Origin of the sequence: Mycobacterium terramassiliense, from assembly GCF_900157385.1 — a bacterium.
GTDB lineage: Bacteria > Actinomycetota > Actinomycetes > Mycobacteriales > Mycobacteriaceae > Mycobacterium > Mycobacterium terramassiliense.
In genome coordinates, this window is record NZ_LT717701.1 from 1,154,705 (window position 1) to 1,212,375 (window position 57,671).

Annotated in this window: 49 protein-coding genes and 3 pseudogenes (1 of these 52 cut by a window edge); 25 read left to right on the forward strand and 27 right to left on the reverse strand. The window is 62.9% G+C overall.

Going from position 1 to position 57,671, the window contains the following annotated elements:
• From arsB to MTAB308_RS20250, 5 genes are all read right to left on the reverse strand, one after another.
• Positions 1–128, reverse strand: the 5' end (the start) of a protein-coding gene (gene arsB / locus MTAB308_RS20225) for an ACR3 family arsenite efflux transporter (RefSeq protein ID WP_077101535.1). The gene continues 1,465 nt to the left of window position 1, outside the view; the window shows 128 of its 1,593 coding nt (coding positions 1–128); it begins with the start codon at positions 126–128; the stop codon falls past the left edge of the window.
• Entirely contained in the window at positions 125–514 is a 390-nt protein-coding gene (locus MTAB308_RS20230; protein ID WP_077101537.1) for an ArsR/SmtB family transcription factor, read from the reverse strand. Before MTAB308_RS20230 ends, arsB begins: the two co-directional genes overlap by 4 nt.
• Positions 515–848: 334 nt before the next feature.
• Positions 849–1,136, reverse strand: a complete 288-nt coding sequence (locus MTAB308_RS29010) for a hypothetical protein (RefSeq protein ID WP_157900982.1) — start codon at positions 1,134–1,136, stop codon at positions 849–851.
• 297 nt (positions 1,137–1,433) lie between these two features.
• A complete protein-coding gene (locus tag MTAB308_RS20240; RefSeq protein WP_245831455.1) occupies positions 1,434–2,516 on the reverse strand; it encodes a rolling circle replication-associated protein in 1,083 nt (360 codons plus the stop codon).
• Positions 2,517–3,249: 733 nt separating this feature from the next.
• Positions 3,250–4,350 carry a tyrosine-type recombinase/integrase gene (locus MTAB308_RS20250; RefSeq protein WP_077101541.1) on the reverse strand — a complete coding sequence of 367 codons (1,101 nt, stop codon included), beginning with the start codon at positions 4,348–4,350 and terminating at the stop codon, positions 3,250–3,252.
• A 1,617-nt stretch (positions 4,351–5,967) separates the two neighbouring features.
• On the opposite strand from MTAB308_RS20250, the gene MTAB308_RS20260 reads away from it, so the two are divergent.
• From MTAB308_RS20260 to MTAB308_RS20275, 4 genes and pseudogenes are all read left to right on the forward strand, one after another.
• Positions 5,968–6,153 carry a hypothetical protein gene (locus MTAB308_RS20260; protein ID WP_077101546.1) on the forward strand — a complete coding sequence of 62 codons (186 nt, stop codon included), beginning with the start codon at positions 5,968–5,970 and terminating at the stop codon, positions 6,151–6,153.
• A gap of 406 nt (positions 6,154–6,559) precedes the next feature.
• Entirely contained in the window at positions 6,560–7,228 is a 669-nt protein-coding gene (locus MTAB308_RS20265; protein WP_077101548.1) for a GAF and ANTAR domain-containing protein, read from the forward strand.
• A gap of 681 nt (positions 7,229–7,909) precedes the next feature.
• Positions 7,910–8,809, forward strand: a complete 900-nt coding sequence (locus tag MTAB308_RS20270; RefSeq protein WP_077101550.1) for an alpha/beta hydrolase — start codon at positions 7,910–7,912, stop codon at positions 8,807–8,809.
• Between the two features lie 300 nt (positions 8,810–9,109).
• Positions 9,110–9,700: pseudogene (locus tag MTAB308_RS20275) on the forward strand (TetR family transcriptional regulator); the annotation flags it as partial.
• A 45-nt stretch (positions 9,701–9,745) separates the two neighbouring features.
• Here the strand turns inward: MTAB308_RS20275 and MTAB308_RS20280 are convergent.
• Complete coding sequence (locus MTAB308_RS20280; protein WP_173842212.1) at positions 9,746–10,405, reverse strand: TetR/AcrR family transcriptional regulator; 660 nt, start codon at positions 10,403–10,405, stop codon at positions 9,746–9,748.
• A gap of 214 nt (positions 10,406–10,619) precedes the next feature.
• On the opposite strand from MTAB308_RS20280, the gene istA reads away from it, so the two are divergent.
• Positions 10,620–12,137: an IS21 family transposase gene (istA, locus tag MTAB308_RS20285; protein ID WP_077101554.1), complete on the forward strand. Its 1,518-nt coding sequence runs from the start codon at positions 10,620–10,622 to the stop codon at positions 12,135–12,137.
• A 98-nt stretch (positions 12,138–12,235) separates the two neighbouring features.
• On the forward strand, positions 12,236–12,949 hold the full coding sequence (locus tag MTAB308_RS20290) for an ATP-binding protein (protein WP_083746431.1): 714 nt from the start codon (positions 12,236–12,238) through the stop codon (positions 12,947–12,949).
• A gap of 388 nt (positions 12,950–13,337) precedes the next feature.
• Here MTAB308_RS20290 and MTAB308_RS30330 read toward each other — a convergent pair whose 3' ends face one another.
• Both MTAB308_RS30330 and MTAB308_RS30625 read right to left on the reverse strand, forming a co-directional pair.
• Entirely contained in the window at positions 13,338–13,919 is a 582-nt protein-coding gene (locus tag MTAB308_RS30330) for a CoA transferase (RefSeq protein ID WP_077101556.1), read from the reverse strand.
• Positions 13,907–14,245 (reverse strand): CoA transferase, encoded by a 339-nt coding sequence (locus tag MTAB308_RS30625; protein ID WP_108637365.1) that lies wholly within the window; start codon positions 14,243–14,245, stop codon positions 13,907–13,909. The genes MTAB308_RS30330 and MTAB308_RS30625 overlap by 13 nt, the downstream gene beginning before the upstream one ends.
• Before the next feature lie 465 nt (positions 14,246–14,710).
• Here MTAB308_RS30625 and MTAB308_RS20305 point away from each other — a divergent pair, with 465 nt between their 5' ends.
• Together MTAB308_RS20305 and MTAB308_RS29015 are read left to right on the forward strand one after the other, a co-directional pair.
• Positions 14,711–15,490 (forward strand): maleylpyruvate isomerase N-terminal domain-containing protein, encoded by a 780-nt coding sequence (locus MTAB308_RS20305; protein WP_083746599.1) that lies wholly within the window; start codon positions 14,711–14,713, stop codon positions 15,488–15,490.
• Between the two features lie 798 nt (positions 15,491–16,288).
• On the forward strand, positions 16,289–16,954 hold the full coding sequence (locus MTAB308_RS29015) for a TetR/AcrR family transcriptional regulator (protein WP_077101564.1): 666 nt from the start codon (positions 16,289–16,291) through the stop codon (positions 16,952–16,954).
• A 341-nt stretch (positions 16,955–17,295) separates the two neighbouring features.
• Here MTAB308_RS29015 and MTAB308_RS30480 read toward each other — a convergent pair whose 3' ends face one another.
• A complete protein-coding gene (locus MTAB308_RS30480) occupies positions 17,296–17,595 on the reverse strand; it encodes a hypothetical protein (protein WP_157900984.1) in 300 nt (99 codons plus the stop codon).
• A gap of 529 nt (positions 17,596–18,124) precedes the next feature.
• On the opposite strand from MTAB308_RS30480, the gene MTAB308_RS20320 reads away from it, so the two are divergent.
• The 5 genes from MTAB308_RS20320 (at position 18,125) to MTAB308_RS29030 (ending at position 23,011) form a co-directional block, all read left to right on the forward strand.
• Positions 18,125–20,362 (forward strand): acyl-CoA dehydrogenase family protein, encoded by a 2,238-nt coding sequence (locus tag MTAB308_RS20320; RefSeq protein ID WP_077101566.1) that lies wholly within the window; start codon positions 18,125–18,127, stop codon positions 20,360–20,362.
• A 26-nt stretch (positions 20,363–20,388) separates the two neighbouring features.
• Positions 20,389–21,228 (forward strand): SMP-30/gluconolactonase/LRE family protein, encoded by an 840-nt coding sequence (locus MTAB308_RS20325; protein ID WP_157900985.1) that lies wholly within the window; start codon positions 20,389–20,391, stop codon positions 21,226–21,228.
• 71 nt (positions 21,229–21,299) lie between these two features.
• On the forward strand, positions 21,300–21,830 hold the full coding sequence (locus MTAB308_RS29025; protein WP_077101570.1) for a hypothetical protein: 531 nt from the start codon (positions 21,300–21,302) through the stop codon (positions 21,828–21,830).
• Between the two features lie 5 nt (positions 21,831–21,835).
• On the forward strand, positions 21,836–22,153 hold the full coding sequence (locus tag MTAB308_RS20330; RefSeq protein WP_157900986.1) for an LLM class flavin-dependent oxidoreductase: 318 nt from the start codon (positions 21,836–21,838) through the stop codon (positions 22,151–22,153).
• A 42-nt stretch (positions 22,154–22,195) separates the two neighbouring features.
• A complete protein-coding gene (locus MTAB308_RS29030; protein WP_157900987.1) occupies positions 22,196–23,011 on the forward strand; it encodes a hypothetical protein in 816 nt (271 codons plus the stop codon).
• A 162-nt stretch (positions 23,012–23,173) separates the two neighbouring features.
• Here the strand turns inward: MTAB308_RS29030 and MTAB308_RS20340 are convergent, their stop codons facing one another.
• Together MTAB308_RS20340 and MTAB308_RS20345 are read right to left on the reverse strand one after the other, a co-directional pair.
• A complete protein-coding gene (locus MTAB308_RS20340; RefSeq protein ID WP_077101576.1) occupies positions 23,174–23,719 on the reverse strand; it encodes a YceI family protein in 546 nt (181 codons plus the stop codon).
• Between the two features lie 304 nt (positions 23,720–24,023).
• Entirely contained in the window at positions 24,024–24,671 is a 648-nt protein-coding gene (locus tag MTAB308_RS20345; RefSeq protein WP_077101578.1) for a TetR/AcrR family transcriptional regulator, read from the reverse strand.
• 134 nt (positions 24,672–24,805) lie between these two features.
• Here MTAB308_RS20345 and MTAB308_RS20350 point away from each other — a divergent pair, with 134 nt between their 5' ends.
• The 3 genes and pseudogenes from MTAB308_RS20350 to MTAB308_RS20360 all read left to right on the forward strand — a co-directional run bounded on the left by MTAB308_RS20350 (position 24,806) and on the right by MTAB308_RS20360 (position 27,913).
• A complete protein-coding gene (locus MTAB308_RS20350) occupies positions 24,806–25,933 on the forward strand; it encodes an NAD(P)H-dependent amine dehydrogenase family protein (RefSeq protein ID WP_077101580.1) in 1,128 nt (375 codons plus the stop codon).
• 33 nt (positions 25,934–25,966) lie between these two features.
• A pseudogene (locus MTAB308_RS20355) lies at positions 25,967–26,830 on the forward strand (SDR family NAD(P)-dependent oxidoreductase).
• Positions 26,831–26,842: 12 nt separating this feature from the next.
• Entirely contained in the window at positions 26,843–27,913 is a 1,071-nt protein-coding gene (locus MTAB308_RS20360; protein WP_077101582.1) for an NAD(P)H-dependent amine dehydrogenase family protein, read from the forward strand.
• An 8-nt stretch (positions 27,914–27,921) separates the two neighbouring features.
• Here the strand turns inward: MTAB308_RS20360 and MTAB308_RS20365 are convergent, their stop codons facing one another.
• Entirely contained in the window at positions 27,922–28,461 is a 540-nt protein-coding gene (locus tag MTAB308_RS20365) for a VOC family protein (protein ID WP_342744161.1), read from the reverse strand.
• Between the two features lie 201 nt (positions 28,462–28,662).
• Between MTAB308_RS20365 and MTAB308_RS29920 the strand changes: the two are divergent.
• Positions 28,663–28,919: pseudogene (locus tag MTAB308_RS29920) on the forward strand (MMPL family transporter); the annotation flags it as partial.
• Between the two features lie 542 nt (positions 28,920–29,461).
• On the opposite strand, the gene fadD1 reads toward MTAB308_RS29920, so the two are convergent.
• The 5 genes from fadD1 to MTAB308_RS20395 all read right to left on the reverse strand — a co-directional run bounded on the left by fadD1 (position 29,462) and on the right by MTAB308_RS20395 (position 34,988).
• The gene (gene fadD1 / locus MTAB308_RS20375) at positions 29,462–31,060 is read right to left on the reverse strand and encodes a fatty-acid--CoA ligase FadD1 (protein WP_077101588.1); all 1,599 of its coding nucleotides are present in this window, start codon (positions 31,058–31,060) and stop codon (positions 29,462–29,464) included.
• Positions 31,061–31,353: 293 nt separating this feature from the next.
• The gene (locus MTAB308_RS20380; RefSeq protein ID WP_108637366.1) at positions 31,354–32,436 is read right to left on the reverse strand and encodes an NADP-dependent oxidoreductase; all 1,083 of its coding nucleotides are present in this window, start codon (positions 32,434–32,436) and stop codon (positions 31,354–31,356) included.
• A gap of 76 nt (positions 32,437–32,512) precedes the next feature.
• Positions 32,513–33,373: a MaoC family dehydratase gene (locus MTAB308_RS20385; protein ID WP_077101590.1), complete on the reverse strand. Its 861-nt coding sequence runs from the start codon at positions 33,371–33,373 to the stop codon at positions 32,513–32,515.
• Positions 33,367–33,837, reverse strand: coding sequence for an ester cyclase (locus MTAB308_RS20390; RefSeq protein WP_077101592.1), 471 nt, complete (start codon positions 33,835–33,837; stop codon positions 33,367–33,369). Before MTAB308_RS20390 ends, MTAB308_RS20385 begins: the two co-directional genes overlap by 7 nt.
• Before the next feature lie 2 nt (positions 33,838–33,839).
• On the reverse strand, positions 33,840–34,988 hold the full coding sequence (locus MTAB308_RS20395; RefSeq protein ID WP_077101594.1) for an LLM class flavin-dependent oxidoreductase: 1,149 nt from the start codon (positions 34,986–34,988) through the stop codon (positions 33,840–33,842).
• Positions 34,989–35,575: 587 nt separating this feature from the next.
• Between MTAB308_RS20395 and MTAB308_RS20400 the strand changes: the two genes are divergently transcribed.
• Complete coding sequence (locus tag MTAB308_RS20400; RefSeq protein WP_077101596.1) at positions 35,576–36,214, forward strand: TetR/AcrR family transcriptional regulator; 639 nt, start codon at positions 35,576–35,578, stop codon at positions 36,212–36,214.
• A gap of 313 nt (positions 36,215–36,527) precedes the next feature.
• Here the strand turns inward: MTAB308_RS20400 and MTAB308_RS20405 are convergent, their stop codons facing one another.
• Positions 36,528–37,382 carry an LLM class F420-dependent oxidoreductase gene (locus MTAB308_RS20405; protein WP_077104566.1) on the reverse strand — a complete coding sequence of 285 codons (855 nt, stop codon included), beginning with the start codon at positions 37,380–37,382 and terminating at the stop codon, positions 36,528–36,530.
• A gap of 713 nt (positions 37,383–38,095) precedes the next feature.
• On the opposite strand from MTAB308_RS20405, the gene MTAB308_RS20410 reads away from it, so the two are divergent.
• Complete coding sequence (locus MTAB308_RS20410; protein ID WP_077101598.1) at positions 38,096–39,184, forward strand: S-(hydroxymethyl)mycothiol dehydrogenase; 1,089 nt, start codon at positions 38,096–38,098, stop codon at positions 39,182–39,184.
• Between the two features lie 284 nt (positions 39,185–39,468).
• On the opposite strand, the gene MTAB308_RS20415 is transcribed toward MTAB308_RS20410, so the two are convergent.
• Complete coding sequence (locus MTAB308_RS20415; RefSeq protein ID WP_077101600.1) at positions 39,469–40,716, reverse strand: cytochrome P450; 1,248 nt, start codon at positions 40,714–40,716, stop codon at positions 39,469–39,471.
• Positions 40,717–40,920: 204 nt separating this feature from the next.
• Here MTAB308_RS20415 and MTAB308_RS20420 point away from each other — a divergent pair, with 204 nt between their 5' ends.
• From MTAB308_RS20420 to MTAB308_RS29035, 3 genes are all read left to right on the forward strand, one after another.
• Positions 40,921–41,976, forward strand: coding sequence for an LLM class F420-dependent oxidoreductase (locus MTAB308_RS20420; RefSeq protein ID WP_077101602.1), 1,056 nt, complete (start codon positions 40,921–40,923; stop codon positions 41,974–41,976).
• Positions 41,977–42,780: 804 nt separating this feature from the next.
• Positions 42,781–43,950 (forward strand): NDMA-dependent alcohol dehydrogenase, encoded by a 1,170-nt coding sequence (locus MTAB308_RS20425; protein WP_077101604.1) that lies wholly within the window; start codon positions 42,781–42,783, stop codon positions 43,948–43,950.
• Between the two features lie 191 nt (positions 43,951–44,141).
• Positions 44,142–44,450, forward strand: coding sequence for a hypothetical protein (locus tag MTAB308_RS29035; RefSeq protein ID WP_157900988.1), 309 nt, complete (start codon positions 44,142–44,144; stop codon positions 44,448–44,450).
• A 696-nt stretch (positions 44,451–45,146) separates the two neighbouring features.
• On the opposite strand, the gene MTAB308_RS20430 is transcribed toward MTAB308_RS29035, so the two are convergent.
• The 3 genes from MTAB308_RS20430 to MTAB308_RS20440 all read right to left on the reverse strand — a co-directional run bounded on the left by MTAB308_RS20430 (position 45,147) and on the right by MTAB308_RS20440 (position 48,088).
• Positions 45,147–46,766 carry an FAD-dependent monooxygenase gene (locus MTAB308_RS20430; protein ID WP_077101606.1) on the reverse strand — a complete coding sequence of 540 codons (1,620 nt, stop codon included), beginning with the start codon at positions 46,764–46,766 and terminating at the stop codon, positions 45,147–45,149.
• 44 nt (positions 46,767–46,810) lie between these two features.
• Positions 46,811–47,242: a PNPOx family protein gene (locus MTAB308_RS20435; RefSeq protein WP_077101608.1), complete on the reverse strand. Its 432-nt coding sequence runs from the start codon at positions 47,240–47,242 to the stop codon at positions 46,811–46,813.
• A gap of 192 nt (positions 47,243–47,434) precedes the next feature.
• Positions 47,435–48,088: a TetR/AcrR family transcriptional regulator gene (locus MTAB308_RS20440; protein WP_077101610.1), complete on the reverse strand. Its 654-nt coding sequence runs from the start codon at positions 48,086–48,088 to the stop codon at positions 47,435–47,437.
• 731 nt (positions 48,089–48,819) lie between these two features.
• Between MTAB308_RS20440 and MTAB308_RS20445 the strand changes: the two genes are divergently transcribed.
• Entirely contained in the window at positions 48,820–49,629 is an 810-nt protein-coding gene (locus MTAB308_RS20445; RefSeq protein ID WP_077101612.1) for an SDR family NAD(P)-dependent oxidoreductase, read from the forward strand.
• A 294-nt stretch (positions 49,630–49,923) separates the two neighbouring features.
• Here MTAB308_RS20445 and MTAB308_RS20450 read toward each other — a convergent pair whose 3' ends face one another.
• The 3 genes from MTAB308_RS20450 to MTAB308_RS20460 form a co-directional block, all read right to left on the reverse strand.
• The gene (locus MTAB308_RS20450; RefSeq protein WP_077101614.1) at positions 49,924–51,594 is read right to left on the reverse strand and encodes an acyl-CoA synthetase; all 1,671 of its coding nucleotides are present in this window, start codon (positions 51,592–51,594) and stop codon (positions 49,924–49,926) included.
• A 403-nt stretch (positions 51,595–51,997) separates the two neighbouring features.
• On the reverse strand, positions 51,998–52,840 hold the full coding sequence (locus MTAB308_RS20455; RefSeq protein WP_077101616.1) for a coniferyl-alcohol dehydrogenase: 843 nt from the start codon (positions 52,838–52,840) through the stop codon (positions 51,998–52,000).
• Between the two features lie 142 nt (positions 52,841–52,982).
• Positions 52,983–53,756 (reverse strand): SDR family NAD(P)-dependent oxidoreductase, encoded by a 774-nt coding sequence (locus MTAB308_RS20460; RefSeq protein ID WP_077101618.1) that lies wholly within the window; start codon positions 53,754–53,756, stop codon positions 52,983–52,985.
• A 222-nt stretch (positions 53,757–53,978) separates the two neighbouring features.
• On the opposite strand from MTAB308_RS20460, the gene MTAB308_RS20465 reads away from it, so the two are divergent.
• Positions 53,979–55,460: an aldehyde dehydrogenase gene (locus MTAB308_RS20465; protein WP_077101620.1), complete on the forward strand. Its 1,482-nt coding sequence runs from the start codon at positions 53,979–53,981 to the stop codon at positions 55,458–55,460.
• 134 nt (positions 55,461–55,594) lie between these two features.
• On the forward strand, positions 55,595–56,236 hold the full coding sequence (locus MTAB308_RS20470) for a TetR/AcrR family transcriptional regulator (RefSeq protein ID WP_077101623.1): 642 nt from the start codon (positions 55,595–55,597) through the stop codon (positions 56,234–56,236).
• Positions 56,237–56,247: 11 nt separating this feature from the next.
• Here MTAB308_RS20470 and MTAB308_RS20475 read toward each other — a convergent pair whose 3' ends face one another.
• The gene (locus tag MTAB308_RS20475) at positions 56,248–56,610 is read right to left on the reverse strand and encodes an EthD domain-containing protein (protein ID WP_077101625.1); all 363 of its coding nucleotides are present in this window, start codon (positions 56,608–56,610) and stop codon (positions 56,248–56,250) included.
• 60 nt (positions 56,611–56,670) lie between these two features.
• Positions 56,671–57,504 carry an SDR family NAD(P)-dependent oxidoreductase gene (locus MTAB308_RS20480; protein WP_077101627.1) on the reverse strand — a complete coding sequence of 278 codons (834 nt, stop codon included), beginning with the start codon at positions 57,502–57,504 and terminating at the stop codon, positions 56,671–56,673.
• Between the last annotated feature and the right edge of the window lie 167 nt (positions 57,505–57,671).

Consider the following 57,671-nt stretch of genomic DNA (forward strand, 5'->3'; position numbering starts at 1 on the left):
CCGGGGATCACCCGGCCCAGCAGCAGCCCCGCGATCATGGCGAGGCCGATCCACAGCGGGAGCATCCGGTCCAGCGCTGAAAGCTTTTTGACCACAGCGGGGTGCTCGGTGTGGGCGGGGGCGCTCATCGGGTGACCTCCTCGGTGCACGCATCGGACGGGGTGACGGGGCCGCTCTCGATCTGCAGGATGGCTGAAAGTTGCTGCAGGGCCGCCGGAATCACCCGGTAGTAGACCCAGGTGCCGCGGCGCTGGCTGCCCAGCAGTCCTGCCGAGCGCAGCACCTTGAGGTGATGGGAAATGGTGGGCTGAGACAAGTCGATGGTCGCCGAGATGTCGCAAACGCAGGCCTCCCCGCCGGAATGGCTGGCGATCAGACTCACCAAACGCAGTCGCACCGGGTCACCCAGTGCCTTGAACATCGGCACCAGCGTCGCGGCCGAAGTCTCGCTCAGGGGTGCACGGGCTAGGGGTGTGCACTGCGGGGCACCCATAAGGACGGCCTGTTTTGACATCCTTCTATATTGACAGATCCCGAATCAATTGCCAATCGGTGGGCACGAAGTGTGACGCAAGCACCTGCCGGGTTCGGTTGTCACAGACCCGTTATGGCGAGACAAGGACGAGCGAGACGTCGCGAACGAGGGGTTAAGTGAGGCGAGGGTCAAGGCCCCACCCCGGGTGGTCAATTTGCTTAACGGTCGTGTGATTGCCGTCAAGGCCGCGGTGTGGCGCGGTTGGGATTGGCCGAGCCTTGACAGCTAGACACCACCGCGCAGACCCTAGCCATTATGGGGCGTGAGGCGCTGCCTCGTGCTATCAACGCCAGCCGCCGAAGCCCGGAGACGTCTACGCGTCGGGGTGAGCTATAAGCAGCGCGCGACTCAGCGGACTAAGCACGGCCGGCCCACCGGTGTGCACCGCCGCATGCAGGTGATCAATGATGCCGCGCACCCGTCTACGTTCTACAGCGTCGGTAAGCCCGTATTCGTAGAGCTCCCAACGGTATTTGTGATCCTCCAGCCGCGAAAGCAGCTCATGGATCACGTTGTCTAGGTCCGCCTGCTCAGCAGCCAAACTCGCGCAATCACACGGGCGCTCCCTATCTGGCACGCGAGGCGACAGTTCGATCGTCACACGCCAAGCCTACGACCTGGGTGTGTCGCTCCGCGACGGTCAGAGCTCAATCAGTCGTCGATTATTCGGCGCCAATGATTCGGAAGGGACCAAGTCATCCGCTTCGGTCCGAAGTCGCTGATGGCCAACCGCATTGTGGCACAACAGAAGACCGGCACCCGGAAGTGTCCAGACTTACGGGTTGGTAATGCGCTGGTCGCGGATTCGAGCTCCGTCCGCCCCACCCGAGAGTTCCTGGTCAGACATCCGGCACTGCCGCCACTGTACTGCGACCTGGCCGACGTGATTGCCAACGTGCTAAAACCCTGGTGGCGCGAAGTTTGTCGATAAGGCTGCCGCAAGCTGGGACGCGAACGCGGGCCCATCGTTCACAAGCGCGTATCCGCCGGCAAGTCCGCCTTGGTTGCAAAGGAGTCGTCTTCGGCGGACCCAGCGGTGGCACACATTGCCGGTCTGGCTGTCTACTCGTCGAACCGCGACGCGCGCGATCCGGGGAACGACTGCGGTGGGGACGCCGCGAGCGTAATCGCCGTAGATGGCTTGGGACCGTGACCAGCGACGGATGATCCTTCGGGCCGCTAGGTATGCGTCCTGAGCAATCTCCACGACTGCGGTTGCTCGTTGCAGTCCGTGGACGCCCCAGAACCGGCCCGGGCCATGGCCCGGTTCACGCCAGCAGTGGGGGACGATGTGCTGATATTCCTTGTCTCCCTGCTGATTCGGTGAGGAATGCTTGGTGAAGTAGATCGCTAAGCGTTTGGGGTCGCAGGCGCGCAATCCATTGAGGATGTCGACGGCGGTGCCGGCGAGTAAGTGGCGGGCACGCTGCTCTGGGTCGGGATGCGCGACGATGTCCGCCCATTCTTGTGACAGCCAGTCCCGGAAAGCGCGGCCTGATCGGCCCACCGCATGTGGGGGAGCCATCCAGAGGTGAATATGCGGTGCGCCGCGACGCTGGAACTCCAGCTTCCATATGTAACGTGCGGGTTCGCCCCATTCGCGTAGGAATCGCTTGCGCCACAACATCATGTGCCGCTTCACACTGGCCCCGTCGGGGGCGACGGTTTCCCAGTCGCCGGGGTAGGTCATGGTCACCATCGCTGGCACACGCCCGCACTGCACCAACGGCGTGTAGTCGAGCTCGGCGAAGGCGCGGCACATCGCGGCACGCGACTTGCGGGACCATTCGGTGACCGCGCGCCCAGGCGGATTAGGCATATCGCGGCCGGACCTAATGCGGTCTGCCTCAGTCGCAACGTCGAGTCGGTGGTGATTGACGGCCCGCTCCGATGCCTTCTCCGCTCGAACGGGACTGGTCCAACCGAGGCGGACCACGCCGGGGCCCACCGTGATCCGGAACCGGCCGGACTCGGGTTCCACGCCGAGACGGTCCCGCCCGTCTGCCCATGGCTCTGCCGGCTCGAACAATGCCGCCGCGGAGGCCACCAACTGGGGGCGAGGGAACCGCAGCCCCAGTGCATCTGCGGCCGACAGGTCCGGATCAACGCCGCCCTCCGCGCTGTCGCGGACACTTTTGGCACATATAACAAGCCCGTTGGTCTCAGCCGGAACACGGCCTACGCCGCTCCCGCCGTCCGACCGATCGCTACCGCTCTCGCGCCCTGCGGCCTTGGCGGCCTCGGGCACTCGCGGTCTACCGGCGTCCGCGGCTCCGTCCGTGTTCCGGCTGGCCGTTCGGGTTGTGTCCGGGCTAAGAGTGGGTCGCTCCGCGGTCGTACTTGTTGGACGCGCGGTCGACCTGTTGACGCTGGGCATCGGGTACCTGCTCCCCGGGAGCCCAAGGCGCGGGTCACTGAGTGCCGGGCGATGAAGGGTTCCCCGTTGGGAGTGCTGTCACCGTGTCCGGTTTGTGTCCGATCGTCGGACGAGCACCCTGCGTCAGACGCGCTCAGCGCGCCGTATTTGACGTATGGGTGTCGTTAAACCGCAGGCCAGCGGCCATTCCATCCACCTGAAAAGCGGAAGGTCGCCGGTTCGATCCCGGCCCTGGCCACTGCGAGAACTTGCTGCTTGACGGCCCTTTTTGATTGCTGGAATGCGCCGTTCGATTCCTCTAGGAGCCCGGTTTATCCGCCGTTTATCCGCCGTCACTTCAGGCTCCGAGCCCGTCCAGCGCATTTGCCACACGATCTAGATCCGAGTCGTACAGATCCGCGTAGGTGTGCGCAGTAACCATGATCGACGCGTGGCCCATGGTCACCTGCAACAGTTTCATGTCTGCGCCGGCCGATCGCGCTAAGGATGCATAGGTGTGTCGGAGGTCATGCACGCGCATCGTGGGGCGCCCGAGTTCGACGATCTGAGTCCGCCAACCAACCGCACGCTTCCAGTTCTCCAGCCCGAGCCGTGACCCCTTCGGCGACATGATCGCCGGTTCGCCAGCCGTGCGGCCTTCTATCCGGCGTTTCAGGGTCGGCACCAGTCGTTCGGGAATCGGTACGCTACGGCGACCGGCGCGGCTTTTCGGTGGCCCTTCAATGAGGCGGCCAGATAGTTGTGTGATCGATCTGCGAACTCGAATGCGCCGTGCCTCCACGTCCACGTCTTCGACGTTGAGCCCGGTCAATTCTCCGAACCGCAATCCCGTATAGGCCAGCATCAGCACCACGTCGCCTTGCTTCGCCGCTCTCGAGTCTTCGCCTGTTGTCGTATCGCATAGTTCGGCGAGCTTCGCCACTTCCACCGCGGTCAGATATACATGGCTAGTCTCGCCCATAGCTGGAAACCGCACGTTCGAGGCGGGATTCTTGCCTCGCAGCCTTTTGTCGGTGATGGCGTGATCCAGTGTCATCCGCAGCACGGTATGAGTCCAGCGCACTGTGCGGGGGCCCAGGCCGGCAGCGGTCATTTCATTGACCCACTCCTGCACGTTCTCTCGCAAGATCCCTCCGATTGGCCAGTTACCGAACTTCGGCTCAATCCTTAGTCGCCAGTTGTCTTCATAGCCACGACGGACTTTCGGCGACAGATCAGGCCGGGATGCAAGCCAACTCTTGTACACAACACGCAGCTCAGTCTTGCCACCGCGCGGATCGACCGGCTCGCCACCTTCACGAGCGTGCCGCACCTCGCCGTCGAACAACTTGGCCGCGCGCAGGGCCTTGAATGTTTTGGATCGCTTGGTGCCATCCGGCAGTAACCATTCGACGTCCCAGCGGGTTCCGGACTTGGCTTCTCGCCTACGAATGGTCACCGCTCGACCCTCGATGCGGCAAGCCATTCGATGACATCGGATCGCATCCAGCGTCGGTGTCGGGAAGACAACTTGCAATGGTGCGGCCCCGGTGACTGTATTCCTCGCTCGCGTTTCGCCGCCCAGTCATGCAGCGTGGAGACTGGGATTCCTGTCATACTTGACACCTCATTTGCGGTGAGCACGTCAGCAGTCGTTCTCATCATGGTTGCCTGTCTTTGTCTCTCGAATTGCTGAAATCCGTTGTCGCGTAGTGATCCGACTGCGGGAAGCGCTTGTCGCTTTGGGTTCTCCAGGTGATGTGTCGGGCCAAGACGCACGATGAGTTCGTCCCAAAGCGGTGCATCGCGATCCCTGGGATCATCGATAAATCGACGGCCGTCTGATACGCAACGCCGCGGCCGCTTTCGGGGATTGTCAGAAGCAAACCGGCTCGGGCTGGTGGGGTTTCGACCGTTGAGCTGGCACCCCATCTCTCCCAGTTCGTGTCACTTCCGCTCGTCATCGTTTCTCCTCGGCTCGCGGTGACTGCTAGATCGATCATCGGATACGGTGATGCCTTGCGCATCGGTCGCGCGAAAGATTTTCCGTCCAGTTTTGATGTGTCCGGCGGAGAGTGTCCTTTACGGTCTGGCGCGGGCCGCGGGTCGCAGCACCGAATTGCGTGAAAGTCCGCCTGTGGAAACAACTTCGCCTGCTTATGGACTCAAGGAGGGGAACTGGGAGGAAATTTGCATTGCCTCGAGGGGCTGGGTATCGATTCACGAACTCAGCAAGAGAATTCTATGGTGTTGGCCCGCGTCCGGCGCGACGAGGAGGTGGTCCGGCGCAACGAGGACATGATCGTACCGAGCGCGGGTGAGGCAATTGCCCAAATGGGACCGGCTTCCACCAGCCCTCTCGATGTGCTTATCAAAGCGGGCTCATGTAACCGGCGACAGTGCGCGGCCGGCGTCTTCTGCCGCGATCCCCAGGCGACGCCGCCTACACGCCGCGACGTTGTCGCAAGGTATGCGTGCCGAGAAAAAGGGGGCCAATGGGGGCCATCCCGTCGGTGTCGCAGCGCGGATCGACCATACGACGGACTCACCGCGTCGCCAAAACGGTATTTCATGGATATCAGCAGTTATCCACGAAAAATTACGCCGTTTTCATCTGATGAATCATGGTCCTAACGGGCCGACGCTTATAGAGCCGATCTGATTGCAGCCGAGATGCCCTGTTGGGGATTGGTTCGGCGGCGCCACCTCCACTTGTCGCCGAACTGCTCGGCCACAGCTACAACACCGCCCAGCGCCACGCGGAGATCGCAGCCCAGCCCTGAGCCCGTTACGTGACCAAGGTCGCGAGCCGAATCGAACTGACCCAAGGGTCTCAAGTCTGTGCCGCAAAGGCTTTGGACCATCGCGGCCGCATACCAGCTAACGGGCGTCCGAAGATTTGATGTTCGCCTCGCGGATCTGCAAGAAGGTCGAGATGTGCTGCTTCCTGTCATCCGCAGTGGGAAGGCTGCGATCTTAGCGTGGCGCCGGTACCATCGACTCAAGCAGTCATTGCGAACGGGCGGCGCAGCCCACGGAAATATTCACTCCTACTTCACCTTTCGTGAGGATAGTTATGCGCGAGGAACTATTTTCCGGCTTCAATGAAGCCGGGTGGGATGAGGCGCCCTGGGACGTCGAACCGACGTTCACTGCTGAGGAGTTGCAGATCCTGCTCAACCCGGCGTTATCGGCCGCTGAGGCCGCCGATCGTGTGGGTTGCGTCGTCCACGACGTCCTGCGGGTGCGTCGAACGGCCTGAAAGCAGCGTTCGCGCTGGATAAGCCGCCGAGCGGCGGGCGAGTTCTTGGGACTTTCGCCGCTGGTTCCCTGCCGGACCGGGACAAACTTGGTGCGCGTTCGATACGAGGGTTCTCACCTCGCCGCGTTCGTTCCGCAATCTCTGTCTCCGCGAGCATTCGCGCACACTTCGTGTAACGGTTCCGGCCGCCAGAGTTGCCCTCATCTCGTTGGGTGCATCGCTGAGGGCCGCAAGCAAAAAACGCGTGCGGGTCGGTGGAACAAGTTCTGACGCCGAGTCGCGATGCGCGTAGGGTGGTGATCGAGCTATTCAACCATTGTGCGGCCCCTGAACGCCTAGTGCCCGTGCGGGAAGCCAGGCCGCCATGTCTGATAATGCTGCATTTGACGTCCAACTCAGATCGGTGATGACGAACCTCGCCGACAAATTCCCGCTCGGCGCCATCCCTCTCGGGGACACGTTGGCCAGTGTTACCGCCGCGGCGGTCGAATTGATTCGCGGCGTCGATCACGCTGATGTCCTGTTGATCGATGGCGATCGGTTCGACTCGCTCGCGAGTACCGCGCCGGTAGCCGAAGAACTCGACGCGGTGCAGTTACGTTTTCAGCAGGGGCCCTGTTTGCAAGCCGCTGTCGCTGACTCGGTGATCCGTTCCCCTGATCTGCGTACCGAGCCTAGGTGGCCCGAATTTGCCGTTGCAGCAGTCAGTCTAGGAATATTCAGCGTTTTGTCGTTTCAGCTTTACACGCACAGCGGTGGTGCCGGGGCGCTCAACTTGCTCGGCCGGACTCCCGGCGCGTTCACCCGTGAGGCCGAAGCGTTGGGGGCCATGTTGGCCACCCATGCCGCGCTGGCTCTGGCCGCGGTTAACACACGCCAGCAGTTCGACTCCGCGCTGGCCACCAGGGACCATATCGGCCAGGCCAAGGGCATCCTGATGGAACGCCTCGATATCGACGCCGTGCACGCGTTCGACATGCTGAAAATGCTGTCGCAGCAGACCAATATCCCGATTCGGGACCTGGCCAAACGAATTATCGAAACGCGGCGGCCGAGCGCCGAACAAACGATTTGAGTCAGTTCGACGTTTCGCCGTTGTGGTGACGGGTAGCGAAGAAAATCAGGCGGCGTGGCGGTGCCGGCACTGCTGTGCTGCTAGCTCTCGGTAGTCATAAAGCGGCTACCGAGAGCGCACGCCACCTTTGTTGCGTGATAGTTCCTTGCTGGCCGAACCAGTTTTCGGTGTTCGACCACTGGCCCGGCCGGCGGCGTGATCGACGGCCCATTCGTGTGGGTCGCCCACAAAGGATCTTGAGCAGCCAAGCAGTCGACGTCAGTAAGTCGGCCCAGCTGCAGTGACCGTGCTATCAGTTCGCCGTGTTCCTGGTCGGCCCGTCGGCCGAAAATTAAACCAGGCGAGTGTGTTTGGATCGGCGGACGACGTGTTCCTGTGGCCGCGTCCCAGCATGGTGCAGGCGCTGATCACCTACAAGATGCCGTGCTCGCGCTAGGTTGGCGAATACGACAGGAAGGCCTTGCAGCGAGCACGCAGCGATGGCGCTGACGGTCAGCCGTTGGAAGTCCAGCTTTGAGGAGGCGTCCCAGGCCCCTCACGTCTTGGTCGATCGGGCGGCGTACCGAAGCTCGGTCCTACCTGGGGAGCCTTGGCGGCCACGCCGGCTGTTGATGTCAGATTGTGCACGGCAAGATCACACATAGCCGTCCCTCGATTATCCGAGTCGGTGATACTTGACCAGTGACGAACAACGACGTTCATCCTGACCTGCAACGATTTGCCCGGTTCGCCCCACGTCGGCTCGTCGGCCCCCGGACCCTGCCGGTTTTGCGGGCAGCGCTCGCGTGGCGGGGGCGCCTCGGCAATTCCGTGGCCGACGTCGAGGCGATCACCCTCGATTCCGGGGCGGGTGTTCGGCTGTTCCGGCCCGTCGGGGTCAGCGAGACCACACCCGCGCTGCTGTGGATCCACGGCGGCGGATACGTGATCGGCACCGCCCAACAGGACGACCAGCTTTGTAGCGGGTTCAGCACGCGCCTGGGCATCGTTGTCGCATCGGTGGAATACCGTCTGGCGCCCGAACATCCGTATCCCACACCGCTGGAAGACTGCTATTCGGCATTGACCTGGCTGGCCGGGCTGCCGTCGGTGGACCAGTACCGCATCGCCATCGGCGGCGCCAGTTCCGGCGGCGGCCTTGCGGCCGCCGTGGCCCTGTTGGCCCGCGACCGCGCCGAGGTGAACCCCGCATTCCAGCTGCTGACCTATCCCATGCTCGACGACCGCAGTTCGGCGACGGCGCCCAGTGCGAACTACCGGATGTGGGACAACCGCAGCAACAGGTTCGGCTGGGCAGCATATCTCGGCAACGCTGACCCGCAAGTCGCCGTCCCCGGACGCCGCGACGACCTCAGCGAATTACCGCCGGCTTGGATCGGCGTGGGCACGCATGACCTGTTCCACGACGAAGACCTGGCCTATGCCGAGCGCCTGCGTGCCGCAGGGGTGCCGTGCCAGGTCGAAACCGTTCCGGGCGCCTTCCACGGCTTCGACCTGGTCGCACCGAAAGCCCAAGTGTCACGGCGGTTTTTCGACAGCCAATGCGACAGTCTGCGCGCCGCACTTGCCCCGACCGCTTGACACCAGCTCACCACCGATGACGGTGGCCGCCGCCAGCTGTCAGGTTTCGGGTTGCGTTGACAACCACCCTGGGTGCTCGCGCGGGGCGGCGGTGGTGGCGCACGGGTCGGGGTGGCCGCAACGGCTAACCATAGCCCGACCAATCCGACCCGCCGAGCTCGACTACCTTTCGCGTGCGACTACATGACAAACAAAACCTGACGTAATGTAAGGTAAGCCACCCGGTGGTGCAAATGGTGATATGCCAGAATTTTTGGGTTGCAGCCTCAGGAGTTTTCCATGATGACGTCGCCTGCTCAGCAACAGCAGCGGCGGCGGCACATTCTCACCGTCACGCTCGGCATTGCGCGTAAAGGCGGATATGAGGCCGTCCAGATGCGCGCTGTCGCCGACTGCGCCGACGTGGCTGTGGGCACCGTCTACCGCTATTTTCCATCGAAACAAAACTTGCTGTTGTCTGCTCTGGAGAGCGAACTTGACCGTTTTGAACGCAAAGCGCGCCCGGCGCCGACCGGTGCCGCCGATTGTTATGAGCAGCTTTGGCAAGTGATTTCGAACTTGTATGCAGACATGGCACGCGACATCCGGCTTGCCGAGGCCATGGCACGAGCCTTTATGGTCGCCTACACCAGCGAATGCAGTGACGCCGATCGGATCCGCCATCGGCTCGACGCACTGTTTGCCCGCCTGCTTGCCGGCGGCGACCCCAGCACCGCCCAACGACAGGTCGCCTGCGTCATCGTCGATGCCTGGGTGTCGAACGCAGTGTCGTGGCTACGGCGCCGGGCCACCACAGGGGATATCAACCACCGTCTGTGGCACTTGCTGGGAGTGGTGGCCCGGCATGAGGGCGCGCATTGGCCGCCAAACACGCGGCCCGATTCCGGCTAGTCAGGCCGGACAACTTCGGGACGGGCAGAGAGGTTGCGACAGCTCCTATTTCCCGGACTTCCCGATGGTCCGGGTCACTAGATCAATGGTTATCTGCATGCGGCGTTGCAGCTCCAGCGCCGTGGTGCGGCCGTGGGCAACAGCTAAAACGTTTGAGGTCCAAACATCGGCAAGGATCTCCCCGATCTGTACACAGTGATTGCCAGGAGCGGTTGAACCCATGGCTTCGGCAAACATCGTCGCAATCTGCGCTCGGATTTTCTTTACATCGAGCGCCGCACTCGAGTCGGCGGATAAGTAGGCAGTCGCCATGGCTTCGGTGAGCCGAGGATGTTTGGTTGCCGTCTCGCTGAGGCAGTTTACGAGGTCCGACAGACGCGAAAAGGGTACGGCATCGCTACGTTGCGCAACGGAAGACTCCTGGTTAATCCGCTCGAGCCAAAGGCCGAATGCTGCCACCAGAAGGTGATCCTTGGACGGAAAATACCGGTAAAGAGTGCCAAGGGATACCTGGGCCCGCGCGGCCACTGAACGCATCCCGACTGATTCGTAACCTCCGTCACTTGCAATAGCGGCGGCGGTGACCAAGATCTGTACCCGGCGATCGCGACGCGTTTGGCTGGGCAAGACATCATCCGATAGCGAACGAATCGCTGTGGTCGACCGATGGCCCTGTGGTGCTCGTCGTTTACCGGAGGTGGGCATATTGTGTACTCCTGAGCGGCGCCCGGGTGCGCTGGTGTCGGCGGACACGGAAAAATCCCCACTGACGGCCAGCTGATCTCCCCGCTGGCGGTCATGAATTCTCCCCACTGACGGCCACGGATTTCCCCATTGCGGTCGTGTCGCTGCCGGTTGTCGGCGGCGGTGTCGGGCTGGCTGTTCTGGACCGAATGTGTCCAGGGCGGAAGGCCAGTAAGTGAAGAGCAGTGAGGAGATCATGGAGATTTTGGAGGCGTTTGATTTGACCGGCGGATTACGAGCGGCGGCGGCGTTGGCTGGCTGTGATCACAAGACGGTGGCTCACTACGTGGCGTTGCGCGATGCCGGGCTCAGCCCGGAGGAGCGGCCGCGGCGGGCGATGGCCATTGATCCGTTCCTGGACAAGATCGAGGAGTGGGTGGACCATTCGCAGGGGTTGATCCGCGCCGACGTCGCGCACGACAAGCTGGTTGCGATGGGCTTCGGCGGCTCGGAGCGCACCACCCGGCGAGCGGTGGCGGCGGCGAAGAAGTCGTGGCGGTCGGGTCATCGCAGGGTGTTTCGGCCGTGGGTGGCTGAGCCGGGGTTATGGCTGCAGTTCGACTGGGGCCAAGGGCCCACCGTCGCCGGTCGGCCCACGTTGTTGTTCTGCGCCTGGCTGGCCTGGTCACGGTTTCGGGTGGTGCTGCCCGCCTGGGATCGCACCCTGCCGACCCTGCTGGGCTGTTTGGACGCCACGCTGCGGGTGATCGGTGGGGCACCGACGTATGCGTTGACTGACAACGAGAAGACGGTCACTGTCGAACATGTTGCCCGGGTCCCGATTCGGCATCCCGACGTGGTGGCCGCGGGTCGGCATTACGGGATGACGATCCGCACCTGTGTGCCGGCTGACCCTCAGTCCAAGGGCGGTGCGGAGGCCACCGTGCGCATCGCCAAAGCCGATCTGGTGCCCACCGAGGCTAATCTGCTTGATGCCTACGCCACCTTCGCTGAGCTGGCCCAGGCCTGTCGTGACTTCTGTGAGCAGGTCAATGCCCGGCCGCATCGGGTGACCGGTCAGGTCCCCGCTGAGCTGTTGGTCGAGGAACGTGCACGGCTGCATGTGCTGCCCGCCCAACCGGTGGCCATTGCGTTCGGCCTGACCCGCCGGGTGGGCTGGGACTCCACGATCAGCGTGGAGGGAGTGCGCTATTCGGTGCCGCACCACCACATCGATGAGCGGGTCTGGGTGCGCTGGTGCGGTGAGGAATTGGTAGTCACCGTCATCGATGAAGCGGGCCCGGTCGAGATCGCCCGCCACGGGCGCGGGCAACGTGGGCGACCCCAGATCCGCGACGAGCATTACCCCAGTGACCATCCCGGAGGCCGCGCGCTGCCCGGGGACCGCACCCCACGCGCGGCCAACCCGGCCGAGGCCGCGTTTCTGGCTATCGGTGACGGCGCGGCCGCGTGGCTGACCGAGGCCGCTGCGTCCGGCGCGGCTCGGGTGCGCTCGAAGATGGCCGAAGCGGTGGCGTTCGCCAAACTGCACGGCTCGGTTGCCGTCGATCAAGCGTTGGGCACCGCGGCGTTGGCCGGCCGATTCGCCGATGCGGATCTGGCCGCGATCTTGACCCACCAGCAGCACGGGCCCAACGGCCCGCCGACCCGGGCCACCGAAACCCACAGCCTGCAACCCGGCACCGCCGGCTGGTCGGGGTTCGGCGCGACCAATCCCGGCGGTGAAAAGTGACCGCAACCAAAAAACCGGCAGTGACGGTCGGATCCGGTGTCGCCGGGCCCGCCACCCAGACCCTCGAGGAGGTGATCGCGTTAACCCGCCGCCTGCGGATGCCCTACCTGCGCAAAGCCATTGCCGACGTGGTGCCCACCGCCCGAGCTCAACGCTGGGACCCCGCCGAGGTGCTGCGCGTACTGCTTTGTGAGGAGATCACCGGCCGCGACGAAGCCACCCTACGGCTGCGGCGAGCGCGGGCGAACTTCCCGGCCGGCAAGACCTTCGCCGTTTGGGATGAAACCCGCTGCTCCATCCCCGCACCCACCCAGCAAGCCCTGCGCGGCATGGAATGGGTCGACCGGCGCGAGAACCTTTGCGTCTGTGGTCCCAGCGGCACCGGCAAGAGCCACTTCTGCGAGGCCCTGGGACAGCTGGCCATCGACACCGGACGCACCGTGGCCTGGTTTTCCATCGACGACCTCGGCGCCCTGGTACGCCGTCACCGCGCCGATGACTCCATCACCAAAGCGGTCCGCCGCATCACCCGAGTCGATCTGATCATTCTTGATGACATTGGCATGCTGCCCGTCGGCGAGGACGCCGCCGAAGGGTTCTATCGGCTTGTCGACGCCTGCTACGAAACCCGTTCGCTGGCAGTGTCATCCAATCTGCACCCGGCCGGCTTCGACGAACTCATGCCCAAGACCCTGGCCACCGCCACCGTCGACCGGCTGTTACACCACGCCCACGTCTGCGTCACCGAAGGCCAATCGTTCAGGCTCGCCCAAGCCACCACCGGCAAGGGGGTGGCGCCGCTACCCAACTGATCAACCGGGGAGATCCCACGTCCGTCCGTGGGGAGTACTCGTGGCCACCAGCGAGGAGATCTCCTGACCGTCAGTGGGGAGAACTACATGACCGTTGACAGCTGGTTCAATCCTGAACGGGTATCGGTCCGCCCCCCCAGGGGGCAGCCGGTTGATACGCATTCCGTTGGTTCCCATCGTGGATGCGAACTCGGTGAGGCCATTGTTAAGGCCACGCCCACCCGGCTATCTGTGTGGCTAGATCCGTGATCGTGGTGCCAGATGCCCTCGACGGTCCTGCGGCGAATCGCTCGTCCCGCGGCGTCGACATCGGCTGCACGGCCCCCATCGACATCGATGAACACAGCCCGGCCAGCAATGTGAGTGTCGGTCAGCGCTTCGGTCATCGTCAACACCGGGCCACGCAGGCGTCGGTGCCGCCGAATTGCGCCCACTCGTCGCGGGTCCGACTGGCGAAACGCTCAGTGAACAGCGCACGCAACTCATGCCATTGTGTTGCGCCCGCCCGATCGGACACCTCAGCAGACGACAAGCCTAATCCATCGAGAAACGCCGCGTAGAAAGGGTTTTCGATGGCCGCAACCGTCATATGTCCGCGATCGGCGTAGCGGTAGATCGCATACCACGGTGTGACGCCATCGAGGATGTTGCTCTGGCGCCGCTCGGTCCACATGCCCAGGTGTCGAAACAACCAAATAGCGTGGGCTAGCAGGGCTACGCCGTCGAGTATCGCTACGTCGACGACTTGCCCGCGGTAACTCACCATGAGTTCATAGAGCATGCTACTAGAACCCAGGCGACCAGGAACATTGAGCCACCGCTGTAGTCGCCGATCAGGTTCAATGGAATTGTTGGGCTTTCGGCTTCGCCGATGGTTGACAAGACACCGCTGATCGCGAGGTTGTTTCAAGTCATGTCCAGCTGCATGCGCCCAAGGTCCGCTTTGGCCCCATCCTGTCATGCGGCGCATAGACCAGCGCAGGATTGCGACCCAGGCATTCGTCGGGTCCGACGCCCGCCGAGACGTTCAGCCACCCCCGGACGGAATCCCTCGATGAGCACGTCCGAGTGCGCGATGAGGTCGAGCGTCGAAAACTCCTGGGAATCCTTGACATAGAGAGGAATCAGCGCGCGATTCCGAAGTTGGGAGTCAGCGGGATCCCCCGACTGCGTCCCGGCAACCCCCACCACGTTCGCGCCCCCGTCACCAAGAAGGGTTGGGCCGTGCGGCGTCGACTCTATGCCGATGCCGGCCAGCTCAACCACGCGAACACCCGAAAGCGGACCAGAATTCATTGGACCGCGCCGAGAAACGATACGAGCGAGTGAATGACACCTGTATTCGCAGGGGTGTCGACGCCTCTGTCAACGCGAGTTGATTATCGGCCAAGGCGATAGGCATTTTGGCCTCCATCGTGACATTCCGCCGAGTAACACAACCAGGATATAATAGCTCGTACCATGAATCGTGCGCGCCGTCTTGATCCTGAATGCACCTCCGCCCTCGACTGTCGAGACGGTTGCACGCAGGTGTCCCGTGGTTGCCGACTGCCACCACGCCTGTAGCTGGGTTTACCAGCGTTTTAACGGCGACATGTGCACCCAAGTAACGTGCACCGGCCTAGCGCTATCGCCGTGGTCCATGAGCGCCTCATTGCATCGCAATTAGCACTATACAAGATATTATAGTTGATAGTTCAATTCTTCTGTGGGCTTCTTGCTCGCCGGCCGCGCGAGTTACCTTGAATTCCTAGGAGCAACGTGACCATCGACCGTGTGACAGCGTTACGGCGCGAACGGGATGAGCTAGTCGTGACATGCCGAGGGCTCACCGATGCTGAGTGGTTGTCACCCAGTGCTGCGGCTGGGTGGACGATCAAAGATGTTATCGCGCACATCGGTTCGGGTTGTCACGCGCCTTTTTCCCGCGAAATGCTCTTGGTCCGGCGCAGCCAAGATATCGAGCGCACCAACGATATCTTGGTCGACCGACGGCGAGGATGGACTCCTGGACAAGTACTCGGTGAGTATGAACGTTGGAGTAAGGTTTCGGTCCGCATGCTCGCCGCGCAGTCCCGAACACCTCTTGGAAGGCTGCCAGCCAGGCTCGCCGAGCTTGGTACCTTCCCGCTGGCGCTCATGGCCAGCGCACTGACATTCGACCATTATGTGCACCTACGACATGACATCGCACCGGTGATCGGACGACGAATTCAGCCCGCCGATGCCAATCGAGTCGCGGTGGTGATCGAGTGGATGCTGGCCGTGTTGTGCAATCAGTTGCGACTTGCCGAACCGAACTGGTTCGTCCAGCCGATGACGATCAGGCTGGTCGGCCCAGGTGGCGGTTGTTGGGTAGTCCACCCCGGCGGCCGCCTCGAGGTGGGTTCGGTTCCGCCCGCCGTAGCCGAGGTCGTCAGTTCTGCAATCAATTTCCCACATTGGGCCACCACACGCGCGCACTGGCGCGAGCACGATATCTCCATCCTCGGAGACCACGATTACGCAACCCAATTTCTTGACGCGGTTAATGTCATCTGATTCGTGCGACTGCTCGCGTATCGACTCGGAAAATCCCGAGGGCTGCTGGGTTTGGGCTCCAGCGCCAGACGCCAACGCGATACCAACAGACGCGTGCGCACCGCGCTCACCGTTGATCTCGATCCGAAGCAGGCCCACAACGTCAGTGCACGCCCGTTGACTTCGAAAGGGGTTTTTAACGAATGACATCATCAAGACCTCCACGATCAAAAGCCACCTACTCCGGCCTTGTGATGGCCGCCGCCGGGTTAGCGCACTTCGTGCGGCCGAGCCTCTTCGAGAGCATCACCCGGTGGTGCTTTCCGCGGCACACACGATTCCACCTGTATGTCAACGGCGCAATCGAGACCGCACTCGGCGTCGGTACTATTGTGCCGCGGACGCGCCCGCTCGTGCCGGTAGCGCTCGGGGTTTATACCGTTTACCTAGTTGCCGGCGCAATTCGCGTCCATACTAGCCGAGGACGAGGGTAAGGATTTCGATCACTGGGCTGCTGGCCGTCCGTGCACCGCTAGTGCGCCGTGGGACCTGCTGGCCAGGCAGCGTGGACAACCGAGCACGATGCTGGCTGAGGCAGCCCCTGAATCCCTTGATGTTGATGGCGGGCAGGCGATTTCGCGCAGAATTCGCACGCTCACCGGAGTCCGACCGCGAGAGATCTGCAGAACGCCTGCACCAGGGGCGCCGGATGCTGTCCGGGCCGACGCCAGGGATGCTGAAAAACGCCTCCCGCTATTGACCCCGTCGCTATACGTTAGCAACCGCAACCACTCGCATTGAGGCCGCTACGATAGACCGATGACCGCCCAGGCCACCAAAAAAAGCGGGCAGCGACGCGCAAACCGACGCGGAACGTCGACACGTCAGCACGTCCTCGATGTTGCGTTGCGTCTGCTAGCAACAGGCAAGCCAGAAGTCGTGAGCGCCAACATGGTTGTCAAAGAGGCTGCGGTCACTTGGGGGACGGTTCAATATCAATTCGGCGATGTGGATGGGTTGTGGGCGGCGACGTTGGCCCACGTGCTCGAGACGGCGGGACCACAGATCTGGGCGCGGCCGTCTGCAGGGTCGATCGATGAACGCGTCACCGAAGTTATTAATCTCCTGTGGCGCGCATTCGACTCGCCTTATAACGCGGCGGTGTCCAACTTACGCGCGACCCTGGCGAAAGATCGGTCAGAACTTCAACGGGCCTATCCCAAAACCGCTTACGCTCTCGACGCGCTAGATGAAAACTGGGCTCAGCAATTCGCGGAATTTTTCGATGGCGTCATCGTTGATCCTCGTCGCGCCAGACAGATGAGCGCACTGCTGCCTTCGGCTCTGCGAGGGCTTTATCTGGATCACGCCTTCGGTTTACGTTTAAATGTCGACGACGCACTCGAAGGACTACGCCAAGCGATCACCGGCTATATGACTAGCCAGGCGCCCGAGCGCGCTCACCGAAAGAAGTACGCTCACTAACCAGTATCACCGACACACCCGCGCGACTCTCCGCAAGTTTGCGTTGGCGGCCAGGTAAAGGGTGCTTGGTAGTTTGGGCAACACCGACCTGGGGTGCTCACATTGCGCAGGTTGGCTCTTGCGGTTTCCATTAAGGTCTCTATCATAATGTCGAGGACAGGCGGCCTGCGATAGTGCACCGCCTTACTCACAGATACCACCGACGGCGCTACATCGCCGGGAGGGACCTCGACCATGCAGCGTAGCGTTTCGGTTCAGCCGAGGTGGGTTAGTTGACAGACCCGCGCAATGCCGGCTTGCTTGGGGGCGCGTCGGGAATCGACGGGGCAACCGCCCAGGCGTTAACCGCCGGCGAGCGCCAGGTGACCACCGCTGACATCGACGAAGCCGCTGCAGCGCAACGAGCGGGTGAACTCGGGCAAGGCCACGGGTGCCGGCGTAGTCAATGTCACCGACGAGGCGTCGGTCGAAGAGTTGTTCAACGTCGGAGCAACGCAGACGGGAACCATCGAAGTCGCCGTGACCTGCGCGGGCATCAGCGGTCTATCGCTGGTTACCGAGATGAATCTCGGCTTGTTTCGATCAATCGTTTCGTTGGTCGGTTCATTCATCGTCGCGTCGCCAAACATGCTGGCCGCCATCTCACTTCCGGGGAAGTGCTCGTGTTGCTTTCGTCGCTAAATGCGCACCAGCCGGCCGTAGGGATGAGCGCCTACGGCGCGGTGAAGGCCGGTGTGTCGACGCACGCCCAGATCGCGGCCTTGGAGTGGGGCCACGCGGGGTGCGGGTGAATGCGGCGGCTCCGGGACTGGTTCCAACACAGCCGACCGAACCGGGACTGGCGTTTTCCCGGTATCCTCGACGATTTTGTGGCCAGCACCCCGCTTCGGCGCGCCGGCAGCCCCCAAGACGTCGCCGATGCGGTGGTAATTCATCTACTCAACAAAGGCTTCATGGCTGACCGGAGAGGTACTCGAACTCGACCTCAATGGCGGGGCGCACCTGTTGCGCTACCCCGATATCTACCGCCACATGCAGCGCGCGATGACCGGATAACGCCCCTCACGCGGTATCCAACTCCAGAGCAAAAACGGTGGATGATCATTGACATCTCGGTGAAATCGCTGGCCTGTCGGCTCACGTGGTCGCTCCAAGAAACCAAGGGACATAATGCCGCTCGCCCTTAACGACGACCAAATTGAGCTAGCGGACAGCGTCGCAAGGTTTGCTGAGCGTCATCGATGCCTCGCGTCGATACGCGCGGATAACCGCCAGTACAGAAGCGGCCACTGCCCAGAACTGTGGCACGAACTGGTCAGCCTGGGATTGCATGCGGTGCACTTGCCCGAAAACCTGGGCGGTCAAGGCGGCGCGATAACTGATGTCGCTGTGGTGATCGCGGCGACGGGGCAGGCGCTGGTTCCCGGTCCGCTATTGCCGACGGTGTGTGCCAGCGCAACAGTGTTAAGCGCCCACTCCCATCTAGCTACTCACGATGTGTTGCAACGCTTGTCTGCTGGGGCCACCGCCGCGTTGCTCTTGCCGCAGCCGGCGTTGACGTGCTACGTGCGAGATGGGCGGGTACGACTTGATGGCACCGCCGCATCAGTGGTGGGGGCTGCGGCAGCTGATCTGCTGGTCGTCGGCGCCCATGACGGCGATGGCGACGATGCCTGCGACGTGCGCTGGTTTGTCGTGGAACGAAGCAGCAGAGGTGTCGACGTTGACGTCAACGACGGTGTTGACCTTGGCCGCGACCTGGCTACTGTACGCTTTGACGGCACCGACGTCACGGATGCTACGCCCTTGCTTGGCATCGATGCTGGGTATGCCCGGGACCTGCTTGTGGGCTTAATGGCGGTAGAAGCCGCCGGAGTCATCGCCTGGTGCTCGGAGGCCGCTACAGCGTTTGTCAAGTCTCGCAACCAATTTGGGCGTCCTGTTGGTGCTTTTCAAGCTGTTCAGCACCGCGTCGCTCAGCTGCGTATCACCAGCGAGCTGGCCACCGCCTCAGCCTGGGATGCCGTGCGCAGCCTTTCCGACAACGCCGCGCAGCGAACCCACGCCGTCGCCGCGGCCGCAATCGTATCGTTGGGCCGCGCAGTGCACGCCGCGGTGGAATGTCTGTGCTTGCATGGCGCTATCGCGTTCACGTGGGAGCACGACGTTCACCTCTATTGGCGGAGGGCTATTGCGCTAGCCGGGCTCACAGGTCCGGTCGAATCGTGGGAGGCCCGCCTGGGGGCTGTCGCGCTTGGGGGACCGCGGAATTTCACACTCACGCTGCCCGAGACCGATCCGGCATTTCGCGGCTGGGTGGGTGATGTGCTCGATAAGGCCATGGCCCTGCAGAATCCGATGCGCTCACGCATCGGCGATAGCGACGCGGCTGCTATCGGCCCCCGACGTACCCTGCTCGCTGAAGAGGGCCTGGTCGCCCCGGGGTGGCCACGACCGTACGGTCTCGGTGCAACCCCGCTGCAGCAACTGATCGTCACCGAGGAATTTGACCGGCGCGGTTTGGCGCAGCCGACGATGGCTATCGGGCAGTGGGTGTTGCCGGTGGTGCTCAACCATGGCACACCCGAACAGATCGAGGCTGTTGCTGGACCAACGCTGCGCGGGGAGCTGATTTGGTGTCAGCTGTTTAGCGAACCCGAGGCCGGCTCCGACGTGGCCTCGCTGGCCTTGGCGGCGAGTCAGACTGAGGGTGGCTGGATTTTGCGTGGACAAAAGGTCTGGACGACCCAGGCGCATCTGGCCGACATGGGTCTGTGCCTGGCTCGCACTGGCGGTGAGGGATCCAAACACCGCGGCCTGAGCATGTTCTTGATCGATATGCGAAATCCTGAGCTCGAGGTGCGCCCAATCAAACAGGCAAACAGCGAGGCGGAGTTCAACGAGGTCTTCTTCAATGACGTCTTCGTTCCCGATTCCATGCTGTTGGGAGCGCCCGGACAGGGATGGGCGCTGACGCTAGACACCCTTGCGCAGGAGCGGCTATTCATCGGCACCTACCGCGAGACCGGTAACGAAACACGCCTACGTCAGATCATCGCTAACAATCAATACGCGGGATCACGCGACGATGCCGTGCGCACCCTGGGCCGCATCAGCGCCCAGGGGGCCGCGATCGCGGCAATGAATGTGCGCGAGACGCTGCGCCGCCTACAAGGGCTCGCTCCTGGGCCAGCGACCAGCATCGGTAAAGCCGCAGCTTCCATGCTTCACGTCGACGCAGCAGCGGCGGCGCTGAATCTAATCGGTCCCGCCGCGGCGCTCAACGAAACCAGCTGTGAGGCAGTCTTTCATGAACTCGACATCCCGACATGGGTGATCGGCGGCGGCACCCTGGAGATCCAACTCAACACCATCGCGACGTTCGTCCTGGGCCTGCCGCGATCATGACCCAACCTACGCCCCACCTTGACATCGTGGCCCACGGGCTGCACCTGCCCGAATGCCCGCGATGGCACGATGGACGCCTGTGGTTTTCCGACATCCGTGGCCACCTCGTGTGCCGTCTCGACGACGACCGCACCACCATCATCCACCGTTTCCCAGAGGACGAAGAACCAGCCGGTCTTGGCTGGCTTCCCAATGGGGAGCTTCTCGTTGTCGGCATGACCGGGCGCGTCGTCTACCGAGTCGCCGACGAATCAGCGGTTGTTCACGCCGACTTAAAACCGCTTGCCCCGTACCACGTTAACGACATGGTCGTCGTCGCCGACGGCACCGCATTCGTAACACAGACGGGCTTTGATCTCGACGCAGCTCAACCCAATCCGCAACCGACCGCTGTGATCCGCGTCGACCCTGACGGCACCACCCGTACTGCAGCCCGGGAGCTGCTGGTGCCCAACGGGATCGCCGTCAACAGCGCCGAAGACACCCTGGTGGTCGCCGAGTCGGGTGCCGCCCGCTTGAGCGCGTACACCCTGCGTGAGGGCGTATTAGCTGATCGCTCCCTGGAGGCTCTTCCCGCCAGCGCCGACTTCTCGTTCTGTGCACCAGACGGACTCTGTCTTGACGAAAAAGGCGGTCGTTGGGTTGCCGACTCAATCAACAAGCGGATATTTCGCGTCGAGGGCGGCGTCATCACCGATGAGCACCGCCTCGGCCAATTCACCTTGGCGTGCGCCCTTGGCGACGACGATCGCCGCAGTCTTTATGTCTGTGTCACCGACGTTTGGCACAGAACCGATATCCGAGATGAACCAACCGGTCGCATCGTGCGCATACGCGTCGACATTCCGGGAACCGGTCGCCCCTGACGTCACAGCGAGTGAGAGGACCAGACGTGCTTGCTGCCCTAGCATCACAATTGAGACCAGGACACCGCGCGGTGAGTCTACGTACAGGCGACGGCGCGGACACTGCGCCGTATCGGCTCGACGTTTTTTCCACCGACGTTTGCGACGTCGTCCGCTGCGCCGCCGGTTGGCTGTTCGACCAAGCTGCCGGCGGCTGGTATGTCACGGTCATCCTCGTCGACGCTGGCGATCCGCGGCCACTGCACATCCTTGGCCTTGAGGTCCTCGACTTGAGCACCGCATTTACAGCCTCCGATGCGCGCCCACGTGCACAACTGTTGGCCGCCTCAACCGACCTCCTCGAATCCGATCGGGCACTGCGCCGCTACGTGCTTTCGGGAGGCGGACACCGTTCAACGGAAGTTGTGCTGTGGGGCGAGGAACCAGGCGGACTTGAGGATCCTCGCTGCGCGCAGTATCAGCTGAGCACCGCTGCACTTGCGTTCAAACAGCAAGCGCTACTGGCAGCTGATGTCGGGCAGGAGGCGGCATCGGCGACTGAAACCTTCTGCTGCGGCATGGCCTCACGTCGAATTCAACCGCCCTCGACAGCCGCGCGGTGAGTCCGTTGCGCATTTCCGTAGCGCTGCCACCCAGCCAACGCATCGTGTACTACGCCAAGGCCATCCAAGACGCCGGCGCTCACCGTCTGTGGCTATACGATTCGCCGGCGCTTTACGGTGACATCTGGATCGCCTTGGCCCGCGTGGCCGAGGCCACCAGTCTGCCGCTGGGCACCGCGGTGGCCGTGCCCTCCCTTCGGCATCCCCTGGTCACCGCGTCAGCCATCGCCTCCATCGAGGAACTGGCGCCCGGGCGGCTCAACGTGGCCCTGGGTACCGGCTACACCGCACGTCGGGCTATGGGCCACAAACCGATCACGTAGGCGCACCTCGCCACCTTATTCACTCAGATCCGGAATCTGCTGGTGGGCAAGGTGATTGACATCGATGGACGGCGTGCTCAAATGCTGCACGGCCAACATCGGGGCCCGGCACGGCCGATCGCCACACCACTATGGGTGGCGCCGTCGGGCCCGGTCGGTTACCGGACGGCTCGTGAGCTGGAAGCCGACGGTGTCATCCTCGTTGGCATCCCAGAACCACCACACCGTCACTGGCCCGCGGCCGCGTTAATGGTTAATGGCATTGTGCTCGAGCCTGGCGAAGACCACACCAGTGCACGCGTCATCGAAGGGGCCGGCCCATGGTTCGCCGCGATGTATCACGGCGCGTGGGAAGTGAACCCCGAACTGCTCGACCATATGCCCGGCGGTCCGCAGTGGCGCGAGGTCATCACCAGGGTCCCTGATGAGAACCGCCACCTGGCCATCCACAACGGCCACCTCACCGGGCTCGGTCCAGCCGACCGGGCAGGTATCGAAGCGGCCGGGCCAGCCCTGCTTGAGACCGGCTGGACCGGTCCAGCCACATCGATCCACCGTCGATCGACGAGACCCACACAGCTGGTATCACCGAAATCATCTACGCTCCAACCGGACCCGACATTACGCGTGAAGTTCGCGCCTTTCTCGATGGCGCCCGATAAACGCCCCGCTCGCAAAGACAGAGGCAGAATCGTCAAAGTCACGGCAGTCGTGGCCTTCTCACGCGACGCGCACGCCATCTTTGGGAAGCGAGGACAGCCCTTACGGCGGGGTACAGGAGCTGCGCTTCTGAGCGGGGGCCTCGTCATGAATTTTGACATGCCAAACAGCCGCGATAGCACTCGGAGTCACCACTAAGCGGCGACGGCCAGGTCCGAGCATGCTCAACGATCTTGGTTTAGTGATACCGGCGTCAATGCTTGCGTTCTTCGTGTTCGGCCATTGCGCCCAAACCCACTTGGCTGAGACACCGGGCCGGTAAACGGGATACGAAACCGGCCCGGCGTCTAGTCCGCGGCATCAGGCCTGTTTGATGGCCTCGATGTTGAGGGTGATGGCGACTGTGTCACCGACGACGACGCCGCCGGTTTCTATGGGGAGGTCGACGTTGATCCCGAAGTCTTTACGGTTGAGCACAACCGTGGCTTCGAACCCCGCAACCGAGCCTCGGCCCTGTCCCGGGCTGACACCGTTGAACTCCACGCTGAGACTGATTGGCTTGGTCACGCCCTTGAGTGTGAAGTTGCCGTCGAGGACGTAGGCCTGACCTTCGTGCCGTAGCGCCGTTGAGGTAAATGTCGCGGTCGGGTAGCTGTCGACGTCGAAGTACTCCGCTGACCTCAGATGTGCATCACGTTGCTCATTCCCGGTGTGGACCGAGGAAACGTCGATCTCGGCGCTCACCGCTGGCGTGCCGTCGGAACCGATTGTGAGCGATCCACCGAAACGCTCAAAGGTCCCTCGCACCTTGCTCACCACCAGGTGGCGGACCGCGAAGTTGATCGAGGAGTGGATGGGGTCGATCGCCCAGGTACCCACCTCGAGTGCGCTAGCTGCGGTTGTCATTGTGAACCCTTTCCGTCGTGTACAGGACCGGCATCGCGCCGGCCACCAACACTAAGCGGACTAGGGTCCGTTTTATTCCTGCGGCAGCCCCGAACGTTAGGCGCGGTCCGGTAGCGCACCCCGGTTAAGACGACCCCCGTCACCCACTCGCGAAGCCGCATGGCGGCTGATGGATCTCGGCACTCCCCGGTTCGGGCAACAGCGCCGTTGCGGGCGACCGCCGCCGCTGCCCGACGATCGGCATAGCGCGCAGCTGGGTTCGATCGCGGGTAACCCGGCGGCCCTGGCGATATTCGGCAGCGATCTAGGTGGCAGAAACGGGCGCTGAGCCTGATCGGTGGGAATCGATATAAGCGGCGATAACCTCAACCAGCATTGAGCGGTCGCGGGCGGTATTCACGGGCTGGGCCATGATCAGCTGTGTAACCACCATTCCTCGAATGTTAGAGAGTAGGACTTCACCCAAAGCGGCACTTCGGTCGACATCCAGGTCGGCGTCGATGGCTCTGGCTAGTTCAGAAAAGGTCTTTGCCAGCCGTTCCAAATGTTCCGGGACGGCGGCACCCCGGGTCGCGCGGGTACCGATGAGGATCTCGATCGCGGCCCGCGAGGCGGAGCTCGACATCGCCTTCCACGCGGCGCCGACTAGTTGCTCCACCCGCTGACGGCTATCGACCGGGGCCGCAGGCGCCGGCAACCCACGCAGCGCCCGTAGCAACTCACCGAAACCGAGGTCCACGACCGCCATCAGCAATCCGTCGCGGTCGCCGAAGTGGTATTGGATGACCCCCCAGGTCATCCCGGCCCGCTCGGCGATGTGTTTTGCGCTGGCGGCGGCGATCCCTTCTTCGAGCACACAGCGCACCGTTTCCTCGATGGCCAGGGCACGGGTGCGTTCCGCGCGGGCCTGGTTGCCGTGCGCGGGGCGACGCGGAGCAATTCGGGGAGCCATGCGGTCAAGGGGACCACACCGGTAGGCCGTCCGCGAGGATATTGACACGAAAAGATTGAGGGCTTTATGGTTCTGCAGTGTGGTTGACGCCGCGGCGTCCGCCGGCTTCCGCAACGACGCGAAGGAGCGCTCCTATGGGCGACCCGTTGGCAAACAACAAGCGCTACAAGGTGATCCTGTGGGCCACCGGGACCATCGGACGGTTCGCCATCCGCACCATCCTGAACCGGCCCAACCTGGAACTGGCCGGTGTGTGGGTGCACTCCGAATCCAAGGATGGTCAGGATGCGGGCACACTGGCCGGTCTTGACCCTGTCGGGATCACCGCCACGCGCGATGCGGACGCGCTGCTGGCTTCGGACGCCGACTGCGTCATGTACGTCGGACCGGGCCCCTCTCGTCCGAAGGAAGCCCGCGAGGATTTCTGTCGCATCCTGCGGGCGGGCAAAAACCTTGTCACCACATCGATTCCGGGTCTTGTTTACGAGCGCGGTTCGCTTTCGCCTCGCTACACGGGCCCGCTGCGCGAGGCGGCGTTGGCCGGAGGCAGCTCGTTGTTCTCCTCGGGAATCGAGCCCGGATTCGGTTGCGACCTACTGCCGATCGCGCTCACGTCGATGTCGCACACCGTGTACTCGATCCGCGGCCTGGAGATCACCAACTACTCGGAGTATCCGGTTGCGTTCGACGTGCGCGACATGTTCGGGTTCGGAATGCCACTGGAGTACCAAGGGGGGCTTCGTATCCCAGGCACGCTGCGAGTCGGCTGGGGCGCGGCGGTGACGATGGTCGCTGACGCCATGGGTGTCAAGCTCGACGAGATCGGCGAGTCGTGCGAGTTCCAGCCGGCGACGCGCCGCATTGAAGCCGCGTCCGGGGTCGTCGAGGAGGGCACCGTCGGCGCAGTGTGGACGCGCTGTATCGGGGTGGTCGACGGCGTCGAGGCCATCACGATCGAGCACATCGACAGGATGGCCGACGACTTCGCGCCGGACTGGCCCAAGGGACGTGATGGCGGCACCGACGGGATCTGGCGGGTCATCATCGACGGCGAGCCGAGCTTCGACGCCGAATTCCAGGTCGGTTACCGCCCCGAGGAGAACACCAACGACCAGGGGTTGCTGGCCACCGGGATGCGGGCGCTCAACGCGATCCCGTGGGTCTGCGAGGCCGAGCCGGGAATCGTCGATGCCCTGCACCTGCCTTTGACGCCGGCGGTGGGGGGAATGCGGCCCCACCGCGACGGAATCCCTGCCTTCTAGTTGCCTACTGGGCGAAAGAGAGGACACACGCCAATGGGTTCGCTGGACGGCAAGATTGCGATCGTCACCGGCACCAGCCGCGGTATCGGCGTCGGTATCGCGCACGAGTTGCTGGATGCCGGGGCCACCGTCATCGGCTGCGCCCGCAAGCCCCTCGACGCCATTCCGGGGCTCGACGGACACCCAGACTGGGCGCAGCGGTCGGCCCAACTGGTATGTGACCAAGGGGATTACCACGCAATCAACGCGTTCGTACAACAGGTGGTCGACACCCACGGTCGCATCGACATCCTGGTCAACAACGCCGGCGGCACGGTTCCGGCGCCGCATGCCGAAGACATCCCCGAACTGGTACAAAAGATCCAGGGGACACCGCGCAGTGACGACGACTACGAGCGCAGCGTACTGTTCCATGCGTTTGCCGTCTAGATGAACCTGATCAGCCCGCTGTGGTTTGCCATCCGCGTCTACCGTCAGATGCGGCTACACGACGGGACTGGCTGCATCATCAACATCTCCAGCGGCGCGTCACACCCGGCCGGCTCGCCGACACTGGTGTCGTATGGCGCCGCCAAGTCTGGACTCAACCAGATGACCCGGTCGCTGGCCGAGGAGTGGGGTCCGCATGCCCGGGTGAATGCACTCGCCCTGGGCCCGCACATCACTGACAATTTCCGAGCGTTCGTGCTGCCCAAGGACGACCCCGCCGGCACTGAGTACTTCGCGAAGATCCCGCTGGGCCGTGGGGGTGAACCACAGGAGGTCGGGCGTGCGTGTGTGTTCCTCGCTGGCGGCGGTGCCGACTACATCAACGGCACCACGATCGAGATCGACGGCGGCATGATGCCCGGTGTGCTCTACGAAGCTGGTCTGAAGACCATCACGGATCTCTCGTAAGGGATAGTTCCGATGCAGCGCAAAGTGATTCAGTTTTCCACGGGTAATGTCGGCGAGCATGCCCTGCGTGCGCTGATCGGTAGGCCGGATCTCGAGCTGGTCGGATTGCACGCCCACGGGGCCGACAAGATCGGTCGCGACGCCGCCGACCTGTGCGGGCTGAGCGACCCGACCGGTGTGATAGCCACGGACGATCTCGACGCGCTACTGGAGCTCGGTGCCGACTGCGTCGTCTACACGTCACAAGCAGAAACACGTCCCAAAGAAGCGGTCAATGAGCTTGCCCGATTCCTGCGTTCGGGTGTCAATGTTGTTGGCACGTCGCTGGTGTGGATGGTCGCCCCGCAGTATGCCGACGCCTGGTTGCGCGATCCTCTGGAACAGGCGTGCAGGAGCGGCGACTCCACTCTTTACATCAACGGCATCGACCCCGGCTTCTCTGGAGATACGCTCGTGCATGCGGCACTGAGCCTGTCCACGCGGGCCTCGACGGTGACCGTGCAGGAGATCTTCGACTACGGCAGCTACGACGACGCCGAATTCACCGGTGCCAGTTTCGGTTTCGGTACTGCGCCCGACCACACGCCGATCATGTTCGCGCCGGGTGTGCTGACCTCCCTGTGGGGTGGACAGGTGCGTACCCTTGCCGACAACCTGGGTATCGAACTCGACGAAGTGCGGGAGCGGCACGAGAAGTGGGTCACCCCACGACCTATCGACTGCACGATGATGGCAGTCGATAGCGGTCGGGTCGCGGCTGTGCGATTCGGCGTCGAAGGCATTACCCGTGGAAAGATCGTAATCACCATGGAGCACATCAACCGCCTCACCGACGCCGCGGCGCCGGATTGGCCCTACCCGCCCGAACGGCGGCCCGGGGTGCATCGAGTCGTCGTCGATGGGGACCCGGGCGTCGAGATCAATACCCACGTTGGGCTTGGCATAGATCACAACCAGGGCGGTGTCATCGCCACGGCGGCGCGGGCGGTCAACGCCATCGATGTGGCCTGCCGGGCACCGGCGGGAATCCTGGCCGCACATGATCTACGCCCGGCCGATCACCTGCACGGCACCATGTGGTGACCGCTATTTCACGGTAAGTCGGTCGCCAACAACGTCAGCGGCAGCCCCAGTATCGTCATCTCGGATTCGTCGAGCTCGAAACCGTCACCGTCGCGGTGCTGCCGGAAGCGGGTGACCGCGCCGTACCAGGCGGCCACCTGCTCGGCGGCGGCCATGTCGCCGACGCGGACCGCAACTGAGAAGACACCGTCACCATGGTTGGTGAGGAATTCGGCCACCGCACTAGAGCGTCCCGCATCGCTATCCAGCGGGCTGACCAATTCCACACCGCCCGTCCAATCCAGCGTCACCTGTAAACCCAGCTCCTCCAATTCGAAAGTGCCGAAGGTGAATCCGAGATCGGAAAAGAACGCCGTGGCCGAATCGAGGCGCTCCGCGGCGACCGCGTAGACGATATGATGCATCCGAGGCAACTGACTCATATCGACCCCTTCCCAAATGCCTTGACCACCGCGGGCTTCAGCGCGCCGGAAGGACGTCCCGAAGTAGTGAAATAGTGTGGCCTCAATCTGGCGCAATTGATGGTGCTCGCGTGCGGCAGCGTTCATCTGTCTAGCCAGCAGACGACATACTGTTTCATAGTTTAGGCTATGACGCTGCGTGCGGAGGGTTGTCGACGGAGACAGCTCTTTGACGGCACGCCCTGTTGGTGAACATGCACCGATTTCTCATGATTCGGTTAGGCGCTTTCATCCTCGGGGTCGCAGTCTTGATTTGTGTCGCGTCATCGCAAGAAGCGCGGTCATATCGGGGGCGTGGTCACAGCCGCCGGTCTGGTATTGGCCTTCACCATGGCCTTCGATGGTCGGCAGCGACATGCGAGCCATCGGTCAATCCGGGTCCACTGTCTGTGTGGGATTACTGCTCGACACGCTGATAGTTCGCACACTGCTCGGGCGCTGGGTTCTGGTGGCCGCAAATTGTCCGCTCTCGCGGCACCAGCAACATGCAGCAAACGCGCTTTGCCGCAAGGATTTGCCGTCACCGGCATCTACGGCTGATATGACAGCACTGCTGTCAATGGTTTTCGTTTGCTCGCTGCCTGGCGGTGCCGCGGTGGATGCAGGTCTGCGACGGTGGTGTCAGACTGACATGCGCGGGGATGGATACCGCAACACGATGGTTCGGGCGTGATGCCACGATCAGTTCGAATGGTGTTGTGGCGCGGGGCTACAATCGCCTCACCCCGGTTGATTGAGCCACGCGGATGAGAGTTCGTGCGGCTCACGATGGGGCGGTAAGGATCAACATGATCATGGTGACGAGGAAGCTGCGTAGCCCGTAGCGACTGTGTAGAAGTTGATTTCGGCAGATCTGCCCGGCTGGCGGTATGGGTTGCGCTGCGGTCTGTCGCGAGCTGAGCTCCTGGGGCGACGTATCACCGCTGGCTCAAAAGCCTCGAAGGTGAACTGCCACGCAGCGGCTGGGGGCTTGACGGCCGGAGTCGACATTTGTGACGAGGAGTTCAACACGATCGCGGCACCACACGCGTTCTCTCCTAACTTGCGGCTGATTCCTGAAGGCGAATACAGATGCCAGCCCCAAAAGTCACTCGTCGCGATCTCTTTGTCTTCGCATGTACCTGGTGCCTCGAGGTTGGCGTATCCACAGGTCGCCTTTGCCCGCGGTGGGGCCGGCAGTGATCAATTGTCGTTTGAGCACTTTGTGTGTCGCTGTGGTGGGCAATTCGGTTGCTATCTGGATGTAGCGCGGCCACGCCTTGGGCGACAGGTCCGGTTGAGCGGCCAAGAAGTCGCTGAATTCGTCCGGTGACAGGGTCGTGCCATCGTGGAGGACCACGGTCGCCATGATCTGGTCGCCGACTCGACCGTCGGGGACGGCGTATACCGCGACGCGGCTTATCGCCGTGTAGCGCAGGATGATTCGCTCAATTGGCGCTGCGGCGAGGTTTTCTCCGTCCACTCGCATCCAGTCGATGGTGCGTCCAGCCAGGTAGATCCAGCCGTCAGGGTCACGGTAGGCCAGATCACCCGACCAGTACATGCCGTGCCGCATTCGGTCGGCCTCGGCGCCGGGGTCGTTGTAATAACCGGTGAAATATCCAGTGCCGGTGGTGTTGACAAGTTCTCCGATTGCGTCGTTGGGGTTGAGAAGGAGTCCGTGTGAATCGAAGCGCGCGACTGCGCATTCGGTGAGTGACTCGCTGTGGTAGATGGCCACGCCGGGGAAGCCTTTGCCGATCGACCCAGGTGGCGTTCCTGGCTCGCGCACGACGATGACGGCGTTTTCGGTGGATCCGAACGCGTCTTCCACCGTGACAGCGAATCGGCGACTGAATTCATCGATGTCTTTTTCGTTGGCCTCGTTGCCAAAGGCCGTACGGAGCGGGTTGTCTGCGTCGTCGGCTCGTTGGGGGGTGTCCAGGATATAGGCCAGTGGCTTGCCGACATAGTTCATGTAGGTCGCGTTGTAGTGACGAATATCGTGGAGAAACTTTGATGCCGAGAACTTCGCCGGCGCCATCGATGCGCCGGAGACCAGCGCCGGGGCCCAGCCGGCAACTACGGCGTTGGAGTGGAACAGCGGCATCGACAGATAACAGGTGTCGTTACCGGTCAAGCCGAATCGCTCGACGAGCGCCTGACCCGACATCAGCACCATCATGTGTGAAACGCGGACAGCTTTCGGATTGCCACTGGTGCCGGAGGTAAAGATCATCATGAATGGGTCGGTTTGGTCGGACGTCTTGTAGGGAGTGAACGTGCCCTGATCGCTGATGATTTCGGACCACTCGTGCGTGGAAGTGTCCAGGACACGGGTGTCACCGAGCGTCAAGCCCTCGAGCAGCGGTCGGTGCTCGGCGTCGGTGACAACGATCTGGCAGTCAGAGCGGCTGATGTCGGCGGCCAGCGCCTCCCCGCGCCGGGTGGTGTTCAGTCCGCACAGGACATAGCCGCCGAAGCCGGCCGCGGCGATCTGGTTCAACATGTCCGGTGTGTTTCCCAGCAGGGCACCGATGTGCAGTGGGCGCCTGTGGTCGGCCAGCGCGAGCAATCCGGTGGCGTGCCGGACCGCCTCGTGCAGGTGTTGGCTCCATGTCCATTGTCGGTCAGCGTATTTCAATGCCGTTGTTTCGTCGTTCATGCGGGCCAGCAGGAGCTGCTGGATGGTTTGTATTCGGGTCATCGTCTTCTTTCCGAGGTCTTTGTGATGACGGCCGGCCAGGACAGTGCTGAGGTCGGTTTGGTCCAGCGCTGTGGTGGTGAGGTGAGTCAGTAGGCATCAGCGGTCGGGTCGGGCTGATCAAAATCCGTTGGGCGAGCTGGCCGACCTCCTCAAGGATCGATGCGGGAATCGTGGCCAGACGCCCGAAAGCCCTGCGGCCGAGCCGATGAAAACGCATCGCCCATCGTGCTGCGACTTCATCAAACGGATCGCTTCTCGGCTCAACTAGAAGCCGCCGTCTACGTGCATCGTTATCACGTGTCTCCACTGCTGGGGCAGCCGCCCAGTGCCGCGCCGCGGGAAGCCGCGGTGGGCTGTGGAGATGGTGTCGGTTCGGCGATCTTGACGACCGCCTTGCCGATGTTGGCCCCGGTTAACATCCCATTGAGGGCATCGACGCAGGACTCAATGCCAGAGAAGACGTGCTCGCGGTGCACGAGCTGTCCTTGTTGCTCCCATCGCTTGAGGGCAGCGAACGCCTCATCGAATCGATCCCACTTATCTAGGGTGTTAAATCCCTGCATGAGCGCGGTTTTGGAAAGCAGATTGACGTAGTTGGCCGGACCCGGGTGGTGTCCGGACAGGTAGCTGGAAATCACGCCGCACAGCACGACCCGGGCGTGTGGGGCGAGCCGGCCGAGCACCGCGTCGAGGATCGGGCCGCCGACGTTATCGAAGTACACGTCGACACCACGCGGACAGTGTTGTTTCAGAGCATTTCCGAGCTCGCCTGCCCGATAGTCGATACACCCGTCGAACCCGAAGTCCTCGATCACTGCTCGGCATTTCGGTGGGCCGCCCGCGATACCGATTACGCGGGCGCCAGCGACCTTGGCGATTTGGCCCGCCAGCGAGCCGGTGGCGCCCGCGGCGGCAGAAACCACAACGGTTTGGCCGGGTTGGGGCTTGCCGATATCCATCATCCCGAAATAGGCCGTGGCCCCAGTCCCGCAGTACACCGAGATCATCGACAACTGATCAGCGCCCCTGGGCACGGGTGTGGTGAAGAGGTCGTCGCGGATGAGCACGTACTCCTGGAAGCCGCACAACGTGGCGACGACGTCGCCGACCTGGTAGGCGGCACAGCGGGATTCGACAACCTCGCCGACTCCGGCAGCGCGAACGACTTCGCCTGGCTGCACCGGTGGCAGATATCCTGGGCGGTCGTCGAGCCAGGTGCGGACGGCGGCGTCGACGCCGACGTAGGTGGTTCGCACTAGCGCCTCGCCGTCGACGGGTTGGGGCGCGGGATGACTCGCCAGTTCGGTATCACCGGGCTGCAGCAGCCCAGTCGGACGTCGGCGCAGCACCACCTGGCGGTTGGGGTGTTGGGCCACGGGGGCAGACCTCCGGTTTCTTTGGCTAGTGGGATGCGGCGGCGGTCTCCGGGGTGTCGCCGCAGCAGGATCTGTGTCAGACGATGCGCATCTGCACACTCGACAACACGGGGGCATTTTGCCGGTCAGGGGCGGTGACCGTGGCGATGATCTGGTCGTCCTCGGTCCAGATGTCGACGCACAACGTTTCGCCGGGAAACACCACTCCGGCGAATCGTGCACCGTAGGAACGTATTCGGCTTACCCGCGAACCGAGTACCGTATCCGCGATGGCTTTGCAGGTCATGCCGTAGGTGCATAGGCCGTGCAAGATCGGGGCGGGAAAGCCGGCAAGAGCGGCGAAGTCGGTGTCGCTGTGCATGGGATTGCGGTCACCACAGAGCCGGTAGAGCAAGGCCTGCTGGGGCAGGGTCGGTACGCGCACGGTGTAGTCGGGTCTGCGATCCGGCGCGTTGACAGTTGTGGATGGTCCGCGCTGTCCGCCGAATCCGCCTTCCCCGCGGGCGAAAAGGGATTGCCGTTCGACCCACAACGGGACGCCGGCGGGATCGGTCACCGTCGTTTCGTGCACGATGACTGCCGCCGATTCTTTGTCCCAGATGTCCGCGACCCGGGTGATCGCGCGCCCGCGGCCCGCAGCGGGCAGCGGGGCAAGCACTCGTACCTGCTCGCCGGCGTGCAGCACGTTGGCCAGCGCGATGTCGATACCTGGAAAGCTCACGTTGGGCGGCTCGGTGGCGTGAAACCGCGCCGCCACGCAGCCGAAGCTGGGAAGCACCTGTGGGGTGTCATCACAGACGTAGCTCAGCTCGCCGGGATCGGTGGGGTCAGTGCCTGCGCCCAATGCGAGGTTGTACAGCTGCACATCGCTGCTGGCCCAACTGAATTCGACAGGCGGCAGCTCCGCGCCTAAAGCGACCTCGAGATGGATCATGATCGAACCCGAGTGTTTTCCCGAGTGTTTTCCATCAGCCGCGGGGCGCTGCTGCTGGCCGCGACCGACGGTTGACTCAGCGTGTTAAGCCATCCCGTGACGTCCTCAACGAACCACGCTTCGGCAAGTCGATTGTGCTCGACGCGGTAGAACCCCATGCCCGCCAGCTGCCAGCGAATCCCGTTGGCGGATATGCCAAGGAAGTCAGCAGAAAATGTGGCGCGGCTGACGAAGTCCGCGGCAAGAAGACAGTCTTGTGCAATGACCCGGTGCACGTCGACGACCAGGTCAGGAAACGACGCTCGGTAGAGCTTGACGCCCTCGATGTAGTCAGCTCGGCCGCGCACTTCGGCGCCACTGGCATGGTGCACCAAAAAATCCTCTTCCAGGAGCAGCGACCACTCGTCCCAAGCAGCGCGATTGAGAATGTCGTAGTGGCGGCGCACGATATCGCAGGACACGGTCATGGTCAGAGACCGGCCGCCAGCGACGCGCCGAACGCAGGCATGCCCGCTTTCATGATTGCTGCCATGTTGTCGGCAGCCAGATTCTCAGCGCCGGCGTCCACCCACGCCCATGAGCGCACCGCGGCGTCGGCACGGCCGTTGAAGCGGGGCATCACGTACTGGGCAAACAGTTCGAGGCTGCGCTTTGTCGCCGCTGGATTCGCCCATTCGTGGCCCATCATCAAAAAAGTGCCGAACCCGCCGGACTGCTCGTCGAGTTCCTGAAGACGTTCGATGGCGTCATCGGGGGTCCCGATGATCGCGATGCGCTGCTCATCGTTAGACCGCAGGATCTCCTCGACGGTTGTGCCAGAAAACATTCCGCCCGGGATGACATGGTGGAAATACCGAGCGAACGCCACGATGCCATGTTCGATGTCACGGCGGGCCTGCTCGCGCGTGTCGGCGAGGTGGACAGGACCAACGCAGCGCCAGACCGCGCGGTCAGCGACATGACCGTGAGCTTGGGCTGCCGCCTCATATTCGTCCCAGTGAGCGCGCAGCAGCCCAAAGCCCGCCGGTGTGGTCGCCGCCAAAGATAACAGCCCAGCTCCATAGGAACCGGCCGTTCGAGGACCGGTGACTGAAATAGTCCCTGTGACAGCGAGTTCCAGGCCTTGGCCGCTGAACGGCGTCAGATGCAGGCGCGCCTCATCGAGTGTGAACCAACTCGCATGCGACACCGTCTCACCGTTCAACAGGCGCACCACGACGTCGAGTGCCTCCACCATCCTTGGCCTCAACTCGTCGGTCGGTATCCCCAGCATCCGGGCATCGGAGGCAAGTTGTCCGGGACCGCAACCGAACATGACTCGCCCCCTGGTGAGATGATCGAGCAGGGCGATGCGGTGCGCCACCGTCAGCGGGTGGTGATACGGCAAGGAGACAACGCCAGTGCCCAACCTGATGTGGCGAGTGCGTTCGGCCGCCACCGCAAGCACCAACTCCGGGCAAGGAATGATTTCGAAGCCACCCGAATGGTGCTCACCCACCCACACCTCGTCGAATCCAAGCCGGTCCAACTCCACGATCAAGTCAAGGTCACGTTCTAACGCGTAGGTCGGGTCTTGCCCCGCCGGGTGCAGGGGAGCGATAAATGATCCAAAGCGCATGCCGTCTCCTGGGCCACTGATCCGTTCAATCCGATGCCTACAGTACGCGAGGCTATCCTCGTGTTAGGTGTTTGGGAACCACAATCGGAAGATCGTCCCATTCCAATGCACGGCGGATGGGCATTACCGTGCGAGCATTGCATGCAGTCCTGATCTCAACTGGGGGACACCGGTGTAGGCCAACCTAGCCAGCCCGGAGCCGGGCGGTAGCCGCCCCGATCGCGCTGCTTTGACGGCAACGAGCCACAGCTGATCAGGACACGAGAATATCCTCAGTATCAGCGCTTTCAAAGATCCTGCGAGAGTCGTGTCGTGCCGTGCGCTACAGGGGCAGCTGCGGCGGACACGGGCCTTTAGCCTCGTAGTAATGGCAGTGCTGCATTGGATATATCGGGAGGTAGGCGGGTCGTGGATGCTGAACGCCGATGTGATCGGCTGGCAGCGTGGCGGCGTTCGGTCATGAAACCTCGCGACCGCGCACCTCGGGCTACAGTTCTGCACGTGAGCCGAACTCTCCCCGATCTGAGGGTGCCCTCACAGATCGGGGAGAGACGACAGCCGTGCTACATCGTGAGGAAAAGAACTTTATGAGCGACGTGCGTACGGGCGTACGGCGCCCCGCGGTGCAAGCCCGTAGCCGCGCAACGATCGAGCGCATCCTGGTGGCGGCCGGCTACACCTTCGATGAGGTGGGTCTGGAAGCGGCGACCATGGAGGCGATCGCCGAACGAGCCGGTTCGTCGATCGGCGCGGTTTACCGGTTCTTTGGTGAGAAGCAATCTCTTGTCACGACACTGGCGCAGCGGTGCGAGCAACGCAGCACCGAAATGTTCGCGGACCTGTTTTCGGCGGACAGTCTCCGCCGCAGCAGCGATGTGGTGATCGCCGAGTTCATCGCTAACCTGCAGCGGCTGCTCGATGAAATTCCTGGCGCACGCGCCATCATGGCAGCGATGTTAGTGGGGCCAGCGGTCGAACAGATGTGGATGGCCCACGTCGAGAGGTTCATCGTCAATTACGCACCGCGGCTGAGCAAGTCGCGCCGACGCGTGGCAGCACACACCTACCATACGATCACTCTTGCGCTGCTCGCCTCACCGATACCTCCTGGAGCCTCGCTGAGCAAGCATCTGCAGGAGGCCCGCACGGTTTTGACCGGTTACATCCAAGCGCTTGCCGACGAGTCGCTGAGGGCAGGTACGGCCGCCGAGGTCCGACGGCGGTAGAGCACCTTGTTTGTGCAGCCGGCAAATCGAACCGACTCCGCCGACAGCTTGACGCAGGATCCCATGTGACCACGATTTCGAAAGGCCGCCATAGAGCGTAAGGACGCAGCGGCCCCGCCGGCGACGATCTGCATCAACCCGACTCAAGCAAATCCGCTCGGCATACCCCAACCAGTCAGCTAATCCGGTCGTAGTGAAGTCTGGAACTCCGATCTCGCTGCGGGCGAAGGGGATTGGGAGCGACCATGATAGTCAACTTGACAAAGTCGCCAACCCAGCTGACCATCCGGCAACCCGGCCCTCGATGCCCAGGCTAGGAGACGTGCAGCGCCGCCAGCTTGGCGGCGAGGTGCTCAACGTAGGCAGCCACGTCGTCTTCGGTGCGGTCGGGAAGTGCGAACAAGACCTCGGTCACGCCCAGTTCCGACCAACGCGCCAGCTTGTCGGCGTCGGGTTTGAAGTCTAGAGCGACGATCTGCGGCGGCCCATCGCGTCGCTCCGCCGCCCAAACATCCTGGAATAGCTTGACGGGCTCATCGATTGAGACGTCGCGCGGGGTGGTGATCCAACCGTCGGCGTTGCGGGCGATCCACTTGAAGTTCTTTTCCGTGCCGCCAGCGCCAACAAGCACCGGGATGTGCGGTTGTGCCGGCTTCGGCCAGGCCCAACTCGGCCCGAATTTGACGAACTCGCCCTCGTAAGACGCTTCTTCCTGAGTCCACAGCGACCGCATGGCTTCCAGATATTCCCGCAGTATCGTGCGCCGCCGCCCCGGCGGCACACTATGGTCGGCAAGTTCGTCGGTGTTCCAACCAAATCCGACGCCCAGACTGACCCGGCCACCGGAGAGATGATCCAGCGTCGCGATCGACTTTGCCAACGTGATGGGGTCGTGCTCCACGGGCAATGCCACAGCCGTTGACAAGCCCACCCGCGATGTCACTGCGGCTGCAGCACCCAGGCTCACCCACGGATCCAGCGTGCGCAGGTAGCGGTCGTCGGGCAATGATGCGTCACCGGTGGTCGGATGGGCAGCGCCCCGCTTGACCGGAATATGGGTGTGTTCGGGCACGTAGAAGGTGCGAAACCCATGGTCTTCGGCCAGCTTGGCAGCCTTGGCCGGGGTGATGCCGCGATCGCTGGTGAACAGCACAAGGCTGAAGTGCATGGCCCTCACCAACCCCCGGACCAGGTTGCACGGCATGACCGCCGAGCATGAGCATGATGGGAGAAGCTCCTGGACACCAGTCCAGGATACGAACGGGTAGACATCGCCCGTCAGGCGCCCTCACGGTGAGCGCTAGGCAAGGGACTCCGCCTTGATCACCGGGCCGTGCCGACACAGGGTATGACCACGCTGCTCACTCGTCGCATCACCCAGACTCTGGTTACGAAAATACTTCTGGCACAGGGCGGTATGACGGGCCCCGCGGCAGGCGAGTCTACCGAGCATGCGCTTGATGCACTCACGGCAAGCGCAAGGGCGAATGCGGGCACGCGCGGTGCGCATCCGGTGCCTGCTCAACGTTTGGGGGATGACAATTTGTCGTTCGTCGCCGCAGAGGGCAAGATTAAGCCCTTGCTGATAGACACCTGTCCAGAAGATTCATCGAGCAGTCCGCACCCGCCTTGGGGCCCGCGGGAGTTCTGGCAGCGGTGCAATGACGACATCCCGAATTCCGCCAAATCTCCGGTGCCCGCTACGTCCGCGAGGGCTCGACGTCGCGTCGGCGGGTGCGACCGCGAGGGCCGCGGTGCAGCCAGATCAGGTTCTATGCGTTCAAACGGCAGGCGCCGCGGACAGGGGTTGAACAGCGTAAGACGACAGCTATTTGGGCCGATCGTCAGCAGGCGTCCCAACGAGAAGCGAAAGGCCAGGTTATGAGCCAGATAGTGCGCGGCGTAATTGCCAGCAAGAAAGGACAGCCCGTGGAGGTTACCGAGGTCGTGATCCCCGATCCGGGCCCAGGTGAAGTGGTCGTGGGCGTCGTCGCCTGCGGGGTGTGTCATACCGATTTGACCTACCGCGACGGCGGCATCAACGATGACTTTCCGTTCCTGTTAGGGCACGAAGCCGCGGGCACCGTCGAGACCATCGGCGAAGGCGTCACCGCCGTGGCCCCGGGCGACTTCGTGATTCTCAACTGGCGCGCCGTGTGTGGGAAGTGCCGGGCATGCAAAAGGGGACGACCGCAGTACTGCTTCGACACCTTCAACGCTAACCAGCCCATGACATTAACTGATGGAACCCCGCTCACCCCGGCGTTGGGCATCGGCGCCTTCGCAGAAAAAACGCTCGTGCACGAAGGCCAGTGCACCAAGGTCGATGCCGGTGCTGATCCCGCCGTGGCAGGACTCTTGGGCTGCGGCGTGATGGCCGGGATCGGCGCAGCGATCAACACCGGCGGTGTGACGCGCGACGACACTGTGGCCGTCATCGGATGCGGCGGTGTCGGCGACGCTGCGATCGCCGGTGCGCGACTGGTCGGGGCGCGGCGCATCATCGCCATCGATACCGACAGCACGAAGCTGCAGTGGGCCCGCGAGTTCGGGGCCACCCACACGATCAACGCCCGGGAACATGACCCTGTGGAGACGATCCAAGAGCTGACCGACGGTTTCGGAGCGGACGTGGTGATCGACGCCGTCGGTCGGCCCGAGACGTGGAAGCAGGCATTTTACGCCCGTGACCTCGCGGGAACCGTTGTCCTGGTGGGTGTTCCGACGCCCGAGATGCGGATCGACGTGCCGCTGATCGACTTCTTCTCCCGCGGCGGCTCACTAAAGTCGTCGTGGTATGGCGACTGCCTGCCCGAGCGTGACTTTCCGACCCTGATCGACCTCTACCTCCAGGGCCGGTTACCTCTGCAGCAATTCGTTAGCGAGCGCATCAGCCTTGATGACGTCGAAGAGGCATTCCACAAGATGCACGGTGGGCAGGTCCTGCGCTCGGTGGTGATGCTCAAGTAACCGCCTTGCACACCATGCCTTCGCGTCTGCGCCCAGCGACCATGGTGAGCCCGGAAGTAGTCGACTTCGTTGTGGCGGTGCGGGCGTTCGACACCGTAACAAGAGACGTTCTAGGCAACGCTGCTCTCATCGATCGTCTTGTCGGCAGGGCAACGTTGCGCGCAGCACCGGCCGCAGACCGGGAAGCGGTGATCACCCTGCGCCAGATCCGGGGCGAGGTAATCAGCTGGCAGCCGATTGGCATCCGTTGCAAACCAGCCGCGATCAACAACTTCGCATGCCAGCTAGGAAGCGTTGTACCTGACCGGCATCCGCGAGAGCCCGTTGGTCAACGCGGCTCTGGCGCGGGTGGGTTCATCGATCATGCACAGATCCGGGATGTGGTCGGCGATGGCGTTGAGGATGATATCGAGTTCCATACGCGCCAGATTCGCGCCGATACAGTAGTGCGGCCCGGTACCGCCGAAACCGAGGTGCGGGTTGGGGTTTCGCTCGATGTTGAGCGTGAACGGATCCTCGAACACCTCCTCGTCGTAGTTGGCTGAGCCGTAGAAAAGCCCCACACGCTCGCCGCGCCGGATCGTCACACCGGCGATCTCGGTGTCACGGGTGGCGGTGCGTTGGAAGACGTTAACGGGGCTGGACCACCTGATGATTTCGTCGGCGGCCGTCACGGCGCGGGTGCGTTTATACAGCTCCCACTGCTCGGGGTGGCGCAGCAGCGCCTCCATTCCGAGTGCGGTCGCATTGGCGGTCGTCTCGTTGCCCGCTGTGGCCAGTAGCACGATGAAGTAGCCAAATTCAAGTTCACTGAGCTGGTCACCATCCTCCCCGGCGGTGACCAGCCGGGTGATGATGTCATCGGCGGGGTTTTTCCTGCGCTGCTCGGCCAGCACATAGGAGTAGCCCATCAACTCCACCAGGGCCGCGCGGGCATCCTCACCCTGCTCGGGATCCTCCGCGAGCATCATGGCGTTGGCCCAGTGGAAGACCTTGTCGCGATCTTCCTCGGGGAAGCCCACCAGATCGGCGATTGCTTTCATCGGCAGCCGGTAGGCGACGTCCTTAACAAAGTCGCCCTCACCTGATTGCGCGGCGGCCGAAACGATCCGATGCGCGGCGGCGGTCAGGCCCTCTTTGAGCGCGGCAACATTGCGCGGGGTAAACATCCGCGAGATCAGCTTGCGTAGCCGCGTGTGCACCGGTGGATCCGAGTTGTGCATCAGCGCCTTGGCGGCTTCGATCTCCTCGGGCGAGACGTCGTTCACGTAGCGCATGACACAGCCGTTGATGTTCGACGACCACAGCTGCGGATCGCGCGAGATCTCTCGGATATGACGGTGTTTAGAGATCACCCAGTAGCCGCCGTCGCGAAACCCGCCGGCCTTATCAGGATCCTGCTCGTTCCACCACACCGGAGCCGTGCGGCGCAGAGTCGCGAACTCCTGCAGCGGCAACCCCCGCAACCGCAAGTCGGGATCAGTGAAATCGAAACCTGCACCAAACGAGATCATCCCTTGATCTGTCGTCATGCTAGAACTCCTGTGACTGCCCGTTGCGCTCCAGTGGCCACCGCCACATCACGCCCTTGTCGTGAGTTACCTTACATCATGTAAAGTAAGCTGTGTTGAGTCCCGGGCAAGGTGGACAACATGTCAGCAGACCGTCTCGCGCAGCCCGGCTTCTGCCCAGCGATTCGGAACCATGGGTGCAACCACTTTCAGAGAGGGACAGCAATGAAGCTGGGACTTCAACTCGGATACTGGAGCGCCCATCCGCCGAGCAACCATGCCGAACTCGTCGCGGCCGCCGAGGAGACCGGCTTTGATGCCGTCTTTACCGCCGAGGCGTGGGGATCAGACGCCTACACGCCGCTGGCCTGGTGGGGCCGCGAGACCAGCCGCGTGCGGCTGGGCACCTCCGTGGTGCAGCTGTCGGCGCGCACCCCAACCGCGTGCGCCATGGCCGCGTTAACCCTCGATCACCTCTCGGGGGGCCGCCATATCCTCGGGCTAGGGGTCTCCGGCCCTCAAGTCGTCGAAGGCTGGTACGGCGCGACCTTTCCCAGGCCACTGGCCCGAACCCGCGAATACATCGACATCCTTCGGCAGGTGTGGGCCCGCCAGGCCCCGGTGAGCAGTGCCGGCCCACACTATCCGCTGCCGCGCACCGGCGCCGACACTACAGGGTTGGGCAAGGCACTCAAGCCCATCGTGCATCCGCTGCGTGCCGATATCCCGATCATGCTGGGCGCTGAGGGCCCCCACAACGTCGCGCTGGCCGCAGAAATTGGCGACGGCTGGCTGCCGATCTTTTACAGTCCGCGGCTCGCGCCGATGTACAACGAATGGCTCGATGAGGGCTTTGCCCGCCCCACCGCTCGGCGCGGCCGAGCCGACTTCGAAATCTGCGCCACCGCCCCGGTCGTCATCACCGACGACCGAGCGGCGACCTTCGAATTGATGAAACCCTACCTGGCGCTGTACCTGGGCGGCATGGGCGCGCAAGACACCAACTTCCACGCCAACCTGTATCGGCGCATGGGCTACGCCCAGGTAGTCGACGACATCACCAAATTGTTCCGCGGGGACCGCAAAGACGAAGCCGCAAAGATCATCCCGGACGAACTCGTCGAGGACACCGCCATCGTCGGCGACCTCAGCTACGTCGGCGAGCAGATCGCGAAATGGGAAGCCGCCGGCGTCACCATGATGCTGGTCAGTGGCAACAGCCGCGACGACGTCCAGCGGCTGGCCCAGCTCACCCACCATTCCCGCCAAGTAACCTCGTAAAAAGGCACAGCCCCGCGACGGCGCTGGTGGTGAGCATCGAAACCGCCGGTCAAGTTGGGACATGTTCGCGCTGCGTCGATGCCGCCCCGGCCCCGGCGGCCAACTCTCTACCGACTCGGTGGATGTCCTCGCCGGCGACCTCCCGCACGCGGCCGCCCGAACGCCACCAACGTCCGCTCCGCAGCTCGATGTCATTAACACTGAACCCGAGCCCACCACGACCAGATGAACGCATCCACCCATTCCGTTGGCACACAAGCGGGTCGAAACTCACCGGCCCAAACGGCATGTCGCCATCGGAAACTGAACTGCAGCCCGGCTGGCGATGGCGCGCCTGTCGTCGCAGTCCCCAGGCCCTCAGCGCTCTAGGGCGTTTCGCAGACTGATGGCGGCGTGCCCGCCATATTCACGTCCGCATCCTCCCACAGTATTACCTTGCGATATGTAAGGTAACTCAAGTGCGCAGCGCTGCCCCAGATCGAACGTCGGATCCCGTTCTTCGGCAGTCGGTGTTGCTCTACCAGGGCGGCGTAATCGTCGTGGACACCCTTGAATCGAAGGTCACAGTTGCCGCCGGCGCGTCGGGGGCCAGGGTGGGGATGGCACGCGAGTTCGGACATCACGGCGTGCCCGTCGTTCTGTCCGACGTAGCCGAAGAATGCCTGAACAACGCTGCAACCGAGCTTCGGTCGGAGGGCGTCAGTGCATGGGCCAGTGGCCTTCAGTGTGGCCCGCTGCGTCCACCGGTACCAGGCACCAGGCCTTCGTGTTGACGAAAGGCAGTTATAGGCGAAGGGGAACACGGTGAAGTGTCAGGCCGCAATACTTCGGGGAGTCGGCCACGAGTGGGGGGTCCACGACATCGATCTCGATCCCCCCGGAGCGGGGGAGGTCCTGGTGAAGATGGTCTCTGCCGGCATCTGTCATTCCGATGACCACTTCGCTACCGGTGATACCGTGCCCAGCGCCGATCTTGCCGAATTGATGCGCGCGGGCGGAGCCTTGGTCCCAGATTTGTTCCCGCTGCTGGGTGGGCACGAAGGTGCCGGGATAATCACAGAGGTCGGAACGGGGGTAACCGGACTGAAAAGCGGTGACCACGTTGGGATTTCCTTTCTGCCAGCTTGTGGCAACTGCAGCTGGTGTGTAAGCGGTCAGAGCTATCTGTGCGACGTTGGAGCCCGTATCAACGACAAAGCCATGACGACAGACGGCACTACCCGGCGACACTTTGACGGTGAAGACTTGATGGCCATGATGCAGGTCGGTACCTTTGCCGAGTACGTTGTGGCCTCCGCGCGTTCCGTGATCAAAATCGACGAATCTATTCCGTTTGACGCGGCTGCGCTCGTGTCGTGCGGTGTGCCCACCGGATGGGGGTCGGCAACCATAAGCGCCCAAACCGCGCCGGGTGACACAGTCGTCGTGATCGGTACCGGTGGTGTCGGGATGAACGCGGTGCAAGGCGCAAGAGCTGCCGGCGCAAAGGTTGTCGTCGGTGTGGACCCTGTCGAAGCCAAACGAGATATGGCGCCGTCGTTCGGCGCCACACACACGTGCCCTTCGGCCGTCGAATCGTTGGATTTGGTGCGGGAACTCACTCGTGGCGTTATGGCCGATCGGGTCATCATAACCGCCGGGGTCGTCCACGCCGATCTCATACCGGTGTCCATGGCGTTGACTCGCAAGGGCGGCACTTGCGTACTGACAGGCATCGTGCCCATCGAGGAGCTCTCGGTGCCGTTGATGCTTGCCGAGATGACTTATTCGCACAAGCAACTCAAAGGAGTCCTGTACGGCGGTATGAATCCGCGTGCAAGTATGCCTATGTTGCTGTCCATGTATCAAAGCGGCGCATTGAAATTGGACGAATTAGTGACTCGTCGCTACCGACTCGACCAGATTAACGAGGCAATCGCCGATATGCGGGCGGGTCGAAACATCCGCGGTGTCATCCAATTCCCCCAGGACTGACCCAGCGCGCGCACTACGCTTTCGCCCGCCGACCGCAGTGCGCATCGCGCGCACTTGCACCACGGCTTCATGAGTAAGGTATCGATCACTCGTCTTGCGACGAGACCGAGCGCGCCGTAAGTCACGACCACCAACGACCGCATCGCGCCCGGTGCGCTCAGCAGAGTGTCGGGCGAGCCTCGTTAACAAGCGTGGACGACATCGCGCGGCTCGCTGACGGTCTGCGGCGACGCGCTCAGCTCTACGGTGGCGTGCTGTGTCTACGCCGTTCTCGGTTCGACGAGCCCACCGGTGGCGACGAGATGTTTCGTCAGCTGGTGTCGGCGGGGATCATCGAGCCGGCGGGCGATCAAAGCGGCCTTCGTAACGCCGGCTGCGTATTCGCCGTTAAGCCGCGGGACCGCTGGTCGCCAAACCCGGTTGACACCAAGGGTTTTCGCAACATTGTGTGGATCGCACCTGATTCAGCTAGCCAGCCTGGTGCCCTACGCTGTGACTAGCCTGAATGCCCAAACCCATGCCTGGCCCACAGATCACCCTGCTATCCACCGACGCCGCCGGGCTCCCGTTGACGGGTGGAAGGCCTCGGAGGACAACAGAGCCGACCCTGCGACCAGGGTGCCGACCATCAGTGAGTTCAAGCAATTTGGCGCCCAGGCAGTCCGCGTCATCCCGACGCCCAGGAACGTGCCCACACGGCAGCCGCAGCTGACCGACGCGGTCCGCAGCACCTCAGCATTGCCCTAACTGACGATCACCGCGACGGCGTCATGGCTCGTTGGGCGCTGCGTGGACCGCCGTGGTGGCTGCGCGGCCCGACCCGGGCGCGCTGATGCGCTGGACGGCACTGTGCCGGACATCTGCCGCGGGCGACATCAGTGAGGCCCGCCGACCGACCTCCATCAAGAGTGTCAGGGTATTGGGGCCGGCGGGCTAGCACACGGGCCGGCCGACTCGCTTGCAGCGCGCTTGGCATGCTGGGACGTGGTTGTCGACGCTGGTCGTTTGCTTCTGCAGTATCAAACAAATTCGGTGCGCCCGACGACAGCGTGCCGACCGTCAGGAGCGGACAGTGGCTGGGGAAAGTCACCTAGCTGTGGTATTCCACTACGTTGGTTACACGGGAACTGCTCCGGTGGTTTATCCCGCCTGCACCGCGCGCCTCTATGGATTGGCGGTAGGGACGGCGGCGCCGGTCAGCTCCGGGCAAGGATGGCCGAAAGTGCTTGGCGCAGTTCTTTGTCCGGGTCGGCGGGGAGACTGTCGGCACGCCAGCCGACGAAATCGTCTGGGCGGACCAAGACCGCCCCGTCGGGCTTGAGTCCGCTGGCAGCCGCCCAGGCGCCATCGGGGTCAACGGTGTCGTCGATGTAATGGGCGGTGATCGGCACACCCAAGGTGTCGGACGACGATGTCGCCGCGGCGGTCCACCGCACCCCGTCCGCCCCGGTGAGCAGGGTGAACCCGGGAGCGAGCAGGTCGAGGGTCGAGATACGCTGCCCGTCGCGATGTACCCAGACGTGTGGGATGCGAGTGCCGGGTTGTGCGTGCAAGTCGTCGACGAGCGCTACGGTGCCTGGATCTGCCGCAGCCGCATCACCATTCACGATCGCGGCCGACCGGTATTGGTAGCCGATGACCACCGCGAAATTCGATGCTTTTTCCTCCGGCGGCAACGTCACGCTGTCGTTGTCGAACCGCAGGGCTTCAAGCTGCGGCCCGGTGCATGACTGGCGGGCGCAGAAACGCCCGATGGGGTGCCGCTCGGTGTGGTAGGTGCTCAGCAACTCGGGTCCGGCCACGCCGTTCACGACGGCGGCGAGCTTCCAGGCCAGGTTGTCGGCGCTCTGGATGGCGATGTTGGCTCCCCCGGCCCGAAACGGCGGTATGGTGTGCGCCGAGTCGCCGACAAGAAACACACGCCCGCACTGGAATTGGTCGGCCACCTGTTCGGCTGGTTGCCAGCGCATGATGTCGATGATCTCGACAGGAATCTGTTCACCGATGGCCGTGAGGAGCAGCTCGTGGCAACGGTCCGGGGTGAATTGTTCGGCGGTTTCCCCGCGTTCAGGGAAATAGGTGATCACGAACACCCCAAGGTCACTGTCAGTCGAGACGAATAGCCCGTCCACCTCGGCGTTTCTGATTTGCAGAACGTCCCCATCGCCCAGGTTAGGGACGAGTTTGCGCCACGGCGCCCGAAAGTAAATGAGGATGGAGTACAGCGGCCACACACCCGACCCGGACGTGCTGATGCCCAGTGTCTCTCGGACCGGGCTGTGGACACCGTCGGCGGCGACCAGGTAGTCGGCGCGCAGCGTTTCGGACTTTCCTGAATCGCGTTCGCGCACAACCGCTGTGATGCCTGTGTCGTCCTGCTCGAAGAATGACAACTCTGTCCCATAGCGCACCTGACTGCCATGGTGGCGAGCGTGTGCGAGCAGGATCGGCTCGGTCCTGCTCTGCGGGCAGAACTGCACGGAAGGCTCTGGGCTTAGCCCCTCAAACTCCGAAACCATTCCGGAGACAAGGGCGTTCATCGCCACGGCTGGTTCTTCTATTGCACCGTTCACGGTCGCCTTAACCACCGTGTCCGAAGGGTGCTCGGCGACGGCGTGGACCGCATCGCTGACACCGAGACGGCGCAGGATCTCGAAGGTGCGGAAGCCGACGTTGCGAGCTTTCGGATAGACGAAGACCTCAGCCCGCCGTTCGACCAGCAGGGAATGAACTCCGTCCTTGGCCAGCAGTGCCGACATCGCCAGCCCGCCGACGCCCGCGCCGACGATAAGCACAGGAACACGCGTGACGTTCATACTCATTTTCCTTCCACGGATTCGGCGACGCCGGCAGGATGCAGCTACAGGAAAGCCTTCGTTCCCGGGCCGGCGATAAACGGCTTTACCAGCGGCGGATAAGCCTTCATCGCCTGACCCGCGGGGATAAGTTCAGGCCTTTCCAGCGCGTACTCTTTGCCATTCCAGGTGAGCGCGCATTTCCCGGCGGCCAGGACGTTGCGGCACCAATCGACTTCGGGGTATGCCACCCCCAACACGAAACCGTCGCCGAGGCGGTACGCGCTCAGCGGGGTCACGTAGCTTTGTCCGCTGCGCCGCCCCACGTGATGCAGAGCAGCGAGGTTGAAGTAGAGCATTCCCACGCGGGTTCCGGCGATCCGTCGCATCGGACGGTTCGCCGTCTTGGTGCACCGGCGGATCCTGTCGCTGAACCACTTCACCCGCAGCAGCGGTGAGACGGCGAGTAACAGGAGATACAACCCCGCCGCGGTCACGACGGGTACCGCTATCACTATCCCTAGCAAATAAATCAGTCGGTTGCGAGGCTCCATGCGGCTGGCTCGCTTCCTATCGCCGCTCTCATATCATAGACAGAACGTGTCAGTTCCGTTCCGTATGAAGGATGCCACGGATCCCGGCCGCATGCAACGTACGGAGGTTCGTCGCCTAGGCCGCTCCGAGATGCGCTACTCGCCGGCGTCGGTGGGTGTAAGCGTCAGCAACAATCCCTCGAGGGCACGCCGAACGAATACCCGATCGACCGGCCGTCCCGTCATCACGCGCAGGATGTTGAGGCCCACGAAGGCGTCGGGTATCACAGTCAAATCGCGACCCGAGGGAATCTCGCCCCGGGTCACGGCCTGGTCAAGAAGCGCCTTGATGATCTGACGCGGCGTGGACAGCGCAAGGTCATCCAGCGCCGCCGCGAGGACGGGATGGTTCATCGCCGCCGTCGCCGCGCCGACGATCACCTTGACCGTGCTCAGAGTGGCTTCATCGTAGTCCGGCACCATGGCTGCCACCGCGTCGATGTCGCCGCGCAGACTCCCGGTATTCGGTGGCTCGACAGGTCGAAGTCCATATCGCCAATGCGCGATCGCCTCGGCCACCACCATGGCCTTCGACGACCAGCGCCGATAGATCGCGGCCTTACCCACCCCAGCGCGCGACGCGATATCGTCCATGCTCATCCGGTCATAGCCAAGCTCGCCGAGCCCTTGCAGCGCCGCATCGAGGATGGCGGCATCAAGAGAGGGATCAAAGCGTCCCGCATTTCTCCCTGCTGGTTGTCGGCGCGTTGTGCGTGCCGCCTGACCGCCTCCAACGCTGTCGGTACTCATGCAGGTCGGTCCCTCACTTTAGAGCAAGACGAAGCTGTTCCGTCTCAACCTAGCCGGGCCGGCAATCTCGCCGCAAAAGACGAGGGTGGATACACAGCATTTTGCGCCCAGAGCTAACGATCGCCGCCGGGAGGGCAGATCCGCCGCGGACGCGTCATCAGCGGCCAGGCGGAACGAACGGGAGCGCCGCCATTCCCGCGCGCCAATGTGGTCTTGTTCGAATGACTTCACCGCGTAACCCGTAAGACTCAGAGTCAGTCTCGATATGGCTCGTTGGGCGCCGCGTGGACCGCCGTGGTGGCTGCGCGCGGCCCGACCCGGGCGCGCTGATGCGCTGGACGGCACTGTGCCGGACACATGGGCCGCGGGCGACATCGGGGGAGGGCCGCCGGCCAACCTCCATCAAGAGGTGTCAGGGTATTGGCCGGCGGGCTAGCACACCGGCCGGCCGACGGCGCTTGCAGCGCTTGGCATGCTGCTGGGACGTGGTTGTCGACACTGGTCGGTTGCTTCTGCAGTATCAATCAAATTCGGTGCGCCTGACGACAAGCATGCCAACCGTCTTGAGTGGACAGTGGCTGGGGAACGTCACCGAGCGTTGGAAGGCCGAGTTCGGCGACTGCGTGTCCGAGGTGAGGTTCGCATTCGTTGATGCGCGCGGGTCAGCCAAACCTGTAAGTCGTGGGGTCAACACTGCGCTAGTTCATACGATGTGGAATGGAGAGCTAGATATGGCAGGGAAAGTGTGGTTCATTACCGGGGTCTCGCGGGGGTTTGGCCGGATGTGGGCGTTGGCGGCATTGGAACGAGGAGACAAGGTTGCCGCGACCGCGCGCGACACCACGACGCTCACCGATCTGCGCGAGCGCTTCGGCGATGCAATGCTGCCGCTGGAACTCGATGTGACTGACCGTGACGGTGACTTCAGCTGTGTGGCCGCAGCTTTTGCCCACTTTGGCCGGCTCGACGTCGTGGTAAACAATGCCGGTTACGGGCAGCTTGGCTTCATCGAAGAACTTTCCGAAGGTGAAGTCCGTGATCAGATGGAAGCGAATTTCTTTGGTGCCGTGTGGATCACGCAAGCAGCGTTGCCATTCATGCGTAAACAGCGCAGCGGCCACATCATCCAGATCTCCTCGGTCGCTGGTCTTTTCACGCTGGGCGATGCCGGACTGTACTGTGCCTCGAAATTCGCATTGGAGGGTTTCAGCGACGCGCTGGCTTCTGAGATCGAACCATTCGGTATCCATGTCACCCTCGTCGAACCCGGCCTATTTGCGACTGACTTTGCAGGATCGTCCGCCAAGCGGCCCGACCAAATGCCCCATTACGCCCGCGGGCACCAGGAATCGGCGGCTGCGCTGGCCGACATTTTGGGTGAGCCAAATGACCCGGAGCCGACGGCTGCAGCGTTACTCAAAGTCGTTGACGCACCGAGGCCTCCGCGCCGCGTGATCTTCGATTCCAAGATGGTGCCGGTCATTAAGAACTTCTACCAGCACCGAATCGCGGTCTGGGAGGAGTGGAAAGACGTGACATGACAGCTGGCAGGGCGCACTGCAGAGTTACGACTTGACCGCCGGATGCCGGCTCAGACCGGTCGCAGTTGTCCGATGCGATCTTCCCGGTCGGCCCTGCTCATGGTCCGCCTGTTCTAAGGGAGGCTCCTGGAGACAATCGGTTGGCGAGGACATCGTGTGGGTCGCTGACGGTCAGTGGCATTTTGCTACGCGGTGCGCGCCCAGTTCACTGTAAGACTCAGACTCAGTCTCGATACCGATTCTCCTGCTGCACTGCGCAAATGCTGGCGGGACGACGAGATGCGAATCAGTTGGCTAACCCGGCGGGTTCCGCGCCTGTTGATAGGCCCAGCGGTAGTCGGGTTTGCCTGCGGGACTTCGTTCGATGCCGTCACGAAACACGACTGCTTTGGGCAGCTTGTAGCGTGCGATCGACTTTGCGGCATGGTCTATCAGATGCTGTGCGCTGGCATCGGCGCTACCGGTGAGGGCCACAATCGCGACGACTTCTTGTCCCCACCGCTCGCTGGGCCGCGCCGCGACCACCACATCAGCGACCGCGGGGTGTGAGGCAATCGCCGCTTCGACCTCTTCGGCGAAAATCTTTTCGCCGCCGGAATTTATCGTGACCGAATCGCGGCCGAGCAATTCGATCGACCCGTCGGCAAGGTGGCGCGCGCGGTCACCGGGAATCGAATAACGGTGCCCCTGGATCTCAGGGAAAGTTGCGGCTGTTTTCACGGCATCACCCAGATAGCCCAACGGGACGAATCCGCGTTGCGCCAGCCAACCCATACCCTCATGACCTGGGCTTAGGATGGCGCGCAAATCCTCGGACGCCACACAGGTGTCAGGGCCGGGCGTGAAACTACTGCTGAGATCGGCATCGCCGCTCGACAATTGGCGCATCTGCTGGCCAGCCTCAGAGGAGCCCACACCGTCGATCATCAACAGTCCCGGGCGCACTTGGGCCAGTCGATGTTTGATCGCCGACGTTAGGGCTGCCCCACCGTTGGCCCACACCGCTACGCTGCTCAATGCGGCGCCGCGCCGCGCCGCGGCGGCCAGCACCGGCCGCGCCATCGCGTCGCCGACGGCCTGCACCACGACGATCTGTTCGGCGTCGATGAGGTTGACCACCTCCTCAGCGTCCATGCGGTCCACCGCGGTGGGCAGCACGACGGTCTGGCCGGTGGTCATGGCGTTGAGTACCGACCATTGCGCCGCGCCGTGCATCAGCGGGGGCAGCACAAGAATCTTCGCTGGCGCCGTTGCGGCGGCTCGCGCGACGAGCTCCTGGCACGAACCGATGACTTCGCCGGTGAGAAAGTCACGGCCCCCGAAGGCGGAAACGAAGATATCGTGTTGGCGCCACAGCACGCCTTTGGGTCTGCCGGTGGTGCCGCCGGTGTAGAGCACGTATAGGTCATCAGGCGACGGGGTGACGTCTGGTGGATCGACCCGGCCAGAACCCACGATCGATTCGTAGTCGACCGCGCCCGGTAACAGATCATGATCTGATGCGTCGGCGATCTGGATGAGCACCCGAACGTGCGGCAGTTCCGGCAGGACCTCGGCCACTCGGGGCGCAAACGTGCCGTGATACAGCAGCGCGCTGGCGCCCGAATCGGCCAGCAGATATGTCAATTCGTCTTTGACGTAGCGGTAATTAATGTTAAATGGCGCCACTCGGGAACCGAAGGCTGCCAGCATGCCCTCGATGTACTCATTGCCGTTGAGCGCATAGATGCCGAGCAGGTCCTGACCGCACTGGTGATTGGCTAACTCCCGCCGATCGGTGTGACAGCCCAGTCCACGTCCATTCAAGAACCGGGCCAGCCGGTTGGCCCGATGCACCACTTGCAGGTAGGTCAAGCGCTTATCGCCCTGAACGATGAATTCCCGCTCGGCGATAGCGGCAGCGATAGCGTTGGCGACAGCGCTGACGGTATACCGCGGTGCTAGAGGATCAACGACGCCATTCACCGGGAGCCCCCTGGGCGCGGGAGCACACGGGGACAGATACCAGCAGAAGCCGTCGGTGATCGCATCACCTTGCTCGACGATCCGCCGAGATGGCGGGGAGGCGGCGAAGGCCGCCGCGTGGGATCGATGATGGCACAGGCTAATCCAGCGTCGCAGACCGTCCCTACCCGCGCGGCAGCGCGCCATGGCCCCGGGTAACCCGTTGCTTTGACGCGATGGATCCCCGGCGTCCACGCATCCTCGATGTGGAGGATGGACGCCGGCTTTGCAGACCTGCCGACCGGCACACCCCTCACGTCCCGGGCAGCAGCGATCGGTGAGGATTCACCGTGGGCCACCGACTGCCTCCCGCTTCGTGGTTCGCTATTGCGATGCACCTCGATAGCCACGCGCAGCGTCCGTTTCATGTCGCCGAATTGAGTAGGGCATCGGGCGCAGGCATTCTTGAGTAATCGATCTGGTTGGTGATGATTGCCGCCGAAAAACCGTTGTCGACAAGCAAATTGGTTCCGTTGATGTAACCAGCAGCGTCAGAGCCCAAAAAGGTCAGCGCGTCCGCGATCTCACCGGGCGTGGCTTTGCGCCCACCGCTTTGGCTGACGGTCCAATCAAGCATCCCTGCTCCCATCGACGTCTGAAAGTCAGGGAGCAGCGGGGTGTCGATAATCCCCGGGCAGGCGCTGTTGATTCGGATGCCGCGCCGGCCCAGTGGCACAGCCTGCTGCAGGGTAAGCACCTGAAGACACTCTTTGGAAAAACCGTAGGAATTGTGGGTCAGCTCGGGATGGGCCTGCACCCACTCCAGGGCCTCGTGCCAATCCTCAATGGCCAACAACTCCAGGATCGCGGCCAACCGCTCCATGTATCCGCCCCCGGCGATGGACGCGGTGTTGACCACGGCGCCCCGTGCGGGCAGTCGATCCTGTAGAGCAGCGATCAGGCGGCGTGGTGCCAGCACGTTGACACCCATGACAACCGGAAGGGGCATGGTGGCAGCAACACCGGCGTTGTTGAAAAGCACATCGATACGATCCGGAAGTTCGTTGATGGCTTGATCGACGGCCAGTCGATCGGACAGGTCAACGGTGATGGAGTCGTCAACGGATGTGCCACACGGCTTGATATCGAGGCCAATGATGCGCTGGGCTCCTGCGGCCCGCAGCCGCTCGGTCAGGGCAGCACCGACTCCGGTGGCTGCGCCCGTGACGACCACAGTCTTGTGCTGATAGTCGATGATGGCAGACATTGCTCGGTCCCTTCGTGGTTGATGTAAAGATGGACGGCCTTTGAGTTGTGCGGTGATGCCCAGCCGCAGAGCGCGCATCTGGGGGCTGCACTTGGCTCGTGTAATCGGTTGCCGCCCAAGAGAAGCGATGCGGTCCGCGCAGTCACCGGGGCACCATGCCGCCGTCGGCGATTAAGGTCTGACCGGTGATGAAACTGCCGGCATCGGACACCAAAAGCAACGCCGGTCCGATCATTTCCGAGGGGGCAGCGATCCGTTGCAGCAAGGCCGAGGCTTTCATGGCCTCGATAAACTCCGGGGGATTGCCGCGTACCATGTCGGTATCGACCGACCCGGGCGCCAAAGCGTTGACGCGTATGCCCTGCGCGGCGAACTCGGCAGCCATCGACCGTGTGAAGGAGACCATGGCGGCCTTGGCCGCCGAATACATCGAGACCATTGGTGAAAAGATGAACGCGCCGGCCGAGACCATGTTGAGGATGGCGGCGTGTTGACTTTTCCGCAAGTAGGGCAAGGCCGCTTGAACCAGGAAGACCGGGCCTTGCAGATTCACCGAGAAGGACTTAGCCCAGGCTTGTGGGGTGATTTCGCCGAGTGGCAGCGCCAACGCGTTGGCCGCGTTGTTGATGACGATGTCGATGCCGCCGAATTCGTCGACGGTGACCGCGACCAGTTGATCGATGGCCTCGAGGTCACCCAGGTGGGTGGGCACTCCCAACGCAGCGCCGCCGCCCAAAGACCGCAGATTATCGGCGGCCGCTGCGCATGCTTCGGGTTTGCGGCTGGCGACACACACGTTGGCGCCGCATTGCACCAACGCCTCGGCGATAGCCAGGCCGATGCCGCGGGTTCCGCCGGTGACGATCGCGGTGCGACCGGCGAGGTCGAACAGCGGGCCTAACACATCGTTGGTCAACGTTGACGCTCCCAGGTCGATCCGGCCAAATCTGTGCCGCAGGCCCTGCAAGCACAGTGTTGCGGGATGCGCGGCAAGTCGCACCCGCGTTACCTTACATTGTGTAAGATAACCGCGATTGGCCAAGGAGTCACGCATCGCCGCCACCGCCGCCGCGCTGAGGCCCGTATATGCCGACGATGGACCGACTGGGCTGGCCACGGACCGCGTAAAGGGACTGTCATGCCGAACAACACGACCACCGTAGCCATCACCGAGTACGACAAGCTGTTCATTGGGGGTACCTGGACTCAACCCTCGACCACGGAAGTGATCGAGGTGTTCTCACCGGCAACCGGGAAGAAAGTCGGTCAAGTCCCTCTGGCGGGCGAGATCGATGTCGATGCTGCCTGCGCGGCGGCTCGCCGCGCCTTCGACGACGGTCCATGGCCGCAGATGTCACCGACCGAGCGACAAGCCGTGATCGCCAGGGCAGCTGCTCTCGTCGAGGAACGCGCCGAGGATTTCAAGCATGTGCTGACGCTGGAAACCGGCCAGCCACAAACCATTATCGACATGATGCAGTTCGGCGCCGGGTTGTCTGTTCTTCAGTACTACGCCACTGCCGCCGGCAAGTTCAGCTGGAGTGAGGTACGCGACGGTGTTTACGGCCAGACGTTGGTGACCCGAGAGCCGATCGGTGTGGTCGCGGCGGTGGTGGCCTGGAATGTGCCGTTCTTTTTGGCCTGCAACAAACTTGGGCCCGCATTGCTGGCCGGCTGTACCCTGGTGCTCAAGCCCGCCGCCGAGACCCCGCTGTCGACCAATCTGTTAGCCGAGGTCTTCGCCGACGCCGGCCTGCCCGACGGTGTGCTATCCATCGTGCCCGGGGGACCGGTGACCGGCCGCGCGCTGACGGCAAACCCCGAGCCGGACAAGTTCACCTTCACCGGTTCCTCAGCGGTGGGCAAGGAGATCGGCCAGATCGCCGCCGAGAAACTCAAGCCATGCACGCTCGAGCTGGGCGGCAAGTCGGCGGCCATCATCCTCGAAGACGCCGACCTCGATTCCACTTTGCCGATGCTCGTCTTCTCGGGGCTGATGAACTGCGGACAAGTTTGCGTCGGCCAGACTCGCATCCTCGCGCCGCGCTCGCGCTATGAGGAAATCGTCGAAAAACTCGCGACCGCGGTCGCGGCTACGCCAGTCGGGCCGCCAGATGACCCTGCCGCCGCGGTCGGCCCGCTGATCAGCGAAAAACAGCGCCACCGCGTCGAGGCCTACATTCAACAAGGCATCCAGGAGGGCGCCCGCCTCGTCACCGGCGGCGGTCGACCCCAAGGACTTGACCGCGGCTGGTTTGTGCAGCCCACCGTGTTCGCCGACGTCGACAACTCCATGACGATCGCACAAGAGGAGATCTTTGGCCCAGTGTTGGTGGTGATCCCTTACGATGACGAGGACGACGCGGTGCGCATCGCCAACGACTCGCGCTACGGCTTGGCCGGTTCGGTGTGGACCACCGACAACGACAAGGCCCTGCGGATCGCGTCGCGAATCCGCACCGGAACCTACGCGGTGAACATGTATGCCTTCGACCCCGGGGCACCATTCGGCGGCTATAAGGACTCCGGCATTGGGCGCGAGGGCGGCCGCGAGGGCATCGAGGCCTACTGCCAAGCCAAAAGCCTGCTGCTGCCGTTCGGCTATACCCCAGACTTGTGATCATCACGCCACGCAGGACCGTAGCGAGGTGGCGACAATGCAATCTCAACATCGACGTCGATGATCGAGGCCGACCGAATTTCCTCAAAGCGGGAAGCGTCCGTGACAAAAGCCACGATCAGTACAGTCAAACCGTGAAGTCCTCGCCGCGCCCCACGCAGCCTCGGCCCGAGACCGCAGAGGAGCCAGCCACGACGGGCCACACCCGGCGTGGTCGCCCGAAAGACGAAGCGCGCCGCCAGGCAGCCCTTGACGCCACGCGGGAACTCTTAAGCGCCAAAGGCTACGACGCAGTGACGTTGACAGAGGTCGCCCGCCTGGCCGGCGTGTCGCGCCCATTCGTTTACGACAATTGGGGTTCGAAGTTCGCGCTCGTGGAAGATGCCATCTTCACCACCGACGACCCCGGCCCGCTAGTCGATGACGGTAAGCCTTTCGCTGAGGCAATATCTGACCTGATCGCGGCGATGGTAACGATTCAGTCGGACCCGGCCTACTTGGCGGGCGTGCCGGGGTTATCGACTGACCTGTACAACCGGCCCGACCTTCTCGAGCAGATCGAAAGCAGATACATTGCGCCGGCCAGGCAAGCATATGTGCGGTTGATCAACCGGGGAAAGGCCGAAGGGGCGGTACGAGCAGACGTCGATGGCAGCGCGTTGTTGGACACCATCCGCGGTGCGGTGATGCTTCACACGCTCATCAATCCGACACTGGATGAGGCCGCGCTCGTCGAGCATCTCCGCTCAATCATCCTGCACGGCATTACAACTTGACCTCCGACGCTTTAGAAGATGTGGTGTTCTTCGGTGACGAAAACGCTCGAGCGTGCCATGTCGACAAACGTCAGCTCGTCATGCAACAACCGCTGCATCGCCTCGGCCATGGCATCAGGAGCCGCGGCGGGTGCGTCGAAATCGAGCCAAATCTCGGCGATGCCGTCGTAGGGAGGTTCACCGGTGCCGCGGCTGGCACGCGCTTGGTCGGTCAGGGGACCCAAAATGGTGTGGCTTTGCACGTAGCGGGACATTGCTGGGATCTCGTCTCGGACCGACCGCACCAAATTGGCGTGGCTATCACGCCAATAGGTCTGGAACTGCTCGGCGCTCAGCTCCGCACGTCGCCGACAGCAGAACACCAGTTTAACCATGAATTCCGTCCTTCCTTCGCCAATCCTTGCCTCCCAGAGACGAACGCGTTCAGTAGCAGCTCATTCGATGCCGGATGAGAAGCTAGCCGTTCGCATCTCGTTGAAATCTGCTTCCACGAACGGTAATTGAGACTCCCCATTGGGAAGAAGCCAGAACTGCCCCGTTTTGATCGCCTGTGCGACCATCTTCCCGACGTCTTCTGGCTCCATAGAATTTTCACCCTCAACCGAGGTCTGAAGAAAGCCGACGAACGCACCGACGTCGCCATCGACGTCACTGCCACCACTGCCGCGGCCGACCCGTGCCGCACGCACGACGTTGGTGCGCACGTTGCCTGGGCACACCAGCGTCACACCGACATTCGTACCGCCCAGCTCTGCGCGCAATGCCTTGGTTAAGCCGACGACGGCGTGTTTCGCGCAGGCGTACGGACCAACGAAAGGCGCGGCGAGCAATCCGCCCATCGAGGCGACATTGACCACATGGCAGGCAATTCCTGAATCCAGCATCCGGGGGACAAATGCGCGGATACCGTTGATGACGCCCCACAGACACGTGTCAATCGCCCAGGCCCAGTCGGCGGCGCCAAGTTCCCACTGGCGCCCAACTACTGCGACGCCGGCGTTGTTGCACAGAACATTCACGTGGCCGTAGGCCTCGACAGCCGCATCAGCCAGTGCATTGACCTCGGTCTCGCTGCGCACGTCGGCCAGCCTGCCGATGCAGTCCGCCCCCTGGGTCCGCAGGTCTACGACGGCGCGGTTGAGCTGGTCTTCGGATACGTCGGACAACACCAACCGCATGCCTTCAGCCCCGAATGCGCGGGCTATCCCCAGGCCAATACCGGAGGCCGCCCCGGTGACGACTCCGACTTTCGATTCCAGATTGTCCATCAAGCCGAATCCTCCTGGATCGCCAGAACATCGAATATATAGGGGGGGCCATGGTGTGAGCTGAGGACGCGGGAAGGGCAACGCGGTCAGCGATGCGAACCAGCGCCGTGGGAGAAAAATCATTGTCGAGCAACTCCATGTCGGAGTCGATGCTGGGCGCGACGACA

Coding starts and splice junctions, on each gene's coding strand:
- MTAB308_RS20230 (WP_077101537.1), bottom strand. CDS start 514: ATGTCAAAACAGGCCGTCCTTATGGGTGCCCCGCAGTGCACACCCCTA.
- MTAB308_RS20260 (WP_077101546.1), top strand. CDS start 5,968: ATGCGCGAGGAACTATTTTCCGGCTTCAATGAAGCCGGGTGGGATGAG.
- MTAB308_RS20265 (WP_077101548.1), top strand. CDS start 6,560: ATGACGAACCTCGCCGACAAATTCCCGCTCGGCGCCATCCCTCTCGGG.
- MTAB308_RS20280 (WP_173842212.1), bottom strand. CDS start 10,405: ATGCCCACCTCCGGTAAACGACGAGCACCACAGGGCCATCGGTCGACC.
- MTAB308_RS20290 (WP_083746431.1), top strand. CDS start 12,236: ATGCCCTACCTGCGCAAAGCCATTGCCGACGTGGTGCCCACCGCCCGA.
- MTAB308_RS30330 (WP_077101556.1), bottom strand. CDS start 13,919: ATGCGCCGCATGACAGGATGGGGCCAAAGCGGACCTTGGGCGCATGCA.
- MTAB308_RS30625 (WP_108637365.1), bottom strand. CDS start 14,245: ATGAATTCTGGTCCGCTTTCGGGTGTTCGCGTGGTTGAGCTGGCCGGC.
- MTAB308_RS29015 (WP_077101564.1), top strand. CDS start 16,289: ATGACCGCCCAGGCCACCAAAAAAAGCGGGCAGCGACGCGCAAACCGA.
- MTAB308_RS30480 (WP_157900984.1), bottom strand. CDS start 17,595: ATGGCGGCCAGCATGTTTGGCGACGCGACGATGAATGAACCGACCAAC.
- MTAB308_RS20320 (WP_077101566.1), top strand. CDS start 18,125: ATGCCGCTCGCCCTTAACGACGACCAAATTGAGCTAGCGGACAGCGTC.
- MTAB308_RS20340 (WP_077101576.1), bottom strand. CDS start 23,719: ATGACAACCGCAGCTAGCGCACTCGAGGTGGGTACCTGGGCGATCGAC.
- MTAB308_RS20345 (WP_077101578.1), bottom strand. CDS start 24,671: ATGGCTCCCCGAATTGCTCCGCGTCGCCCCGCGCACGGCAACCAGGCC.
- MTAB308_RS20350 (WP_077101580.1), top strand. CDS start 24,806: ATGGGCGACCCGTTGGCAAACAACAAGCGCTACAAGGTGATCCTGTGG.
- MTAB308_RS20360 (WP_077101582.1), top strand. CDS start 26,843: ATGCAGCGCAAAGTGATTCAGTTTTCCACGGGTAATGTCGGCGAGCAT.
- MTAB308_RS20365 (WP_342744161.1), bottom strand. CDS start 28,461: ATGAACGCTGCCGCACGCGAGCACCATCAATTGCGCCAGATTGAGGCC.
- fadD1 (WP_077101588.1), bottom strand. CDS start 31,060: ATGACCCGAATACAAACCATCCAGCAGCTCCTGCTGGCCCGCATGAAC.
- MTAB308_RS20390 (WP_077101592.1), bottom strand. CDS start 33,837: ATGACCGTGTCCTGCGATATCGTGCGCCGCCACTACGACATTCTCAAT.
- MTAB308_RS20395 (WP_077101594.1), bottom strand. CDS start 34,988: ATGCGCTTTGGATCATTTATCGCTCCCCTGCACCCGGCGGGGCAAGAC.
- MTAB308_RS20400 (WP_077101596.1), top strand. CDS start 35,576: ATGAGCGACGTGCGTACGGGCGTACGGCGCCCCGCGGTGCAAGCCCGT.
- MTAB308_RS20405 (WP_077104566.1), bottom strand. CDS start 37,382: ATGCACTTCAGCCTTGTGCTGTTCACCAGCGATCGCGGCATCACCCCG.
- MTAB308_RS20410 (WP_077101598.1), top strand. CDS start 38,096: ATGAGCCAGATAGTGCGCGGCGTAATTGCCAGCAAGAAAGGACAGCCC.
- MTAB308_RS20415 (WP_077101600.1), bottom strand. CDS start 40,716: ATGACGACAGATCAAGGGATGATCTCGTTTGGTGCAGGTTTCGATTTC.
- MTAB308_RS20420 (WP_077101602.1), top strand. CDS start 40,921: ATGAAGCTGGGACTTCAACTCGGATACTGGAGCGCCCATCCGCCGAGC.
- MTAB308_RS20430 (WP_077101606.1), bottom strand. CDS start 46,766: ATGAACGTCACGCGTGTTCCTGTGCTTATCGTCGGCGCGGGCGTCGGC.
- MTAB308_RS20440 (WP_077101610.1), bottom strand. CDS start 48,088: ATGAGTACCGACAGCGTTGGAGGCGGTCAGGCGGCACGCACAACGCGC.
- MTAB308_RS20445 (WP_077101612.1), top strand. CDS start 48,820: ATGGCAGGGAAAGTGTGGTTCATTACCGGGGTCTCGCGGGGGTTTGGC.
- MTAB308_RS20455 (WP_077101616.1), bottom strand. CDS start 52,840: ATGTCTGCCATCATCGACTATCAGCACAAGACTGTGGTCGTCACGGGC.
- MTAB308_RS20465 (WP_077101620.1), top strand. CDS start 53,979: ATGCCGAACAACACGACCACCGTAGCCATCACCGAGTACGACAAGCTG.
- MTAB308_RS20475 (WP_077101625.1), bottom strand. CDS start 56,610: ATGGTTAAACTGGTGTTCTGCTGTCGGCGACGTGCGGAGCTGAGCGCC.
- MTAB308_RS20480 (WP_077101627.1), bottom strand. CDS start 57,504: ATGGACAATCTGGAATCGAAAGTCGGAGTCGTCACCGGGGCGGCCTCC.